General features: G+C 72.9%; 55 protein-coding genes and 1 pseudogene (2 of these 56 cut by a window edge). 18 read left to right on the top strand and 38 right to left on the bottom strand.

What is annotated here, in order from left to right:
• Together ACIBBA_RS18780 and ACIBBA_RS18775 are read left to right on the top strand one after the other, a co-directional pair.
• Positions 1-1,030, top strand: the 3' portion of a protein-coding gene (locus ACIBBA_RS18780) for a DUF4192 domain-containing protein (protein WP_396698753.1). Its footprint begins 17 nt before the window's first position; the window shows 1,030 of its 1,047 coding nt (coding positions 18-1,047); its start codon lies beyond the left edge, outside the window; it ends in the stop codon at positions 1,028-1,030.
• A gap of 116 nt (positions 1,031-1,146) precedes the next feature.
• Positions 1,147-1,854 carry a GAP family protein gene (locus ACIBBA_RS18775; RefSeq protein ID WP_396698751.1) on the top strand — a complete coding sequence of 236 codons (708 nt, stop codon included), beginning with the start codon at positions 1,147-1,149 and terminating at the stop codon, positions 1,852-1,854.
• On the opposite strand, the gene fdhD is transcribed toward ACIBBA_RS18775, so the two are convergent.
• Positions 1,844-2,695 (bottom strand): formate dehydrogenase accessory sulfurtransferase FdhD, encoded by an 852-nt coding sequence (gene fdhD / locus ACIBBA_RS18770; RefSeq protein WP_396698749.1) that lies wholly within the window; start codon positions 2,693-2,695, stop codon positions 1,844-1,846. The genes ACIBBA_RS18775 and fdhD overlap by 11 nt on opposite strands.
• A gap of 51 nt (positions 2,696-2,746) precedes the next feature.
• On the opposite strand from fdhD, the gene ACIBBA_RS18765 reads away from it, so the two are divergent.
• The 3 genes from ACIBBA_RS18765 to ACIBBA_RS18755 all read left to right on the top strand — a co-directional run bounded on the left by ACIBBA_RS18765 (position 2,747) and on the right by ACIBBA_RS18755 (position 4,949).
• Entirely contained in the window at positions 2,747-3,382 is a 636-nt protein-coding gene (locus tag ACIBBA_RS18765; RefSeq protein ID WP_396698747.1) for a molybdenum cofactor guanylyltransferase, read from the top strand.
• Positions 3,379-3,645, top strand: a complete 267-nt coding sequence (locus tag ACIBBA_RS18760) for a DUF6457 domain-containing protein (protein ID WP_396698745.1) — start codon at positions 3,379-3,381, stop codon at positions 3,643-3,645. Before ACIBBA_RS18765 ends, ACIBBA_RS18760 begins: the two co-directional genes overlap by 4 nt.
• Positions 3,646-3,833: 188 nt before the next feature.
• The gene (locus ACIBBA_RS18755) at positions 3,834-4,949 is read left to right on the top strand and encodes a T3SS (YopN, CesT) and YbjN peptide-binding chaperone 1 (RefSeq protein ID WP_396698743.1); all 1,116 of its coding nucleotides are present in this window, start codon (positions 3,834-3,836) and stop codon (positions 4,947-4,949) included.
• A gap of 18 nt (positions 4,950-4,967) precedes the next feature.
• On the opposite strand, the gene ACIBBA_RS18750 is transcribed toward ACIBBA_RS18755, so the two are convergent.
• Together ACIBBA_RS18750 and ACIBBA_RS18745 are read right to left on the bottom strand one after the other, a co-directional pair.
• Positions 4,968-5,924 (bottom strand): zinc-binding dehydrogenase, encoded by a 957-nt coding sequence (locus ACIBBA_RS18750; protein ID WP_396698741.1) that lies wholly within the window; start codon positions 5,922-5,924, stop codon positions 4,968-4,970.
• A 300-nt stretch (positions 5,925-6,224) separates the two neighbouring features.
• Complete coding sequence (locus ACIBBA_RS18745; RefSeq protein WP_091593913.1) at positions 6,225-6,683, bottom strand: Lrp/AsnC family transcriptional regulator; 459 nt, start codon at positions 6,681-6,683, stop codon at positions 6,225-6,227.
• Positions 6,684-6,742: 59 nt separating this feature from the next.
• Between ACIBBA_RS18745 and ddaH the strand changes: the two genes are divergently transcribed.
• Positions 6,743-7,576 carry a dimethylargininase gene (gene ddaH / locus ACIBBA_RS18740; protein ID WP_396698739.1) on the top strand — a complete coding sequence of 278 codons (834 nt, stop codon included), beginning with the start codon at positions 6,743-6,745 and terminating at the stop codon, positions 7,574-7,576.
• Between the two features lie 78 nt (positions 7,577-7,654).
• Here the strand turns inward: ddaH and ACIBBA_RS18735 are convergent, their stop codons facing one another.
• Complete coding sequence (locus ACIBBA_RS18735; protein ID WP_396698737.1) at positions 7,655-8,848, bottom strand: ABC transporter substrate-binding protein; 1,194 nt, start codon at positions 8,846-8,848, stop codon at positions 7,655-7,657.
• 49 nt (positions 8,849-8,897) lie between these two features.
• The gene (locus tag ACIBBA_RS18730; protein ID WP_396698735.1) at positions 8,898-9,725 is read right to left on the bottom strand and encodes an alpha/beta hydrolase family protein; all 828 of its coding nucleotides are present in this window, start codon (positions 9,723-9,725) and stop codon (positions 8,898-8,900) included.
• Between the two features lie 84 nt (positions 9,726-9,809).
• On the opposite strand from ACIBBA_RS18730, the gene ACIBBA_RS18725 reads away from it, so the two are divergent.
• Positions 9,810-10,412 (top strand): bacterial proteasome activator family protein, encoded by a 603-nt coding sequence (locus ACIBBA_RS18725; RefSeq protein ID WP_396698733.1) that lies wholly within the window; start codon positions 9,810-9,812, stop codon positions 10,410-10,412.
• 34 nt (positions 10,413-10,446) lie between these two features.
• Here ACIBBA_RS18725 and ACIBBA_RS18720 read toward each other — a convergent pair whose 3' ends face one another.
• Both ACIBBA_RS18720 and ACIBBA_RS18715 read right to left on the bottom strand, forming a co-directional pair.
• Positions 10,447-11,259, bottom strand: a complete 813-nt coding sequence (locus ACIBBA_RS18720; RefSeq protein WP_396698731.1) for an HAD family hydrolase — start codon at positions 11,257-11,259, stop codon at positions 10,447-10,449.
• A complete protein-coding gene (locus tag ACIBBA_RS18715; protein WP_357046497.1) occupies positions 11,259-12,080 on the bottom strand; it encodes an HAD family hydrolase in 822 nt (273 codons plus the stop codon). The genes ACIBBA_RS18720 and ACIBBA_RS18715 overlap by 1 nt, the downstream gene beginning before the upstream one ends.
• A gap of 213 nt (positions 12,081-12,293) precedes the next feature.
• Between ACIBBA_RS18715 and ACIBBA_RS18710 the strand changes: the two genes are divergently transcribed.
• Entirely contained in the window at positions 12,294-12,815 is a 522-nt protein-coding gene (locus ACIBBA_RS18710; protein WP_396698729.1) for a GNAT family N-acetyltransferase, read from the top strand.
• A 70-nt stretch (positions 12,816-12,885) separates the two neighbouring features.
• Here the strand turns inward: ACIBBA_RS18710 and ACIBBA_RS18705 are convergent, their stop codons facing one another.
• Complete coding sequence (locus tag ACIBBA_RS18705; protein WP_396698727.1) at positions 12,886-13,605, bottom strand: hypothetical protein; 720 nt, start codon at positions 13,603-13,605, stop codon at positions 12,886-12,888.
• Positions 13,606-13,734: 129 nt separating this feature from the next.
• Here ACIBBA_RS18705 and ACIBBA_RS18700 point away from each other — a divergent pair, with 129 nt between their 5' ends.
• The 3 genes from ACIBBA_RS18700 to ACIBBA_RS18690 all read left to right on the top strand — a co-directional run bounded on the left by ACIBBA_RS18700 (position 13,735) and on the right by ACIBBA_RS18690 (position 15,463).
• Positions 13,735-14,166: an OsmC family protein gene (locus ACIBBA_RS18700; RefSeq protein ID WP_357046491.1), complete on the top strand. Its 432-nt coding sequence runs from the start codon at positions 13,735-13,737 to the stop codon at positions 14,164-14,166.
• Positions 14,167-14,272: 106 nt separating this feature from the next.
• Positions 14,273-14,617 (top strand): metallopeptidase family protein, encoded by a 345-nt coding sequence (locus ACIBBA_RS18695; RefSeq protein ID WP_350876877.1) that lies wholly within the window; start codon positions 14,273-14,275, stop codon positions 14,615-14,617.
• 123 nt (positions 14,618-14,740) lie between these two features.
• Positions 14,741-15,463 (top strand): AIM24 family protein, encoded by a 723-nt coding sequence (locus ACIBBA_RS18690; RefSeq protein WP_357046489.1) that lies wholly within the window; start codon positions 14,741-14,743, stop codon positions 15,461-15,463.
• Positions 15,464-15,571: 108 nt separating this feature from the next.
• Here the strand turns inward: ACIBBA_RS18690 and pheA are convergent, their stop codons facing one another.
• From pheA to ACIBBA_RS18665, 5 genes are all read right to left on the bottom strand, one after another.
• Entirely contained in the window at positions 15,572-16,528 is a 957-nt protein-coding gene (gene pheA / locus ACIBBA_RS18685) for a prephenate dehydratase (protein WP_350876775.1), read from the bottom strand.
• Between the two features lie 10 nt (positions 16,529-16,538).
• Positions 16,539-17,189 carry a hypothetical protein gene (locus tag ACIBBA_RS18680; RefSeq protein ID WP_396698724.1) on the bottom strand — a complete coding sequence of 217 codons (651 nt, stop codon included), beginning with the start codon at positions 17,187-17,189 and terminating at the stop codon, positions 16,539-16,541.
• Positions 17,190-17,269: 80 nt separating this feature from the next.
• Positions 17,270-17,659, bottom strand: coding sequence for an ACT domain-containing protein (locus tag ACIBBA_RS18675; RefSeq protein WP_396698722.1), 390 nt, complete (start codon positions 17,657-17,659; stop codon positions 17,270-17,272).
• Between the two features lie 74 nt (positions 17,660-17,733).
• A complete protein-coding gene (locus tag ACIBBA_RS18670; RefSeq protein ID WP_396698720.1) occupies positions 17,734-18,192 on the bottom strand; it encodes a PAS domain-containing protein in 459 nt (152 codons plus the stop codon).
• 177 nt (positions 18,193-18,369) lie between these two features.
• A complete protein-coding gene (locus ACIBBA_RS18665) occupies positions 18,370-19,110 on the bottom strand; it encodes a hypothetical protein (RefSeq protein WP_396698719.1) in 741 nt (246 codons plus the stop codon).
• A gap of 160 nt (positions 19,111-19,270) precedes the next feature.
• On the opposite strand from ACIBBA_RS18665, the gene ACIBBA_RS18660 reads away from it, so the two are divergent.
• Positions 19,271-20,485 carry an arginine deiminase gene (locus ACIBBA_RS18660; protein WP_396698717.1) on the top strand — a complete coding sequence of 405 codons (1,215 nt, stop codon included), beginning with the start codon at positions 19,271-19,273 and terminating at the stop codon, positions 20,483-20,485.
• Between the two features lie 35 nt (positions 20,486-20,520).
• Here the strand turns inward: ACIBBA_RS18660 and ACIBBA_RS18655 are convergent, their stop codons facing one another.
• The 15 genes and pseudogenes from ACIBBA_RS18655 to ACIBBA_RS18585 all read right to left on the bottom strand — a co-directional run bounded on the left by ACIBBA_RS18655 (position 20,521) and on the right by ACIBBA_RS18585 (position 35,968).
• Entirely contained in the window at positions 20,521-21,405 is an 885-nt protein-coding gene (locus ACIBBA_RS18655; protein ID WP_396698715.1) for a DUF5926 family protein, read from the bottom strand.
• A 61-nt stretch (positions 21,406-21,466) separates the two neighbouring features.
• Positions 21,467-21,916: an ATP-binding protein gene (locus ACIBBA_RS18650; protein WP_396698713.1), complete on the bottom strand. Its 450-nt coding sequence runs from the start codon at positions 21,914-21,916 to the stop codon at positions 21,467-21,469.
• 31 nt (positions 21,917-21,947) lie between these two features.
• Positions 21,948-23,402 (bottom strand): ATP-binding protein, encoded by a 1,455-nt coding sequence (locus ACIBBA_RS18645; protein ID WP_396698711.1) that lies wholly within the window; start codon positions 23,400-23,402, stop codon positions 21,948-21,950.
• A gap of 134 nt (positions 23,403-23,536) precedes the next feature.
• Positions 23,537-24,331 carry a glycerophosphodiester phosphodiesterase gene (locus tag ACIBBA_RS18640; protein WP_396698709.1) on the bottom strand — a complete coding sequence of 265 codons (795 nt, stop codon included), beginning with the start codon at positions 24,329-24,331 and terminating at the stop codon, positions 23,537-23,539.
• Positions 24,332-24,340: 9 nt separating this feature from the next.
• A complete protein-coding gene (locus tag ACIBBA_RS18635) occupies positions 24,341-24,676 on the bottom strand; it encodes a rhodanese-like domain-containing protein (RefSeq protein WP_357046473.1) in 336 nt (111 codons plus the stop codon).
• 58 nt (positions 24,677-24,734) lie between these two features.
• Complete coding sequence (locus tag ACIBBA_RS18630; RefSeq protein WP_396698885.1) at positions 24,735-25,676, bottom strand: LCP family protein; 942 nt, start codon at positions 25,674-25,676, stop codon at positions 24,735-24,737.
• 210 nt (positions 25,677-25,886) lie between these two features.
• A complete protein-coding gene (locus tag ACIBBA_RS18625) occupies positions 25,887-27,098 on the bottom strand; it encodes an LCP family protein (protein ID WP_396698707.1) in 1,212 nt (403 codons plus the stop codon).
• 218 nt (positions 27,099-27,316) lie between these two features.
• Entirely contained in the window at positions 27,317-28,555 is a 1,239-nt protein-coding gene (locus ACIBBA_RS18620; protein WP_396698705.1) for an LCP family protein, read from the bottom strand.
• 78 nt (positions 28,556-28,633) lie between these two features.
• Positions 28,634-29,611: a UDP-glucuronic acid decarboxylase family protein gene (locus ACIBBA_RS18615; protein WP_396698703.1), complete on the bottom strand. Its 978-nt coding sequence runs from the start codon at positions 29,609-29,611 to the stop codon at positions 28,634-28,636.
• 189 nt (positions 29,612-29,800) lie between these two features.
• Positions 29,801-31,471 (bottom strand): cation acetate symporter, encoded by a 1,671-nt coding sequence (locus ACIBBA_RS18610; protein WP_396698701.1) that lies wholly within the window; start codon positions 31,469-31,471, stop codon positions 29,801-29,803.
• Positions 31,449-31,814, bottom strand: a complete 366-nt coding sequence (locus ACIBBA_RS18605; RefSeq protein WP_357046464.1) for a DUF485 domain-containing protein — start codon at positions 31,812-31,814, stop codon at positions 31,449-31,451. Before ACIBBA_RS18605 ends, ACIBBA_RS18610 begins: the two co-directional genes overlap by 23 nt.
• 155 nt (positions 31,815-31,969) lie before the next feature.
• Positions 31,970-32,509: pseudogene (locus ACIBBA_RS18600) on the bottom strand (flavin reductase family protein); the annotation flags it as partial.
• Positions 32,510-32,518: 9 nt separating this feature from the next.
• A complete protein-coding gene (locus ACIBBA_RS18595; RefSeq protein ID WP_396698699.1) occupies positions 32,519-33,382 on the bottom strand; it encodes an alpha/beta fold hydrolase in 864 nt (287 codons plus the stop codon).
• Positions 33,383-33,524: 142 nt separating this feature from the next.
• On the bottom strand, positions 33,525-35,219 hold the full coding sequence (locus ACIBBA_RS18590; protein WP_396698697.1) for an ABC transporter permease: 1,695 nt from the start codon (positions 35,217-35,219) through the stop codon (positions 33,525-33,527).
• Complete coding sequence (locus ACIBBA_RS18585) at positions 35,204-35,968, bottom strand: ABC transporter ATP-binding protein (RefSeq protein ID WP_350876806.1); 765 nt, start codon at positions 35,966-35,968, stop codon at positions 35,204-35,206. Before ACIBBA_RS18585 ends, ACIBBA_RS18590 begins: the two co-directional genes overlap by 16 nt.
• Positions 35,969-36,110: 142 nt before the next feature.
• Between ACIBBA_RS18585 and ACIBBA_RS18580 the strand changes: the two genes are divergently transcribed.
• Both ACIBBA_RS18580 and ACIBBA_RS18575 read left to right on the top strand, forming a co-directional pair.
• A complete protein-coding gene (locus tag ACIBBA_RS18580) occupies positions 36,111-36,611 on the top strand; it encodes a SigE family RNA polymerase sigma factor (protein WP_396698695.1) in 501 nt (166 codons plus the stop codon).
• On the top strand, positions 36,604-37,449 hold the full coding sequence (locus ACIBBA_RS18575; RefSeq protein ID WP_396698693.1) for a hypothetical protein: 846 nt from the start codon (positions 36,604-36,606) through the stop codon (positions 37,447-37,449). Before ACIBBA_RS18580 ends, ACIBBA_RS18575 begins: the two co-directional genes overlap by 8 nt.
• A 53-nt stretch (positions 37,450-37,502) precedes the next feature.
• On the opposite strand, the gene ACIBBA_RS18570 is transcribed toward ACIBBA_RS18575, so the two are convergent.
• Both ACIBBA_RS18570 and ACIBBA_RS18565 read right to left on the bottom strand, forming a co-directional pair.
• Complete coding sequence (locus tag ACIBBA_RS18570) at positions 37,503-39,143, bottom strand: cation acetate symporter (protein ID WP_396698691.1); 1,641 nt, start codon at positions 39,141-39,143, stop codon at positions 37,503-37,505.
• Position 39,144: 1 nt separating this feature from the next.
• Positions 39,145-39,558, bottom strand: a complete 414-nt coding sequence (locus ACIBBA_RS18565; protein WP_396698689.1) for a hypothetical protein — start codon at positions 39,556-39,558, stop codon at positions 39,145-39,147.
• 242 nt (positions 39,559-39,800) lie between these two features.
• Here ACIBBA_RS18565 and ACIBBA_RS18560 point away from each other — a divergent pair, with 242 nt between their 5' ends.
• On the top strand, positions 39,801-41,177 hold the full coding sequence (locus ACIBBA_RS18560; protein ID WP_396698687.1) for a hypothetical protein: 1,377 nt from the start codon (positions 39,801-39,803) through the stop codon (positions 41,175-41,177).
• 217 nt (positions 41,178-41,394) lie between these two features.
• Positions 41,395-43,440: a hypothetical protein gene (locus ACIBBA_RS18555; protein WP_396698685.1), complete on the top strand. Its 2,046-nt coding sequence runs from the start codon at positions 41,395-41,397 to the stop codon at positions 43,438-43,440.
• A 60-nt stretch (positions 43,441-43,500) separates the two neighbouring features.
• Here ACIBBA_RS18555 and ACIBBA_RS18550 read toward each other — a convergent pair whose 3' ends face one another.
• The 3 genes from ACIBBA_RS18550 to ACIBBA_RS18540 all read right to left on the bottom strand — a co-directional run bounded on the left by ACIBBA_RS18550 (position 43,501) and on the right by ACIBBA_RS18540 (position 47,431).
• Entirely contained in the window at positions 43,501-45,216 is a 1,716-nt protein-coding gene (locus ACIBBA_RS18550) for a DUF4153 domain-containing protein (protein ID WP_396698683.1), read from the bottom strand.
• A gap of 458 nt (positions 45,217-45,674) precedes the next feature.
• The gene (locus ACIBBA_RS18545) at positions 45,675-46,757 is read right to left on the bottom strand and encodes an ATP-binding protein (protein ID WP_396698682.1); all 1,083 of its coding nucleotides are present in this window, start codon (positions 46,755-46,757) and stop codon (positions 45,675-45,677) included.
• Positions 46,754-47,431, bottom strand: a complete 678-nt coding sequence (locus ACIBBA_RS18540) for a response regulator transcription factor (RefSeq protein ID WP_396698680.1) — start codon at positions 47,429-47,431, stop codon at positions 46,754-46,756. Before ACIBBA_RS18540 ends, ACIBBA_RS18545 begins: the two co-directional genes overlap by 4 nt.
• A 253-nt stretch (positions 47,432-47,684) precedes the next feature.
• Between ACIBBA_RS18540 and ACIBBA_RS18535 the strand changes: the two genes are divergently transcribed.
• Entirely contained in the window at positions 47,685-49,019 is a 1,335-nt protein-coding gene (locus ACIBBA_RS18535) for a hypothetical protein (protein ID WP_396698678.1), read from the top strand.
• 134 nt (positions 49,020-49,153) lie between these two features.
• Entirely contained in the window at positions 49,154-50,446 is a 1,293-nt protein-coding gene (locus ACIBBA_RS18530; RefSeq protein ID WP_396698676.1) for a hypothetical protein, read from the top strand.
• Between the two features lie 52 nt (positions 50,447-50,498).
• On the opposite strand, the gene ACIBBA_RS18525 is transcribed toward ACIBBA_RS18530, so the two are convergent.
• The 5 genes from ACIBBA_RS18525 to ACIBBA_RS18505 form a co-directional block, all read right to left on the bottom strand.
• Positions 50,499-51,164, bottom strand: coding sequence for a DUF5701 family protein (locus tag ACIBBA_RS18525; protein WP_396698674.1), 666 nt, complete (start codon positions 51,162-51,164; stop codon positions 50,499-50,501).
• Between the two features lie 65 nt (positions 51,165-51,229).
• Positions 51,230-51,991: a LytTR family DNA-binding domain-containing protein gene (locus ACIBBA_RS18520; protein WP_350876830.1), complete on the bottom strand. Its 762-nt coding sequence runs from the start codon at positions 51,989-51,991 to the stop codon at positions 51,230-51,232.
• Positions 51,988-53,214 (bottom strand): sensor histidine kinase, encoded by a 1,227-nt coding sequence (locus ACIBBA_RS18515; protein ID WP_396698672.1) that lies wholly within the window; start codon positions 53,212-53,214, stop codon positions 51,988-51,990. Before ACIBBA_RS18515 ends, ACIBBA_RS18520 begins: the two co-directional genes overlap by 4 nt.
• 39 nt (positions 53,215-53,253) lie before the next feature.
• A complete protein-coding gene (locus ACIBBA_RS18510; protein WP_396698883.1) occupies positions 53,254-54,825 on the bottom strand; it encodes a sugar transferase in 1,572 nt (523 codons plus the stop codon).
• A gap of 266 nt (positions 54,826-55,091) precedes the next feature.
• A protein-coding gene (locus ACIBBA_RS18505) for an Fpg/Nei family DNA glycosylase (protein ID WP_396698670.1) crosses the window boundary here: on the bottom strand, positions 55,092-55,117 show its 3' portion. The gene runs 835 nt beyond the window's last position; 26 of the gene's 861 nt are visible here — the last part of the coding sequence; the start codon falls outside the window, past its right edge — the gene reads right to left on this strand; it ends in the stop codon at positions 55,092-55,094.

Below are 55,117 nucleotides of genomic sequence, written 5' to 3'. Positions count from 1 at the left end.
CCCCCGGCTCGCCGTCCGCTCACCCGCCGACCTCATCGCCGCCGTGCCCTACCTGCTCGGCTTCCACCCCGCCGAGAGCGTGGTCGTGGTGGCGCTGCGCGGTCGGCAGATCGTCTTCGCCGCCCGGGCCGACCTGCCCGAGCCCACCGCCGACCCGACCGGCCCGGCTCAGCATCTGGCCGACGTCATCCACCGTCAGCGCGCGGACGCCGCCACCGTCGTCGGCTATGGGCCGGCAGCGCGGGTGACCCCCACCGTCGACGCGGTCCGCGCCGCGTTGACCGAGGCCGGGCTGGTGCTGCTCGACGCGCTGCGGGTCACCGACGGCCGGTGGTGGTCCTACCTGTGCGTCGGGGCGGGTTGCTGCCCGCCGGAAGGCCGGCCGTACGACCCGGGCGCCAGTCAGGTCACCGCGTCCGCGGTCTTCGCCGGGCAGGTGGCCCTGCCCGACCGGGCCGCCCTGGCGGCGCAGGTGTCCCCGGTGCAGGGCCCGGCCCGGCTGGCCATGCGGCGGGCCACCGACGACGCCGAGCGGCGGCTGGTGGGCCTGGTCGAGCAGGCCCCCGGCAGTGACCTGCTGGGCGGACGCGCACTGCGCGCCGCCGGAGTGGCGGCGGTACGCGACGCGCTGCGCCGGCAGCGCCGGGGCGAGCGCCTCGAAGACGCCGAGGTGGCCTGGCTGACCCTGCTCCTGACCCACCTGCCGGTACGCGACCACGCCTGGGAACGCACCGACGGGCGGGACCGTGACATCGCCCTCTGGACGGACGTGCTGCGCCGGGCCGAGCCGGAGCTGATCGCCGCGCCGGCGAGCCTGCTGACCTTCGCCGCCTGGCGGGCCGGCCAGGGCGCGTTGGCGGCGGTCGCGCTGGAGCGGGCGCTCGCCGTGCACCCGGACTACTCCCTCGCGCTGCTCCTGGACGACCTGCTCCGCCGGGGCGTGCCGCCCTCCGAGCTGGACGGCTGGCCGGCGGTCGGGCTGCCCGGCGTGGTGCGCCGCCGCAAGCGGAGCCGCCGCGCCGGGCGCTGACGGCTGGGAAACGCCGTCCATCGAACGATGTACGCCAGGTTCGTTCCCCTGGTCGACTCGGCGCGGCCCGCGCGACCGGAGGATGGTCAGGTGCCCGTACCCCCCTTGGTGACCAGATGAGCGTCGGACTTCTGCTCTCACTCGCCGGGCTGGCGTTGATCGACAGCACCAGCATCGGCACCCTCTTCATCCCGATCTGGCTGCTGCTCGCGCCGGGCCGGGTCAGCGTGCCGCGGATCCTGGCCTACCTCGGCACGATCGCCGCCTTCTACCTCGCGGTCGGGCTGCTGCTGGTCTGGGGTGGCACCCGGCTGGCCGACGCGCTCGGCGGGGCGCTGGACCAGCGGCCGGTGCTCTGGGCGCAGCTGGCGCTCGGGATCGCGCTCTTCGCGCTCAGCTTCCGCTACGACGGCAAGCGGCAGCGCCGCTCCGGCGGGGTGCTGCGCTGGCGCGACCGGGCCACCAGTGGGGACTCCTCGGCCCGCTGGCTGGTCGGGTTGGCGCTGCTCGCCGCGTTGGCCGAGGTGGCCACCATGCTGCCGTACCTCGGCGCGGTGAGCCTGCTGGCGTCCGCCGACCTGGGCGCGCCGACGGTGGCGGCGCTCCTCACCGGCTACTGCCTGGTGATGGTGGTGCCGGCGGTGCTGCTGCTGGCCGCCCGGGTGGCCGTCCCGAGGCTGGTCGAGCCGGTGCTGGCCCGGCTGAACAGGTGGATCACCGAGAAGGCGGGCAGCGCGCTCGGCTGGGTCCTCGGCATCGCCGGCTTCCTGGTCGCCCGCGACGCCGCCCTCCGGCTGGACCTGTTCGACCTGCTCAACCGGTGAGGATCCGGCCCGGGCCGGCGTAGACGTTCATCGTCCGGCCGCGCAGGAAGCCGACCAGGGTCATCCCGGCCTCCTCGGCCAGCTCGGCGGCGAGGGTGCTCGGCGCGGAGACCGCCGCGAGCAGCGGCAGCCCTGCCATCCACGCCTTCTGGGTCAGCTCGAAGCTCGCCCGCCCGGAGACCAGCAGCAGATGCCCGGCCAGCGGCAGCCGCCGTTCCCGCACCGCCCAGCCGACCACCTTGTCGACGGCGTTGTGCCGCCCGACGTCCTCGCGCAGCACGAGCAGCTGCCCGTCCGTGCTGAACAGGCCCGCCGCGTGCAGGCCACCGGTGCGATCGAAGCCGCGTTGCGCCGCCCGCAGCCGGTCGGGCAGCTCGGCGAGGAGGGCGGCCGGCACGGTGAGCGGGTCGTCGGCGACGGGGAAGAGTGAGCGGGTCCGTACGGCGTCGATGCTGGCCTTGCCGCACACCCCGCACGAGCTGGTGGTGTAGAAGTTCCGGGCCGGGTCGGTGGCCGGCTCCGGCACGCCGGGGCTGAGCACCACGTCCACCACGTTGTACGTGTTCGGGGTCTCCGCCCCGGCGCAGAGCTGCGCGGTGTGCACGTCGTCGGTGGACCGGATCAGCCCCTCGGTCAGCAGGAAACCGATCGCCAGGTCGAGGTCGTCGCCGGGGGTGCGCATGGTCACCGCGAGTGGTTTACGCCGGCCCGGCCCGGCCGCACCCACCCGGATCTCCAGCGGCTCCTCCACGGCCAGGTTGTCCGGCCGGCGGACCGACGGGCCGGCCACGCCGTCGAGGTCGATCCGGAGTACGCCGCGTCGGTCAGTCGCCCGTCCCATCCCGCCATCCTGCACCCCGCGCCCGGGCGTCCGCACGGCTACCGTGACCGGATGGGGACGTACGCGGCGGTGGTGCTCGCGGGGGGCGCGGCTCGGCGGATGGGCGGGGTGGACAAACCCGCGCTCGCGGTCGGCGGCCGGCCGATGCGCGACCGGGTGCTCGCCGCGGTCGCCGACGCCGAGCCTCGGATCCTGGTCGGGTGGGCCGATCCGGTCCCGCCCGAGGTACGGGTCACCCGGGAGGAACCGCCCGGCGGTGGGCCGGTGGCCGCCGCGGCGGCGGGTCTCGCGCTGCTCGATGCGGGCACCACGACGGTCGCCCTGCTCGCGGCTGACCTGCCGTTGCTCACCCGGGACGCGGTCGGCGTGCTGCGGCGCGCGCTGGACGAGCCGGTCGGCGACGACGCCCGCTTCGCCGACGACGCCCGCTCCGTCGACGGTGCCTGCTTCGTCGACGACGACGGCCGACGACAGTCCCTCTGCGGGGTGTGGCGGGTGTCCCCGCTGCGGGCCGCCGTGGACCGGCTCGCCGCCAAGCGGGGCGGCACGCTCGCGGGCGCCTCGGTGCGCGCCCTGCTCGACGGGTTGACCGTGCGGGAGGTGGCCTGGGCCGGCGAGGGCCCGCCGCCCTGGTTCGACTGCGACACTGACCAGGACGTACACCGGGCGGAGGAGTGGGCGCGATGACGGTGATGGACGACTGGGTCACGGCGGCCTGCGCCGAGCTGGGGCTCGACCCGGCCGAGGTGCCGGTGCCGGCCGTGCTCGACCTGGCGAAGGACGTCGCCCACCAGGTGATCCGCCCCGGCGCGCCGGTCTCCGCGTACCTGCTGGGGCTGGCGGTGGGGCGCGGCGCCGACCCCGCCGGCGCCGCCGCGCGGCTCAGCGCGCTGGCCGGGAGCTGGCCGGTCGAGCTCGGCGCCGACCCGGCCGACCCCACCGCCTCCTGACCGCCTGCGGCGGGCGACGGGGGGCGTCCGCTTCGCGCCGCCCGGTGCCGCACCGGCCTTACCAGGGCTTTCCTGGCCCGGATCGGCCGATCTGACCGGTCCGCCGGCGGCTGCTGTCCGATCACGGTCGGGGCTGATTCGGCTTCCCGGTCCCGTGGGTAGGGTGACCTTGACGGACGGAGGCGATCATGACGGCAGACCACCCCTCGGTGCCGACCGGTGAGCCGTCCGGCGGCGCGCCGACGCAGCCGGAACAGCACGAGTCGATCCTGCTCGACCAGTCGAGCACGGCCGACCTGCGGGCCAAGGTGACGCAGGCCTGGCAGGAGTTCGCCCGGGCGCTGGCGGCGCTGCTCCCGGCGCTGCCCACCGGCGCGCACGTCGAGCTGACTCTCGATCCGACCGCCTCCGGCACCGGCGACGCCGTCTACTCGATCAGCGTGGACGTGGGCGCCGACGGCCGGCTCGCCGCGCGGGCGGTCGGCAACGCCAGCCTGCCGCAGGGCTACCGGCTGGACCGCAGCGCGGTGGCGGACATGATCGCGCTGGGCTGGTCGCCGCCGGGGGTCGTCGAGGGCTCCGGCGAGTCGTTCGGCCTGGACGGCACGACGGCGGCGGCGACCCGGATCGCCGCCCTGCTCTCCCGGACCCTGCGCGACGTCTACGGTGCGCCGCACCCGGCCTTCCTGGTCTACCTGATCCACGACGCCGAGGGGGAGCCGCTGCCCGGCGAGCCGCTCGGCACCGCGCGTAGCGAGTTCGGCCCGGACCACGACGTCGAGGCCGACCTGGACGAGGCGCTGGCCGAGGCGGCCGCCGCCCAGCCGGAGCAGGCCGGCGTGCTGGCGCTGGAGGAGCGGGTACGCACCGTCGTCTCGACCATGCTCAAGTCCGACTCCGACCGCCTGCAGGTGGATTCGGACGGGGACATCAACATCCGCTCCGGCTCGGCGATGGTCTTCGTCCGGGTCCGCGACAATCCGCCGCTGGTCGACGTCTTCTCTCCGGTGCTCACCGAGGTCGAACCGACCGAGCGGCTCTACGTACGGCTCTCCGAACTCACCAACCGGATGCCGATCGGCCGCCTCTACTGCGCCGACGACACCGTCTGGGCGTCCATCCCGGTCTTCGGCCGCAACTTCCAGGCCACGCACCTCATGTTGGCGGTGCAGGTGATGACCGGGCTCGCCGACGAGCTGGACGACCGGTTGCACGGCGAGTTCGGCGGCAAGCGCTTCTTCGGCGAGAGCGACAAGCCGGTCCGCCGTGACCAGGGCGAGCACCGCACCGGCATGTACCTCTGAGAAGGCGGTCGCTGCCGGTCAGTGGAGGTCGAGCAGGGTCTTGCCCACGGTCGCTCGGGACTCGATCGCGGCGTGCGCGTCGGCCGCCCGCTCCAGCGGGAACCGCTGCCCGATCACCGGCCGCAGCAGTCCGGCCGCCGCCTCCGCCAGGGCCTGTTCGGTGTACGCGCGCAGCCGCGCCGGCGGCACGTCCGGCCGGAGCAGCGCCACCTTCCGGGCGATGGCGTCCTCCGGCGGCACCCCGGCCCACTCGCCGCTGGCCAGGCCGAAACTCACCATCCGGCCGCCCGGGTCGAGCAGCTTGAACGCGGCCCGGCCCAACTCGCCACCGACGCCGTCGAAGACCACGTCGACCCCGTCGGTGGCGGCGCGGACCCGGTCGGTCCAGTCCGGCTCGCGGTAGTCCACCGCGACCGCCGCGCCGAGTCCGGGCAGCAGCGACACCTTGCGCGGCCCACCGGCGAGCGCTACCACCCGGGCGCCGGCGGCCGCGGCGAGCTGCACCAGCAGGCTGCCCACCCCGCCCGCGGCCGCCTCCACCAGCACCCGCTCGCCGGGCCGGAGGTCGACCGCGTCGATCAGCATGGTCGCGGTGCGCCCGTCGGCGAGCAGCGCCACCGCCGCGTCGAGCGCCAGCGGATCGGGCACCTCGATCGGCGCAGTCGCGTCCACCGTGACCCGCTCGGCGTAGCCGCCGGAGCCGCCGGTGGAGCTGACCACCCGGCGTCCGACCAGCGCCGGGTCGACGCCCGTGCCGACGTCGGTGACCGTGCCCCCGACGCCGTTGCCGGGGATCAGCGGTGGACTGCCGCCGAACGGCCCGGTCCGGCCGGCCCGGAACTGGGTCTCCACGAAGGTGATGTTGGCGTGTGCCACGTCGATGAGCACCTGGCCCGGCCCGGGCACCGGGTCGGGAGCCGGGCCGGGCACCAGCACCTCGGGTCCGCCGAACCCGCGCAACCAGATCGCTCGCATGACTCCCCCTCGGGTCTCCGGTGTCGAGTCGACACCCTCAACCCGCCTTGAGGTCAAGCCCGGTGGTGGCGGGTGAGGCCCGGAAACCCCGAGAAACCGGACCTCACCCGCCGGGGGAGGGAGGATCAGGTCGAGGGGAGCCGACCACCGGCGGCGAGCGGGCCGATCGCGGCCAGGGTGCCGACGACGGCGATGAGGGCTACCCGTGTCATGGCCGGTTCGACGGGCCGCGCCCGGCAGCGGTTCCACGGTGGGCCACTGGTTTCCGTCACCGCCCGGCCGGGTGCGTGCGCCGGCCGGTCAGCCGGCGGAGGGGCCGACGCCCGGTGACTCGACCAGCCGGGAGAGCACGATGGTGCTCCGGGTGGAGGTGACGAACGATTCGGCGCGCAGCCGCTCCAGGGCCGCCTCGAGGTGGGCGATGTCGGCGGCGCGCAGGTGCACGAGCGCGTCGGCCTCGCCGGACACGGTGTAAGCGCCGACCACCTCGGGGTGCCGGCGGGCCGCCACGCCGATCTGTGCGGGGGTGGTCCGCCCGGCGCAGAAGAGCTCGACGAACGCCTCGGTGGTCCAACCGACGGCGGCCGGGTCGACGACAGCGGTGAATCCCCGGATCACCCCGGTGGCGCGCAGCCGGTCGACCCGTCGCTTGACTGCGGGGGCGGAGAGTGACACCCGGGTGCCGATGTCGGCGTACGACGCCCGGGCGTCGGCGACGAGCAACGCAATGATCCGCTGGTCAACGGCATCTATCTGCAACGTTCCGCCTCTTGGAAGCAATGGTTGTGGCTGTTACCAAAGTTCTACGGTACCTACTCTTGGTCACCGTGAACCAGCAGCGAGTGCCGCGAAAGCGGACATATCTCATGTGCTCCCCTGAGCGCTTCGCGGTCGAGTACGCGATCAACCCGTGGATGGACGTGACCACCCCGGTCGACTCGGCGTTGGCCGTGAAGCAGTGGGACCGGCTGCGGGAGACTCTGGTCGGTCTCGGCCACGAGGTGCACCTGCTGACCCCCGAGCGCGGTCTGCCGGACATGGTCTACGCCGCCAACGGCGCCTTCGTGGTGGACGGCACCGCCTACGGGGCCCGGTTCAAGCACGAGCAGCGAGCCGGCGAGGCCGCGGCGCACCGGGCGTTCTACGAGGAACAGGGCTGGCGGTTCATCGCCCCGAGCGAGACAAACGAGGGCGAGGGTGACTTCGCGTACGTGCCGGAGGCGCACGGTGGGCTGATCCTCGCCGGGCACGGCTTCCGCACCGAGCTGCCGGCGCACGCCGAGGCACAGGAGGCGCTCGCCCGACCGGTGGTCTCGCTGCACCTGATCGACCCGCGCTTCTACCACCTGGACGTGGCGCTCGCCGCCATCGACGACACCAACGTCGTCTACTTCCCGGGTGCGTTCTCGGCGGCCAGCCAGCGGGTGCTCACCCAGCTCTTCCCGGACGCGGTGATCGCGGACGACGAGGATGCCATGGCCTTCGGGCTCAACCTGGTCAGCGACGGGCTGAACGTGGTGCTCAACAGCGAGGCGACCCGGCTCGCGGGCAAGCTCAAGGCCGCCGGCTACCACCCGGTGCCGGTGGACCTGGCCGAGCTGAAGAAGGGCGGCGGCAGCGTGAAGTGCTGCATCGCCGAGCTGCGCCACTGACCGCCCGTACGACCGGCGTACCAGCAGGGGCCGGCCTCCCGTCGTGGAGGCCGGCCCCTGGCGTGCGGGTGGCGGGGCTCAGCCCAGGGTGGCCAGCTCGGTGATCAACACGTTCGAGATCAGCTGACCCTCGCGCTGCGCCTGGCGCAGGTACCACTTCTGCTGCGGCGTACGCGGCTGGTTGAACTGCCAGATGCCGCGCGGGCTGTCGATCTGCCCGAGCTTGCCCAGCGCCAGGTTGACCTGCTGCGGGTTCGGGGCGTCGCCGGCCAGGTCGATCGCCTGGTGGAGCACCTGCGCCGCGTCGTACGACGCCATCGCGTAGGTGGTGGGCGAGGAGTTGTGCTTCTTGCGGTAGGCCGAGGCGAAGTCCCGGTTGGCCGCGTTGTTCAGGTCGGCCGAGTAGTTCAACGCGGTCTGGATGTTGAGTCCGTCGTTCTTGAGGGTCTCCAGCGCGGTGCCCTCGGTGAGGAAGCCGGGGGCGTAGACGGGCCCCTTGTAGCCCTCCTTGCGCAGCTGCCGGATGAACTCCACACCGGCGTCGCCGGCGAAGAAGCAGAAGATCCCGGACGGCCTGCGGTCGATCGCCTTGCGGATGTCCTGGACGTACGCGGTGGGGCTGGGCTTCGTGGTGGGGTTGGTCCAGATGACGGAGCCCGAGATGCGCGGGTCGCTGGCGCCGAACTCCTGCCGGAAGCCGCGGACCACGTCCGGGCCGCCGACGTTCTCCGGGATGATCATCGTGATCCGGCTGTTCGCCGGGAGCTTCTCCTTGAGGTAACGGCCGAGCGCCCGTCCCGCCTCGTCGAGCACGTACGAGGTGCGCCAGATGTAGACCACGCTCTGCAGGCTGCTCGGGGAGGCGTTGGAGCCGATCAGCGGCACCCGAGCCTGCTCGACCGTGTCCCGGATGCCGAGCATGACGGCGGAGTTGACCACGCCGGTCAGCGCGAGCACGCCCTGCTTGAGCAGATCGTCGACGGCGGCCTTGCCGGACTTGGCGGTCTCTCCCTCGTCCGCGGTGATCAGCGTCACCGGGTGCCCGCCGAGCTGCTGCTGGTGCAGGTCGAGGAAGAGCTGGAACCCGTTGGTGATCTCCTCGCCGATCGCCTTGAAGCCGCCGGCCTGCGGTGCGATGAGACCGATCTTGATCGGGCTCTTCGGCCCGGCCGCCGGAGCGCCGTCGGTGTCGTCGCCGCACGCCGCGACGAGTCCGGTCGTACCGAGCGCGGCCAGCAGTTGGAGCGCCCGCCTGCGGTTCATCTGCGACACCGAGTTCCTTCCGAGGAGCGTTGCAGGGCCTGAACGCCCCTTCGGCGTTCTACCTGGTCGGCGACGCTGCGTCAATCGGCTGCTGATCATCGTGTAGGGACTGCAATACATCGACGATCACCGGCCAGGCCGCAGACTCCGGATCGATAAGCCCGAAATGCTCGCATTCCGCGAGCTCAACAAGGGTGATATCGGTGCCAACCGCACGGGCTTCGGCGACGAAGCTCCGACTCATCGCGACCGGCACCTGTCGGTCCAGGGCACCATGGACAACTACTGAGCGTGTCTGTACCGGCACCAACGACCGTGGATCGGCGGTCGCGTACCGCTCGGGAAACTCAGCCGGCCCCCCGCCCAGCAGCGCGGCCACCGCCCCGGAGTCCAGATCCCGCCGGTACGCCTCACCCAGGTCGGCGACCGGAGCCAGCGCCAGCACGCCATCGACTGTCGCCGGCGCGGTCCCGGCGACGTAGAGCGCCAGGTGCCCGCCGGCCGAATGACCGACGAGGATCGGCGCGGCGGCCGACACCCGGCCCGGCATCGCCGCGGCGGCCAGCCGGGGCAGCTCCGCCACGCCGGTCAGCACATCGGTGAACGTGTTCGGCCAGCCGCCGCCCGGCTGCCCGGTGCGCCGGTACTCCAGCTGCGCCACCGGATGACCCAGCGCGGCCAGGGCCGCCGCCATCGGGCCGGTGTGTCGCCGGTCGTACTCGGCCCGCCAGAAGCCGCCGTGCACCACCACGACCAGCGGCCGCGCCGGGCCGGATCCGGCCGGCAGCCGCAGATCGGCGATCTGGTCCGGATGGTCGCCGTACGCGACGGTGCGGTCCGGTTCCGGGGCGGGCCGGGTGAGGACGGCGCGCGGGTCGGCGGGCATGGCGCGACGGTAGCGCGCCCCGCCCGGGTGGTTGCCGGGTGGGAGTCGGTCCCGGCGAGCGTGGACGGGCGCCACTGGGTAAAGATGGATCCCATGACCGAAGCGCGCTCCGCTGGACAGAACAACGAGTCGGACCACGAGGACACCGGCCACTCCGGCACGGTGGTGGTGGTCGGCCCGGACGGCCAGCCGGTCGGCACCATGCAGGCCGACGACGGCCAGGGGGAGGACCCGACCCGCCTGGTCGAACAGCCCGCCAAGGTGATGCGGATCGGCAGCATGATCAAGCAGCTGCTCGAGGAGGTCAAGGCCGCCCCGCTCGACGACGCCAGCCGGCACCGGCTGCGGGAGATCCACGCCCGGTCGATCGTCGAGCTGAAGGAGGGCCTCGCCCCCGAGCTGCGCGAGGAGCTCGAGCGGATCTCGCTGCCCTTCACCGAGGAGAGCGCGCCCAGCGAGGGCGAGCTGCGGATCGCCCACGCCCAGTTGGTCGGCTGGCTGGAGGGGCTGTTCCACGGCATCCAGGCGGCGCTGGTCGCCCAGCAGATGGCCGCCCGGGTGCAGTTGGAGCAGATGCGCTCGGGGCGCCAGGCGCTGCCGAGCGGGCCCGGCGGGATGGCGCCCGGGATGCCCGGGATCGGGCAGCCCGCCGGTGGCGAGGGCCACAGCACCGGGCAGTACCTCTGAGCCGACCGCCGCGCCGCCGGCGCGGCGGGCCCGCTCACCCCACGTCGAAGATCTTCTCCAGGTACGCCGCCACGCCGTCCTCGGAGTTCGCCACGGTCACCTCGTGCGCGACCTTCAGGACGGCGGGGTGTGCGTTCGCCACCGCCACCGCCCGACCGGCCCAGGCCAGCATCGGCACGTCGTTGGGCATGTCGCCGAAGGCCAGCACGTCCCCGGCGTCGACGCCGAGCCGGTTGCAGTACCAGGCCAGCCCCGCCGCCTTGGTCACCCCGGCCGCGGAGATCTCGACCAGGCCGGAGTAGGACGAGTGGGTGGCCTCGGCCAGGCCCTGCAGGGCCGTGCCGACCAGCTCGACGAAGGCGTCCGGGTCCTGCTCCCCGGCCCGGGCGAGCAGCTTTACCGCCGGCGCCGCCAGCAGCTCCTCGGGCGTCTCGACGGCCCGGATCGCGTTGGCGTCGGCATCCCAGCGCAGCGGGTAGTGCGCTTCGTGTCGCATCTGCCGGCTGTCGATGATCTCCACGGCGAAGCTGATTCCGGGCACCTCGGCGCGCAGCCGCCGGGCCACCTCGGCGAGCAGCTCCGGCGCGAGCGGATCAGCCCGCAGCACCTCGTCGTTCACCGGGTCGTAGACCACCGCGCCGTTCGCGCAGATCGCCGGCAGCGGTCCGCTCAGCTGGTCGTACACCATCTTCAGCCAGCGGATCGGGCGGCCGGTGACCAGCACGACCGGCGTGCCCCTGGCGGCGATCCGGGCCAGGGCCTGCGCGGTACGCGGGCTGAGCGTCCGGTCGTCGCGCAGCAGCGTGCCGTCGATGTCGGTGGCGACCAGGCGTGGCGTCTCTCCCATCACCGGGAGAGTAGTCGGTCCAGATAGACTGCCACCCCGTCGTCGTCGTTGCGCAGGGTCACCTCGTCGGCCGCGGCGCGCACCGTCGGGTGGGCGTTGGAGACGGCCACCCGGGACCAACCGGCCCACTCGAACATCGGCAGGTCGTTGGGCATGTCGCCGAAGACCAGCACGTCACCCGGGTCGACGCCGAGGGCCTGCGCCACCACGGCCAGCCCGGTCGCCTTGTCCACCCCGGGCGGGCAGATCTCCACGAAGCCGAGCCCGGCCTGGGTGAGCGTGGCCACCTGTGCCGGAATGATCCGACGAGCCACCGCGAGCAGCTCGTCCACGTGGTGGTCCGCGGTACGCGCGAACGCCTTGATCACGTCGGTGGCGAGGCACTCGGCACGGGTGCGCGCCTCGAACCGGTCCTGGTAGGGCCAGCTCGGGTGGTAGTCGCCCCAGAGCGGGGCATCGTGCTCGTCCGACGCCTCCACCATCACGGTCAGCGGGCCCACCTCGGCCTCCAGGTCGGCCAGCAGCCGGGCGAGCACCTCCCCGGGAAGCCGCTCGTCGCGGAGCACGATCGGGCCGGCCGGGTCGCTCTGGTCGACCACCCGGCCGCCGCCGGCCATCACCAGGAAGTCGGCCGCGCGGATGTCGTTGCGGGTCAGCTCGGTCAGCCGGGGCCCGCGGCCGGTCGCGCCGACCACCGGAATCCCGGCGGCCCGCACCCGGTCGAGCACCCCGTGGGTGTACGCGGAGACGGTGTCGTCGCTACGGACGAGCGTTCCGTCAAGATCGGTGGCGATCAGCTTGGGCAGTCCCGGGCGGGTCATGGTTCCTCCTTCGCCCGCCGCCGTCGCAGCCAGCCGTTTCAGTGGTCGATCATCGACCCGGAGTGACGGCGGGCAGCAACCGTACCTCGGTCAACTCGTCGCAACCATGGCTTCCAGGCGAATCAGACGCCAACCCCGGGCGCACACCGATCTCCGACCGCCGGTCCGGGCGCTTCCCACCCGGCGGCACCCCTTCGGTCGTACGGTGAACGGATGGCGGTGCGCGACTGGCCGGCGGCGGAGCCGATCGAGACCGAGCGGTTGGTGCTGGAACCGCTCCGGGTCGAGCACGCCGCGGAGATGGCCCCGCTGCTGCGCGACGAGCGGTTGCACGAATACATCGGCGGCGAGCCGGCCAGCCTGGAGCAGCTACGCGCCCGGTACGCCCGCCAGGTGATCGGGCGGTCGCCGGACGGCAGCCAGGGCTGGCTGAACTGGATCGTCCGGCACCGGGAGAGCGGGCAGGCGGTCGGCACCGTGCAGGCCACCGTCCGGCTCGACGGTGAGCGGTCGGTCGCCGAGCTGGCCTGGGTCGTCGTCGCCCCGCAGCAGGGCCGCGGCTACGCCGGAGAGGCCGCCGCGGGCATGGTCGGCTGGCTCGACGGGCACGGCATCCGGGCGTTGATCGCCCACGTGCATCCCGACCACCGGGCCTCGGCCCGGATCGCCGAACGACTAGGCCTGCGTGCCACCGAGACGATGGTCGACGGCGAATTGCGCTGGGCCACCGCCTGAACGCGGTCGTACCGCCGGCCGCCGGACCGACCGGCCGGCTCACGGGTCGTCAGCTCGCGGGCCGGGCGACTCAGTGGGACGATTCCGGCCGGGCGAACGGGACGGCCGGTTGCACGGTGAGGTCGGCCGGCTCGGCCGGCCCGTCGTCCCGTAGGTCGTCGTCGGCCGGCCGACGACGCCGCCGCCGGAAGACCGGCTGGGCGGAGGCGTCGGCGTCGAACGGGCCGAGATTCGGGGCCAGCCACAGCGCCCCGCCGAGCAGCACGCAGGCGATGAAGGCCATCACCAGGCCCCGGCCGTACTCGACCTGGAAACCGTCCTCCACGGCGTAGAAGAAGGTGCGCTGCCCCGCCTTGTCGAGCGTGAAGGCCGACGCGGTGAGCATCGCCAGCAGCGCCCCGGCCAGGGCGAGACCGGCCAGTCGGGTGTTCGCCCGGACCGCCTGGGTGCCCCACAGCACGACCGCCACCGCGCAGGCCAGCGCGAGCAGCCCGACCAGATAGGCGACGCCGAAGCCCGCGACGTCGGAGACCCCGGCGGGCACCCGGATCGACTCGCCCCTGGGGCCGGCGTTGGGCAGGGTCATCACCGACCACTCGCCGATCAGCGAGGCGACCGCGGCCACCGCGCCGAGCCCGGCGAGCAGCGGCGGCAACCGGCGATCCCGGCCCAGGTCGGCGAGGAAGCGCCCGCGCCGCGCGGCGGGTGCCGGCTCGGTGCTGCCCCACTCGACGACGGCCGTGCCGTCGGACCGGTCGTCCTGCCGGGGGATAGGCAGTTCTCGGGACATCGGCCATCCTCTCGCCGGTCACGCGCCTGCCCCGAATCATGGCACAGCGGACGTCTGGTGACGGGGATCGCACGAGGGGCGTCGACCGAGGCCGTCGCAGGCTGGGCGGCTTTCCGCTAGCGTCGGTGCATGCCTATCCGTACCGCTTCCGCACGTTGGCAGGGCAACCTCACCGAGGGGTCCGGCACAGTCCGCACCGGCAAGGGCGGGCTCGAGGGGAACTACTCGTTCAAGTCGCGCTTCGAGGAGGGTGAGGGCACCAACCCGGAGGAGCTGATCGGCGCGGCGCACGCCGGCTGCTTCTCGATGGCCTTCTCCAAGGCGCTCGCCGACGCCGGTTCCACCGCGACCTCCGTCGAGACCACCGCCAAGGTGCACCTGGACAAGACCGACGCCGGGATGACCGTGACCCGGATCGAGCTGGAGACCGTCGGCCAGGTCCCGGGCATCGACGAGAGCGAGTTCCAGAAGCTCGCCGAGGCCGCCAAGGCGAACTGCCCGATCTCCCGTCTGCTCTCCCCGGGCGCCGCGATCACCCTCACCGCCCGCCTCGCTTCCTGACCCATCCGACCGCCACACCTCCACGGAGTGCCGATCCTCCGTGGAGGTGGGCGGATCTTGGCCGGCCCGGCGGCCCGGCGGCGTGGGGCAGAATGACAGGGTGCCGATGGAGATGAGCCGCGAGCGCTTCGAGGAGCTGGTCGCCGACGCCCTCGACGAGGTGCCCGAGGAGCTGCTCGGCCTGATGAGCAACGTGGTCATCCTGGTCGAGGACGACCCGCCCCCCGGCGAGGACCTGCTCGGCCTCTACGAGGGGCATGCCCTCACCGACCGCGGCTGGGACTACTCCGGCGTCCTGCCCGACCGCATCTTCATCTACCGCCGCCCCATCCTGGGGATCTGCGACAGCGACGAGGACGTCGTCGACGAGGTGGCGGTCACGGTGGTGCACGAGATCGCCCACCACTTCGGCATCGACGACGAGCGGCTGCACGCCCTGGGCTGGGCCTGACCCGGCTGGTCGTCCAGTCGAGCGCGACGACGGGGGTCGCCGCCACGCCGCTCGACTGATGGTCCGCCATTGCGACGGTCACCTACGGTCGTGAGAGGCATCGCGACCTCAGGAGGCACTTCCATGCGCAGCGCGCTGTTCTCCGCGGAGAACCTGGAGAAGGAGTCCGCCCAGCCCGGCATGCGGCTGCAGAACTCCAAGATGTTGAAGATCGAGCTGAACGGCGAGGCGATGGCCCGGGTCGGGTCGATGGTCGCCTACCAGGGGCAGGTGCAGTTCCAGGCGCTCGGCTCCGGTGGGCTGGGCAAGTTCCTCAAGCAGAAGCTCACCGGCGAGGGCGTACCGCTGATGAGGGTCAGCGGGCAGGGTGACGTCTTCCTGGCCGAGTTGGCCAAGGACGTGCACATCATCGACCTTGAGCAGGGCGACGCGCTCTCCATCAACGGCTCCAGCGTGCTGGCCTTCGACTCCACCCTCCAGTACGACATCAAGATGGTCGGCGGCGCCGGCATGGCCTCGTCCTCCGGCCTGTTCAACTGCGTCTTCACCGGCTACGGCCGGATCGCCATCACCACCAGGGGCACCCCGGTGGTGCTCAACGTCGACCAGCCGACCTACGTAGACCCGCAGGCCGCGGTCTGCTGGTCGGCCAACCTGCAGACCGGCTACCACCGGGCCGAGCAGTTGGGCCTCGGCACGCTGTTGGGCCGGCGCACCGGTGAGTCGTTCACGATGAGCTTCGCCGGCCAGGGCTTCGTGGTCGTGCAGCCGTCCGAGGAGCCGCCGGTGCTGGGCAGCGGCGCTCAGGAGCAGCAGGGCGGCCTGCTCGGCGGCCTGCTCAGTTGACGTCGCGCTCAGGCCGCACCGGCTCCGGGTGTCTCCCGGTCGGTGCGGCCGGCGCTGAGACCGACGAGCGGGCGGCCCTGCCCGGGCCTCCCCGGCGGTGCGGGTCGATCAGCTGAGTTCTCCGGTGCGCAGCCGGGCCAGCCAGGCCGCCGCATCGGCGTAGTCGACGTCGGAGAGGCCCGGCGGCGCCGGAACCGGCCGCTCACCCGCCGCCTCCGCCCAGCGGTGCCGAGGGTACGAGCCGAGGAAGCGCACATCCGCGCAGACCCGACGCAGCCCCTGCAGGGCCTCGCCGAGCCGGACGTCCGCCACGTGGCCGGTGCAGTCGAGGAAGAAGACGTAGCGGCCGAGCGCCTCGCCGGTGGGCCGGGACTCGATCCGGGTCAGGTTGACCCCCCGCACGGCCAGCTCCATGAGCACCGAGAGCAGCGCGCCCACCCGATCGTGGGCGATGTAGACGGCCAGCGAGGTGAGGTCGTCCCCGGTCGGCGGCGGAGGCGGGCCGGGGCGGGACACCAGCGCGAACCGGGTCACCGCGTCCGGGTGGTCGGCGATCTTGTCCGCCAGCACCGCCAGCCGGTGCCGACCAGCCCCGATCGGTGCGCAGATCGCCGCGTCGTACTCGCCGGCGGCGGCGCCCGCCGCGGCAGCGCCGTTGGAGAGCACGTCGACCACCACCGCGTCGGGCAGGTGGGCGCGGAGCCAGTTCCGGCACTGGGTGGACGCCTGCGGGTGCGCCGCCACGGTGCGGACCGTGGCCAGCTCGGTGCCGGTACGCGCGCCGAGCACGAACTCCACCGGCAGGATCACCTCGCGGGTGATCACCAGCGGTTCCCCCTCGGCCAGCTCGTCCAGTGTCACCCCCACCGCGCCGCCGATCGAGTTCTCCAGCGGCACCAGCGCCGCGTCGGCGTCGCCGGCCCGTACGCTCTCCAGCGCCTCCCCGACGCTGCGGGCGGGCGTCCGGTTGCCACGTTCGGCGGCGGAGACGGTACGCAGCGCCTGCTCGGCGAAGGTGCCCTCGGGCCCGAGGTAGACGAAGCGCGTCGGTGGTGTTCCCGGCATGGCGACCAGCCTACGCACCCGGTACGCCCACCGTGCCGCCGTCGCAGGCCAGCGTCCGGATCCCGAGCGGCCCGGTCGCCCGTACCTCGACGGTGCAGACGTCGGTGCCGGCGGTCACCAGCTCGGGCGTGCCGGGCCCACCCCGGGTGACCACCTGGAGCTCCTCGTGCCCGGTCACCTCGAGCACCGTGTACTGCCAGTCCGCGGCGCAGAGCGGCCCGGTGCGCACCTGGACCCGGACGTCGTCGGGGAGCACCCCGGACCGGCCACGCAGCAACTGGATGACGCGCTGCCCGCTCGGGCCGCTGCGGCACGGGGCGGCCACCAGTCCGGCATCGGTCGTCGGGGTTGCCGGCGCGGTCGGGACGGCGGACGGCAGACCGGTGGCCGGCGGCAGCGCCGGAGTGGGCGCCGTGGTCGGGGCACCCGGTGTGCCGGTCGGTGTGCCGGTCGGCACCGGTTGCCGCAGCTCCGGCGGGGCGCCGCAGCCGGCCAGCGCGAGCGTCGCCAGCACCGTGGCAATCGCGCCCAACCGCCGGAAGCGGCGGCGGGCCACGGTCGACCCGGTGCGGTGGACGAGCGCCCCGGAGCGCGCCGCGGGCGGGGTGGCCGGTCGGCGGGTGCGGGGCATCGTGGTGCGGGGCGGTGGAGTGGGCGGCACGGGCCGATCCTGAGGGGCTGCGAGGGGTTGGCCGGGGGTGGCCGAGCCCATCGTAGGAGCAACCGCGGCGGCGGTGAAGGTCAGCCGAGCACGCGGTGCCCGGCGCGTTCCAACGCGGCGGTCGCCGCGCCGAGGCGTACCGCGGGGACCAGCAGGTAGTCGGTGTCGAAGGTGGAGAACGCGACCACGTTCACCCGGGCGCCGGCGAGCGGGTCGACGAGCGCGGCGAGGGTGCCGGTGACGGCCACGTCCACCGGGCCGGACAGCCGCAGGCAGCGCCAGGCGGTCTCCACCACGGCCTGCTCGGGTGCTCGGTCCATCGGGCAGATCACCGAGATCCCGTCAGCGGTCCAGCTCACCGTCACCACGTCGGCGGCGGCCAACCCGCTCGACAGCGCGGGCGGCAGGGCGGAGCCGGCGGCCATCCGGCACACGGCGTACTCCCCCGGCAGCAGGGCGATATCGAGCATGAGGGCACCTTACGGCCTCGGCGTGCACCCGCCCGGATTCGCCGCGTGCGGCGAGTGCCACACTCCGCCGCAGGTCAGACCACGGAAAAGAAGGTGAGCGAGCCGGCGACCGAACCATCGGTGAGCACCGGGGTGGAGATGGCGTCCACGGTGGCGTCGGAGCTGCCCTCGGGCGCCGCCTGCACCCGGAGCAGGCCGCGGGCCAGCCGGCCGGAGGAGAGCGCCAGCAGCGGCGGGATCTTGTCGATCTCCTGGTCGGTCAGTTCGCCGCGGTTGGCGGTGAAGTCGACCAGGCGCAGACCGCCGTCGAGCAGGGGCAGACCGATCAGGTCCTCGGGCTTGCCGAGGCAGAGCAGTTCGCAGCCGGCGGCGGAGATCGCCACCACCTTGGTGTCGGCGTCGATCAGCAGACACGGCTCGTCGGCGTGGGAGACCGTCGAGGACCACTGGCCGAAGTTGTCGGACTCCGGCTCTGTCGAAGCCCGCGCGGTCGGCACGAACACTTCCGAGAGCGAGAGTTCGACGTGGGCCACCGCGCCTCCTATGTACACCGAGGGACTGTCCACGCTAGCCGGTCGCCCGGGCGATCGCCGATCACACCGCGCTCGCCGGGCCGCCGGTGCACGGGGCAATGCCCGGACCAGGCGGCCGGCGAGGGCGCGGACCTGCGGTGCCGGCGACGGCCGGCGCACGTGACGTCCCGGATGACGTTACCGGCGGTTGGCCGGCTTGTCAGCGGCCATTCGGCCGTCCTCGTACCACCGGTAGTCGGCTGCTGGACGGTAAGTGCCGTTCAGCCAGGTGCTCGGGTGCTGGGCGACCCGGGACAGCTTCTCCGCGGTGGCCGGGCTGATCCGGCTGCCACCCGCGACGAGCAGGCGGTCCAGCTCGCGGTGGGTCGCCATCAGGCAGTCCTTGGGTAGGCCGTAGACGCTGATGACGCCGGAGCCGACGAAGGTCAGCACCGGCGTGACCGGGATCGGCAGCCCGACCGCGGTGGAGAGCGCCTTGCTCGCCCGCTTGGCGTCCCGGCGGGCCTCGGCCACGTAGGGCGGCCGCTTGCCGTTGATCTGCACCACGTCGCCGGCGACCAGCACCCGGGCGCGGCCGTGGTCGGCGATGGTGACCGCGAACAGGCCGCTCGGCCCGATGGCGAGGAACCCGGCGCGCTCCTCGTGCGGCCGGTCGAGCAGCACGTCGGTCACGTCGGTGCGGGGCCACTCGATGACGTGCCAGGCTGGCCCGAGGTGATCGAGCTGGCCGAGCGCCCGGGCCCCCGCAGCCTCGAGCCGCCGTGCGCCCCGCTCGGCCCGCCGACGGCGGGCCCACTCCAGCGGGGTCGGACGGACCGGGTCGAGAACCCCCGGTGCCTCCACCCGAGGGTGTGGCACCGTGGCGGGCGGCAGTGCCCGAGCGGTCGGTACGGCTCGACGAGCGGGAAAGACAGTCATCGCGACCTCCGGCAAAAGGTCCCTCGAAGTTATGTCTCCACTACCCTACGTTGCCACTCCGGGGGGTCGGCAAGGTGGAGCGCCGGAGTGACTGTGGATGAATGCCATATTCATCCACACTTCTTTTCCCGGATGCCGCCAAACCCTGCCCTACGCTGCCATGGTGACCCACTATGTGGACAGCGAAGTCGCCCGGCTCGGCACCGTGCTGCTGCACCGTCCGGGCCGGGAACTCGCCCGCCTCACCCCCCGGAACAACGACACCCTTCTCTTCGACGCGATCCCATGGGTCGGCCGGGCACAGGAGGAGCACGACGCCTTCGCCGCGGCGCTGCGCGAGCGTGGGGTGGAGGTGCTCTACCTCGCCAACCTGCTCGCCGAGACGCTCGCCGTCGCCGATGCCCGGGCCGAACTGACCGAGCAGGTGCTCCGCTCACCCCGGCTCGGCGACACGCTGCGGGCCCGGGTCGCGGACCACCTGGCGTACCTGGACCCGGCGGCGCTCGCCGACGTGCTCATCGCCGGCCTCGCCCACGAGGAGCTGCGGATCAGCTCGGAGCGACCGGGTGGCCTGGTCTACACGCTGATGGACCGGCACGACTTCGTCATCGCCCCGCTGCCGAACCTGCTCTTCACCCGCGACTCGTCGGTCTGGATCCGGGACCGGGTCGGGGTGACCAGCCTGGCCATGCTGGCCCGGCGGCGGGAGACCACGCTGACCAACGCCATCTACCGGCACCACCCGCGCTTCGCCGGCACCCAGCTCGTCTACCAACCGGAGCTGGAGCACCTGGAGGGCGGCGACGTGCTGCTGCTCGCGCCCGGCGTGCTCGCCGTCGGGGTGGGCGAGCGGACCACTCCGGCCGGCGCGGAACGACTCGGCCGGCAGGTCTTCGCCGCCGGCCTGGCGCACACCATCCTGGTGGTGCCGATCGCCCAGGAACGGGCCACCATGCACCTGGACACGGTCTGCACGATGGTCGACGTCGACGCGGTGCTGATGTACCCCAACATCGCCGACACGCTCTCCGCGTACACGGTGATCGCCGGCGCGGACGGCGAGGATCCCCGGGTGGACGGCCCGGCGCCCTTCCTGCGGGCCGCCGCCGACGCGATGGACCTGGACCAGCTCCGGGTGATCGACACCGGCCTGGACCCGATCACCGCCGAGCGGGAGCAGTGGGACGACGGGAACAACACCCTCGCCCTCGCGCCTCGGCTCTGCGTCGGCTACGAGCGCAACGTGGAGACCAACGCGCAGCTGGAGCGGGCGGGGATCGAGGTGATCCCGATCGCGGGCTCGGAGCTGGGCTCGGGCCGGGGCGGTCCCCGCTGCATGTCCTGCCCGCTGGTCCGGGAACCGCTGTACGGCTGACGCCGCGCCCCGGTTGCCGCCGCCGCAGCGGCGGGTCAGCGCAGGGTGAGCTGCCGGCCGAGCAGGCCCTGCCGGGCCCGACGCCCGGCGGCGTCCAGCGGGCCGGTCTCGGTCAGCGCCTCGATGTAGCGCTTGCCGAACTGCGCCACCGGCTCCTCCCACTCGGCGGCGGGCGTCTGCTCCGGCAGGTCCCAGACCGGCACCAGGCGCCCGTGCGCACGGAACATGCCGGCGAAGCGGGTGTCGTCGCCGAGCGGCAGCGCACCGGCCGCGCCGATGCGGGCCAGCGCGTCCAGCGCGGCGTCCTCGCCCTCCGGCAGGACCCAGCGCACGTGCGACTTCTCCGGCACCTGGCACCAGTACGCGGCCTTCGCCGCGGCCATCCGCACGGTGGGGTAGACGGCGGCGTTCGCCCGCTCCAGGGACGCCTGCACGTTGGGGTCGTCCGCCGCGCCCGGGTCGAGCCAGAAGTCGAACCCGTCGTGCATGCTGATCTCCAGCGGGCCGTCGAGCAGCACGTCCTGCAGGCGCGGGCCGGGGCCGGGCAGCGGCGGGACCGACACCGGGCCGCCCGGCTCGGCGCGCAGCGCGCAGAGCAGTGCCTCGGCCAGGTCCCGGGAGACGTCGCCGGACTGGATGTGGCGCTGGAGCCCGATCAGCACCCGGCCGTCCGGCTTGGTCATCGCCGGGGCGGCCATCGGCAGCACGGTGGCCAGCGTGACCGGCCGGTCGCCGAACTGCTCCACCAGGGCGGGGGCGAGCCGCAGCGGCGCGGACGCGGCCGGCACGAGTTCTCGCAACGCGATCCATTCGGGCTCGTCGACCAGCCCCTCGAACGGACGCGGCACGAAGACGTCGCGCACCTTTTCCCGCTTCGGGGTGGTCTCGGCAGGCCGCTGGCTCTTTCGACGCTTGCTCACGGCGAGACAGCCTAGAGGCCGGACCGGCCGAGCGTGGGGAGGACCCGCCCCGAGGCGTCGTTCAGCCGGCGGTGACCAGGTCCGGCCGGCTCGACCCGGCCGGCTCGAACTCGGCCCAGACGCTCTGCCCGAGCCCGTCCCGCTCGACGCCCCACCGGCTGGCCAGACCGGCGACGATGTGCAGCCCGCGACCGTCGGCGGCGTCGGGAGCGGCGATCCGCATCCGGGGGCCGTCGCCGGCCCCGCCGTCGGTGACCCGGAGCTGGATCCGCGGGCCGTCGACCGCCCCGCAGAGCCGCCAGGCCACCCGCACCACGCCGCCGGGCAGCGGACGGGCGTGCCGGACCGCGTTGCCGACCAGCTCGGCCAGGACGGCGACCAGATCCGCCAGGAGCGTCGGGGTGACCAGCTCGGCCAGATCGTCGGCGAGCCGGTGCCGGGCCAGCCGCGCGCCGCTGGCGTGGTGGGGGACCACCACGCACCAGGCTCGCTCGCCTACTCCCGTCGCCATCCTCGCCCCTCCACGCCCGTGCCGTCGCCGGTCATCCGCGCGGCAGCCGCACCTCTGCGACGGTACCGCCACCGGCCCTCGGTCGTAGGGATACCCATCCATTCTGCTGTTCAACGATCCGGCGGACGAGATAGAGGCCGAGACCCGCCCCCGGATAGCCCCGGCGGTCACCGGACTCGCCCTGCCAGAACCGGTCGAAGGCCCGCTCGACGTGCTCCGGACGGATGCCGATGCCCCGGTCGCTGACCCGGAACGAGACCATCTGGCTGTCCGCGCTGGCGCTTATCTCGATCCGGCTGCCCGGCGGGGAGTACTTCCCGGCGTTGGTGCTCAGCTCGGTCAGCACGGTGGCCAGACTCGGCCGGTGCCCGAGCGCCTTGGGCAGGTCGTTCGGCAGGTCGAGGACGAGCCGGTGGCGCAGCTCGGCGGGGAGGTCGCCGACCGCGGCGTGCAGGGCGTCGCCAAGGTCGAAGGGGGCGGGTGGCTCGTCGCCGGGCCCCGACTCGGCGGCCGAGGAGAGAAGCCGGTCGACCAGCCGGGCCAGCTCGTTCGCCCGCTGGCCGATCACCCGCGCGGCCTGCCGCCGGTCGGTGTCGGTCAGCGACTCCCAGTGATCGGTCAGCGTGTCCGCGTACCCCTTGATGACGGTGACCGGTGTGCGCAGCTCGTGGCTGGTCACCGCGACGAAGAGATCCCGCTCGTGGTCCCGGCGCTGCTGGTCGGTGATGTCGCGGAAGGTGACCACCCGCAGCGCGCCGGGGCCGGGCAGCTCGCCGGAGGTGATCCGCAGCCAGCGCCCGTCCGGCAGCCGGTGGTCGAGCACCTGCCCGGACGGGGGGATCGGGAAGGTCAGCGGCTGGCTGAGCGCCTGGCCGGCGTCCCGGCCGGTCACCTGCGCGGCGGCCGGGTTCCAGAGCCGGACGTGCCCGTCCCGGTCGACCACCGCCAGCCCGTCGGCGAGCGCCGCGACGACCGGCCCGTCACCGTGCACGGGCAGCCCGGTCTGGTCGCCGTACATGTGCGCGATGCAGGAGGCGAGGTACGCGACCACGCCGTGCTGCTCGTCGTCCGGCTCCTCGTCCTCGACGTAGAGGGCGTGCAGGCTGCCGACGGTGTGCCCGCCGATCTCGGCCCGGGAGACCACCATCTGCCGCAGCCCCCGCTCGGCCAACTCACCCGGCAGCCGGCCGGTGAGGTGATCCATTCGGACCTGCTGCACCCGGGGACCGGTGAGCAGGCACACGGTGGCCGGGTCGTCGGCCGCCAGCGGCCGGCCGACGGTCCACTCGGCGGCTCCGGTCGCGGCGATCACCCGGCCGCCGGTCGGGCCGAACTCGACGAACGCCATGGCCGCCGCGCCGAGCGCCGGCTGCGCCACCCGGAGCAGCTGGGTGAGGACGGGCAGGCCGGCGTCGCCGGAATTGATCATCTCGATCACCACGGTGTGGCCGTCGATGAGAGCGGCGAAGTCGATGCGCTCCGGCATGCCCCGAGTGTGCCCCGCCGGCCCGCTTTTGGGCACCCCCGCCCGGGTCGCCGCCGCCCGGCACACGGACGCGCCGAGGCGCCGCCCGGACCCCCACGCCGCTCGCCCACGCGCCGGTCTCCGCCCGTCGACGGTCAGCGGCCGAGCCGGGACAGGGTGTGCGCCGGCCGGTCGGTGATGATCCCGTCCACCCCGGCGGTCAGAACGAGGTCGAGGTCGGCGGGTTCGTTGACCGTCCAGACGTAGACCTGGTTGCCGGCGGCCCGCAGGGCCGGCAGCAGGTGCGGCCGGGCCCGGACCAGGCCCACGCCCGGGCCGGCGATCCGGGTGCCGAAGGGCAGCCGACCCAGCCGGAGCCAGGGGGGCAGCACCTCCAGCAGCAGCACGGTGGGAAGTGTCGGGGCGAGTTCGCGGACGCGGCGGACGGCGAGCGGTGAGAAGGACATCACCGTCACCTGGACGGGGTCGTCCGGCTTCGGCTCGGCCAACCCGTACCGGCGCAGCAGCGCGACCAGCCGACGCTCGACGTCACGGCCGTAGCGCGACGGATGCTTGGTCTCCACCAGCAGCCGGACCGGCCGGCCGGCGGCGAGCACCGCGTCGAGCAGCCGCTCCAGGGTGAGCAGCCGGGTGTGCGACTCGTCCGGCGGCTCGTCGGTGTCCCCCGGGGCGTAGCCGGGGTGCCAGGAGCCGAAGTCGAGCGCGTCCAACTCGGCGAGGGTACGGGCGCTGACCAGGCCACGGCCGTTGCTGGTGCGGTCCAGCCGGCGGTCGTGCACGCAGACCAGGTGGCCGTCGCGGGTCAGCCGGACGTCGCACTCCAGCCCGTCGGCACCCTCGGCGATGGCGCGCAGGTATGCCGCGAGGGTGTGCTCGGGGAGGTCGTACGAGGCGCCGCGGTGTGCGAACACCAGGGGTTGCTCGCCCATGACGTGGTCCTAGAGAACCCGGCCCGGCTGCCCGTTCTCGGCGACCACCGGTCGCCCGGCGGCGGCCCAGTCGCCCATCCCGCCCGCCACGTTGCGCACCTGCTCCCAGCCGTTGCGCATGAGGTAGGTGACGACCTGGGCGGAGCGCCCGCCGGAGCGGCAGATGACGGCCACCTCCTGGTCGGTGGGCACCTCGGCCAGCCGGCTCGGCAGCTCCATCATCGGCAGGTGATGGGCGCCGGGCGCGTGACCGGCCGCCCACTCGTCGTCCTCGCGGACGTCGAGCAGGTAGATGTCATCGGCGAGATCGTTCACGGTCACGGTGGGAACCTGGGGTCCGAACACGGGTACCAAGCCTAGAGCCTTCCCCGGCGGATCGCCGCCGCCCGGGCCGTCGGCGCGGTCACAGCTTGACCACCCAGCGCGGATTGGCTCCCGCCCAGTCCGGCATCCGGCTGCCGCGGACCGCGTCGAAGAGCCCGTTGCTCCCGTTCTCCAGCACCACGTACGACACCTCGTCGATGACCTGCGGGTAGGAGGGCACCTGTACCCCGCGCAGCGCGTCGGCAGGCAGCCCGCGCAGCGCGAAGAGCAGGTCCTCCAGCGCCACCCCGTTGGTGTCCACGGTCAGCGCGCCGCCCACCGCACGGATGACCTGGTCGAGTTTGACCGGGTTGGTGCGCAGCCGGGTCTCGCCGGCCCGGTCCAGCAGGGCGCGCAGCAGTTGCTGCTGGTGACGCTGCCGGTCGTAGTCGCCGCCCGGCAGGTCGTAGCGCTGGCGGACGTAGTCCAGTGCCTCCGCGCCGTTCATCTGCCGACAGCCGGGGGTGAAGATCCGCTTGGTGTGGATCGAGCGGACCTCGCTGTCCACGCACATCCGCACGCCGCCGAGCAGGTCGATCACCTGCTTGATGCCGGAGAAGTCGATCAGGGCGGCGCCGTCGAACCGGAGCCCGGTGAGCCGGGCCAGGGTGGCCGAGAGCAATTGGGCGCCGGACTCCCCGCCGCCGCCGTGCTCGTACGCCGCGTTGATCTTGTCTTGGCCGCCCGGGTAGCTGCCGCCGGCCGGGATGGCGACGAGCAGGTCGCGGGGGATGGAGACCAGGTACGCCTGACGTAGCCCGGCCGGCACGTGCACGATCAGGATGGTGTCCGCGCGCTGCTCCGGGTTGGTGTCGCCGGGGCGCCGGTCGGTGCCGATGAGCAGGTAGTTCAGCGGCCCGTCGAGGTTCGTCCGCTCCGTGCGGGCGTCCGGGTCGAGCAGCTGCTCCTTGAGCACCGTGCGGTCGTACCGGTCGGTGAGCGCCTGGAGCCCGACCACGGCGAGGCCGGCCAGCACGACCAGGCTGAGACCGAGGACGAGCAGGATCCGGGGCCAGCGGGCGCGACGCGGCCGGGCGGCCCGAGGGCTCGGCCCGGTCCGCGCTCCGCCGTCTCGGCCCGACCTGGACGTGGCGCCTCCCCGCAGCCAGTACGTGAGTCCTGCTCACGTCAGGCTACGAGGAGAGCGCCGTCGACCGGTCCGTTTTGCCGACTTCCGGCGACTCCCGGGCGGTCACTTCCGGGAGGAGATGACCTCGGGGTGGTTGAAGACGAACTCGGCGAGCTTGTCCTGCTTGACCGCCTGGAACATCTCCAGCGTCTCGGGGCTCAGCACTTCCTTGCCGTTCCCGTCGCCGTTGAAGGTGCCGTTGTTGGTCTTCAGCATGGTGAGCTCGTTCGCGGTGACGCCACGCATGGTGAAGACGAAGTCCTCGATCGGCACGCCGCCGGTGTCCAGGATGAAGGCCTTGCCGGCCGCCTTGATCAGCTGCTGGAGCTTGACCGGGTTGGTCAGCATGCCCTTGTCGGTGGCCTTCTTGGCCATCGCCTTGATCAGCTGCTGCTGGTTCTGCTGCCGGTCGTAGTCGCTGTTCGTGAGGCCGTAGCGCTGCCGGGCGTAGTCGAGCGCCGCCCAGCCCTCCATCTGCTGGCAGCCCTTCTTGTGCACCACCGGGGTCATCGTCTTGCCGGTCTTCTTGGCGTCCGCGTTCCACATCGGCTTGCCGTTCACGTACGACATGTGATGCGACTTGACCTCCTGCTTCACGCAGAGGCGCACCGAGCCGAGGGTGTCGATGACGTTCTTGAAGCCGCCGAAGTTGATGATCGCGGCGCCGTCGAAGCTCACCCCGGTCATCCGCTTGATCGTCTGCGCCATCAGCTGGGCGCCACCCTCCCAGCCGCCGCCGTTGCGGGCCCCGGCCTGGAACGCAGCGTTGATCTTGTCGGTGCCGCCCCCGTAGCCGCTCTTCTTGAACGCCGGGATCTGCGCCTCGGTGTCCCGGGGGATGGAGATCAGGTACGCCTGGTCGTGCGTCGCCGGGATGTGCAGGATGATGATGCTGTCCGACCGGACGTCGTCGGCGGCCCACCGCTCGCGGGCGTCCACGCCGAGCAGCAGCATGTCGATCGGCCCGTCCAGGCTCGCGCCGCCCTCGGCGTCGGACTTGCCGGCCTCGCCGAGCAGGTTCCGCTGGGCGATGTCGCCGGTCGCCTGACTGATCAGGGCCTTGCTGCCGACGATGGCGACGCCGCTGGTCATCATCAGCACGGCGCCGAAGACCACGGTGAGCCGAGCCCAGAGCGGGTCCTTGCGGCGCGGTCGTTTGGCCGGCGAGCTGCCGCCACCTCGACCCCCACGGCTCTGGGGCGGGATGGCCGCTGCGCCGCCGACGGGGGGGCGGGTGGCATCCGCCGACGGGCGGCGGGTGGTCTGAACCGGCATGCGTGCTCCAGCTCACGTGATCAGGGGGGCGGGACCACTGTACGGACACTTCCCGGCCGTGGCGAGTTCGTCCGGACGCAATGTTCCGTTGGTCCGGGGGCCACCCAGGCATATTGACCGATTGGCTAATTTGATACGACCGGTCGGCGGTTGGCTTTCAGCAAATGCAAAGTCGGCCGTCGATCACGTTCGCCGATGTCAGTGCCCTCGGTGAGCGCTCAGCCCCCGTCGGTGCCGCCTTTCTGGTTGGCCTGGACCCAGTCGGCCATGGTGTCGGCCGACATCGCCCGGTACATGGCCAGCGCCTTCTCCCGGTCGGAGACGACCACGGACTCTCCGTTGATCGTGTCGCTCCCGGAGTTCGGGCTGGTCACGAAGGTGAGGTTCTCGCCCCGCAGGTTGCGGAACTGCACCGCCATGTCCATCAACGAGAAACCCTGGTCCACGGTTGCCGCGTCGGTCACCGACTGGAGGAACGCGTTCAGCTTCTTCGGGTTGCTCAGCGTGCCGGTGCTGGCCGCCTTGTCCATCAGCGCCCGGAGGAACTCCTGCTGGTGGCGCATCCGGGCGAAGTCACCGTCCGGGAACTGCTTGCGCTGCCGGATCCAGTCCAGCGCCTCGGCGCCGTCCATGTGGTTGGTGCCCTTGGTGAACGTCCGGTACGGCTTGTGGATCGAGGTGATGGTCCGTTCGACCTTCAGGTCGACCCCGCCGAGTGCGTCGGTGACCTGCTTGAAGCCGGCGAAGTCGATGGCCATCACGTGGTCCAGCCGGACGTCGGTGAAGCACTCGACGGTGCGTACCGCCAGCGGCAGGCCGCCGAAGGCGAAGGCCGCATTGATCTTCGCGCGCCGCCCCGAGTCGCAGTCGGCGCCAGCGCTCTCCGGGACCGGCACGTAGAGGTCGCGCGGAATGGAGACCAGGTAGGCCTGCTGGTGGTTGGCCGGAATGTGCATCACGATGATCGTGTCGGCCCGCCACTTGCCGGCCTGGTCGACCGGGGCGTCCGGATCCCGGGAGTCGGTGCCGACCAGCAGGATGTTGAGCGCGCCCTCGACCGGCTTCGCCGGACGTCCACCGGTGATCTCGGAGAACGGGTCGGTCCGGGCCAGGTCGTTGTCCAGGTTGCGCACGTAGAGCCAGCCGCCGATCCCACCGAGCAGCGCGAGCACCAGCACGGCCACGCCGGCCACCAGGCCGATCCGGCCCCACCGCGGCCGCGGCCCTCGCCGGCCGGGTCGGCCGTCGCCGGGGCCGCCCGGGCCGGCCGGCCCACCAGGCCCGGAGGGTCCGCCGGGGCCACCGCCCCGGGGCTCCTCGTCGTACGACGGGTACCAGGCCGGCTCGGCGGGCCGGGCGCGTCCGGAGGCACCCCGGGCAGGGCCGGGAACCGACGCGCGCCCGGAGCTCCGGTGCAGGTACGGGAGGGGGACGCCGGCAGACGAGGTCGCTGACATGTAACTCAGGGTACGTAGGTTGGGCCAGTGTCGCCCTCAGGTGAGGGTCAGGTTCTCGACCTGCGCCGCCTCCCGGGGTCAGCCCAGCCGGCTGCGGAAGTACTCGATCGTGCGCCGCAGGCCGTCCTCGGGCGAGACCGTCGGCTCGTAGCCGAGCAGCTCGCGGGCGAGGGTGAGGTCGGGCCGGCGCATCTCCGGATCGTCGGCGCTGCGGGTGATGTAGGTCACCTCGGAGCTGCTTCCGCAGAGCGACACGATGGTCTCGGCCAGTTGCCGCATGGTCATCTCGTGCTCGGTGCCGCAGTTGATCGGCCCGGTCTGGGTCGAGTCGAGCAGCAGCAGGATGCCGCGGACCAGGTCCTCGACGTAGCAGATCGAGCGGGTCTGGTTGCCGGTGCCGTGCACCGTGATCGGCTCGCCCCGCAGCGCCTGGGAGATGAAGGTGGGGATGGCCCTGCCGTCGTCCGGCCGCATCCGGGGCCCGTAGGTGTTGAAGATCCGGACGATCGCGGCGTCCAGCCCTCGGCTGCGGTGGTAGGCCATGGTGGCCGCCTCGGAGAAGCGCTTGCCCTCGTCGTAGACGCTGCGGATGCCGATCGGGTTGACGTTGCCCCAGTACGTCTCCCGCTGCGGGTGCTCCTTCGGGTCCCCGTACGCCTCGGAGGTGGAGGCCATCAGGAACCGAGCGCCGTCGGCGAGCGCGCGGTCGAGCAGGTGCAGGGTGCCCACCGAGCCGACCCGGAGGATCTCCACCGGCAGCTTCTCGAAGTCGGTCGGGCTGGCCGGGGAGGCCATGTGCAGGATCGCGTCGAACCGCTCGGCCAGCGCCGGATGGTGCGCCGGCAGCCCGTCGGAGATGTCCGCCTCGACCAGGGAGAAGGTCGGCGTGTCCAGCAGGTGCGCGACGTTCTCCTTCGACCCGGTGACGAAGTTGTCCAGCGCGACCACCGTGCAGCCCCGGGCGATCAGGGCGTCCACCAGGTGCGACGGGACGAAACCGGCACCGCCGGTGACGAGGATGCGGTGACCGGGTCCGAAGCGCGCAGCAACCTTCATACCGGTCAGCCTACTCAGCGTCGCCGCCGGCGCGGCGACGGCCGCAGGGCCGACGTGGCGGCCCGTGGCGGTGTCGCCACCGGGCCCACCGGTCGCCCGAAGAGCGGGCCGGGACGAGGGTGGGCCCCCTCCCGAAGGGGGAGGGGGCCCGGGGTGCTGACCGGCGGGGGGTGCCGGGCCAGCGGTTTCTCAGTGGGCGCCGGCGCCGGTGAGGGCCCGCACCTCCAGCTCCGCGTACTTGTCCTCGTCGTGCTCCTTCGAGACGAGCGTGCCGATCCAGCCGCAGAGGAAGCCGAACGGGATCGAGAGCAGGCCCGGGTTGGAGAGCGGGAACCACTGCCAGTCGTGGTCGGGGAACATCGCCGTCGGCGCTCCGGAGACCACCGGCGAGAAGAACACCAGCACCACCGCGGCGAGCAGGCCGCCGTAGATGGCCCACACCGCGCCGGCGGTGTTGAACCGCCGCCAGAACAGGCTGTAGAGGATCGCCGGCAGGTTGCCCGACGCGGCGACCGCGAACGCGAGCGCCACCAGGAACGCCACGTTCAGGTTCTGCGCGAAGATCGACAGTGCGATCGAGACCGCACCGATCACCAGCGCCGAGATCCGGGCGACCCGTACCTCCTGCCGCTCCGACGCCTGCCCTCTCTTGATGACGTTGGCGTAGAAGTCGTGCGCAAGGCTGGACGAGGAGGCCAGGGTCAGCCCGGCGACCACGGCCAGGATGGTCGCGAAGGCGACCGCCGCGATGATCGCGAGCAGGGTGGCCCCGCCCAGGTCGCCGCCGAGGAAGTCGATCCCGAGCGCCTCGGCCAGCTGCGGTGCGGCCGTGTTGCCGGCCCGGTCCTGTGCGGTGATCGCCTCGCTGCCGACCAGCGCCGCCGCGCCGAAGCCGAGCGCGAGGGTGAGCAGGTAGAAGGTGCCGATGATGCCGATCGCCCAGAGCACGCTCTTGCGGGCCGCCTTGGCGGTCGGCACGGTGTAGAAGCGGATCAGGATGTGCGGCAGACCCGCGGTGCCCAGCACCAGGGCGATGCCGAGGGAGAGCAGATCCATCTTGTTGTAGAAGGTCTGCGTCGAGCTGGCCACCTCGACCCCGTAGCGCAGCCCCGGTTCGAGGAATGCGCTGCCCTTGCCGGAGGACGACGCGGCGTCGCCGAGCAGCGAGGAGAGGTTGAACTTGTACTTGGCCAGCACCAGCAGCGTCATGATCAGCGCGCCGCCCATCAGCAGGAACGCCTTGACGATCTGCACGTAGGTGGTGCCCTTCATGCCGCCCACCGTGACGTAGACGATCATCAGCGCACCGACCATGATGATGGTTGCGATCTTGGCGGCGTCCGCGTCCATGCCGAGGAACGTGGTCCCCGGCCGGATGCCGAGCAGCAGCGCCACCAGGGCGCCCGCGCCCACCATCTGGGCCAGCAGATAGAAGATCGACACGGTGATGGTGGAGACCGCCGCCGCGGTACGCACCGGGCGCTGGCGCATGCGGAACGCCAGCACGTCGGCCATGGTGTACCGGCCGGAGTTACGCAGCAGCTCGGCGACGAGCAGCAACGCCACCAGCCAGGCGACCAGGAAGCCGATCGAGTAGAGGAAGCCGTCGTAGCCGTAGAGGGCGATGATGCCGGCGATGCCGAGGAACGAGGCGGCCGACATGTAGTCGCCACCGATCGCCATGCCGTTCTGGAAGCCGGAGAAGGACCGGCCGCCGGCGTAGAAGTCGGTGGCGGTCTTGGTCTGCCGGCTGGCCCAGATGGTGATGGCCAGCGTGATCGCCACGAAGACCAGGAAGAGAGTGATGGTCAGGTTGCGGGCGGTGGTGTCGCCCGCCTCAGCCGCGAGGAGCATCCTCATGGTTCACCTCCCCGATCTCGGCACGGATCCGGTCGGCCACCGGGTCGATCTTCCGGTCGGCGTACCGGGAGTAGAGCCAGGCGATCACGAACGTGGAGACGAACTGCAGCAGTCCGAAGATCAGCGCAATGTTGATGTTGCTGCCGAAGAGCTTCGTGCCCATGAAGTCCCGCGCGTACGCGGACAGGATCACGTAGAGCGCGTACCACAGGAAGAATGCGACGGTCATCGGGAAGACGAAGCCGCGCAGGGCGCGACGCAACCCGGCGAACTCATCCGACCGTTGTACGGCGAGGTACCGGTCCGGCGCGGGCGTGGCCGGCGCGGGTGTGTCCGTGGACATCTGTGGATCACCACCTTCACAGGCATCGGGGATTTTCGCGCACGGTAGAAAGTGCGCTCCCCGACGCGGAAGGCCGAGATCGGCGTCGGTCGACGGCTGCGCCGAACGGCGTGTTCGCTGCGCCGAGTGACGCAGGTCACTCCGCTTAGCGGTCGTCAGCCCAGCTCGCGGTACCGGCCCCGGTGGTGCAGCAGCGGGGCGGCGTCCTCGACCAGCTCGACCGCCTCGATGGTCGCCTCGACCAGCAGCGCCCAGCCGTACTCGCGGGCCGTGTCCAGGCGACAGCCGGCCCACCCGCCGGCGTCGGCCGGCACCGGCCCGTACGGCGTGTCGGTCCAGGACCCGGTGGCGAAGAGGCCACCGGGCGACGGGAAGAGCCCGGCGAACCGGTCGGCGAGCTGCCGGTGCGCCGGGGCCAGCGGGGACACGGCGAACCGGCCGGCGGCGTGGGCCGCCGCCCACAGGTCCGACTCCGCGTCGATCAGCCCGAGCAGGCGGTCCGGCTCACCCTCCGAGACCAGCGTCGACGACACCGTCAGGCCGGCCGGCCCGGGCGCCGTCCAGAGCGTCACCGGCGCGGCCAGCCGACCGCGCAGCCGGCGTACCGGGGACCGCTCACCGGCCGGTACGGCGAACGGGTCGGTGTGGTGGATCTCGGCGCCCGGGTCATGATTCACGTGAAACATTCTGCCCGCGCGTCGGGCTCAGCCGCCGCTGGACGCGAACCCACGGACCAGCGAGGCGACCTCGTCGGCCCGGGTGTCCATCAGGAAGTGGCCGCCGTCCAACACGTAGACCTCGGCGCCCGGCACGTCCGAGCGGTACGCCTCCGCCTCGCCCGGCTCGAACGAGGTGTCGTAGCGGCCCCAGAGGACGAGCAGCCGCGGCCCGGTCCGGCGGAGCCACTCCTGCCAGGTGCCGTACGACGCCACGTTGGTGCGGTAGTCGTAGAAGAGCTCGAGCTGGATCTCGGCCTGCCCCGGTCGACTGAGAAAGGCGTGCTCGTCGGTCCAGAGATCCGGGTCGTACCGCTGGGGATCGGGGTCGCTCCCGACATGCCGGGTGCGCGCCGCGGCCAGTGACAGGAAGTTCTCCCGTACCGCGGCCTCGTGCCCGGCCCGGTCCCGCCAGAATGCCCGCCGGCTCTCCCAGAGCGGGCCCAGGCCCGCCTCGTGGGCGACCGCGTTCTGCACCACCAGGCCGGTGAGCCGGTCCGGCTCCGCCAACGCCATCCGGAAGCCCACCGGGCCGCCGTAGTCCTGGACGTACAACAGGTACCGCTCGGCTCCGACGGTGGCCGCGAAGCGCGACACGACCTCGGCGATGCGGTCGAAGGTGTACCGGAAACGGCCGGGGTCGGGGGCCTCGCTGTGCCCGAAGCCCGGGTAGTCGGGCGCGATCAGCCGGAACCGGTCGGCGAGCCGCCCGAGCAGCGGTTCGAACATCCGCGAGGAGGACGGGAAGCCGTGCAGGAGCAGCAGCGTCGGCGCGTCCGGCGGGCCGGCTTCCCGGTAGAAGATGGAGAGGCCGTCGACCGTCACGCTGCGGTAGCGGGTGGAGGTGCTCATACCGGCTGCTCCTTGTCACGGCTTCCCGCACCGTAACTGCCGCTCCGCAACGGTCGCCGGGCATTGGCGTGCGCGGCCCGGTTCGGGTGCCCGAAGCGGCGGAGCGCGCCCGACCGGTCCGGCCGGCCGGGCGCGCCGGCGTTCAGCGGCGGGGGGTGACCGTGGCCAGCAGCTCCGGCTGCCGCCGGTCCAGCACGTCGCCGGCCAGGTAGCTGCCGAGCAGCGCCGCACCTAACCCGTACGCCGCGCCGACCGGTAGGGCCAGCCAGAGCCAGACGTCGCCGAGCAGCACAGCGGCCAGCACCATCGGCACCCCGGCGGCGGCCGAGCCGAGCATCGCCAGCAGGCTGAGGAAACTCTTCGCCACCCCGGCGCCGGTGTTCAGCGCGAACGGGTTGCTCGTCTCCGGCAGCGAGTACGCCCCGAGCACTGAGACGAGCCCGGTCACCGCGAGCCCGGCCCCGTACGCGGCGAACAGGCCGCCGGCCGTCAGGCCGATCCAGCCGGGCTCGCCGAGCACGAGCGGGATCACCACGGCCACCACCGCCAGCATCGGCAGCACGTACGCGGAGAAGGCGGTGAACCGGGCCCGCAGCTCCAGCCGGCCGGGCACCCCCGCCACCACGTGCGCGGCGTACGCGCTGCCGTCGAAGCCGAACTGGTTGGCCAGGGTGAGCGCCGCGATCACCCCGACGAAGAGCATCGAGAGGCTGACCAGCACCGGTGAGGCCTGCCCACCACCGGCGGTGAAGCCGCGCTCGGTGTCCATGCTGAAACCGGCGCCACCGAGGTTGACCATCACCGGCACGAAGATGCCGACCACGGCGATGGTGATCAGGTTGGCCCGCCGTCGGGCGTCACGCCACCAGTAGCGGCACTCCCGGGCGACCAGCGCGCCGAACCGGTCCCGCCGGGCCCAGCCGGCCGCGCGCGGAAAGAGCTGAGCCACCGCGCCCCCGGTGGCGCCGCGGGTCGCCGGGGCCGGGCCGGCGCTCGCCGCGCCGACCATCGCCGACTCCAGCGACCGCGACCACCAGAGCAGCAGCGCGCCGAGGGTGACCGCGGTGATCAGCAGCTTGACCGGCGCGGCCCAGACCCGGCCCTGCGCCACGTCGATGCCGACGGTCCACGGTGCGCCGAACGGGGTCCAGCCGACCACCTCGGCCGCCCCGCTGAGCGCCGCCCAGTCGGCCTCGCGGATCGCGGCGAGCCCGAAGATCTGCAACGGCCCGAGCAGCGCGGCGGTGACCGCCAGCAGCACGGCGGCCAGGTCGCGGACCCGCCGGGACCGGAGCATGGTGGCGAAGGCGCTGGTCACCGCCCGGCTGGCGGCCACGCAGAGCAGCACGCCGCCGAGCACGCCGACGGCGCCGAGCAGGCCGGCCGACCAACCGCCGAGCACCCACGCGGTGACCACCAGCCCGGCGAGCGCGATCAGCACGGCGAGGACCGGCACGCTGACCAGGGCGGCGGCCAGCAACCCGGTGACCAGCGTCCGACGCGACAGCGGCAGCAACGCGAACCGGGCCGGGTCGAGCGTCTCGTCCACGCCGAAGAAGACCAGCGGCAACAGCAGCCAGCCGAGCACCAGCAGGCCACCGCCGAACGCGGCGATCATCAGCGCGTAGCGGTCGCTGCCGGCCAGCCCGGGTGCGGCGAAGAGGAAGAAACCGCTCCCGGCGAACCAGAGCCCGACCAGCACGCCCACCACGAAGAGTGCGACGCGCCAGCCCTGGCCCCGGAAGTTGTTGCCCATCACTCGCAGCTTGAGCCGGACGAAGAGCCGGGCCGAGACCGGCCGGACTCGTGGGGCGGGCGCGGTCACTTCGACAGCCACGCCAGCTCCTCGCCGGTCGCGGTCCGCCCGCCGACCACCTCGACGAAGACGTCCTCCAGCGAGCGGTCGCCGCGGACCTCGCCGATGGCGCCGACCCGCTTGATGGTGCCCTCGGCCAGGATCGCCACGTGCGAGCAGAGCCGCTCGACCACCTCCATGACGTGGCTGGAGAAGACCACCGTCCCGCCGCCGGTGACGTAGCGCTGGAGGATGTCCCGGATCAGCGCCGCGGACACCGGGTCGACTGCCTCGAACGGTTCGTCGAGGACGAGCAGGCGGGGGCCGTGCAGCAGCGCGCAGGCCAGCCCGATCTTCTTCTTCATACCGGCCGAGTAGTCCACCACCAGGGTGCGGCCGGCGTCGCCGAGAGCCAGCACGTCCAGCAGCTCCGCGGCCCGCTGGTCGACCACCGCCGGGTCCATGCCGCGCAGCAGACCGTGGTACGCCAGCAGCTCCGCCCCGCTGAGCCGGTCGAAGAGGCGTACCCCGTCGGGCATGACGCCGAGCAGTTGCTTCGCGCGGACCGGGTCGGCCCAGACGTCGTGCCCGAGCACCTGGGCCTGGCCGTGGTCCGGCCGGAGCAGCCCGACCGCCATCGACAGGGTGGTGGTCTTGCCGGCGCCGTTCGGGCCGAGCAGGCCGTAGAAGGAGCCGGCCGGGACGTCCAGGTCGACGCCGGCCACCGCCACCTTGCTGTCGAACCGCTTGGCCAGGCCACGCAGCACGAGCGCCGGATGCTCACCAGTCATGCGTCAGACCGTATCCGGCTCGCACCGCAACGTCCGCCCCCGCGCGGATGACCCGCGGTCATCCTCGCGACGTACCCGCGTCATCTGCAACCGGTCCACTCGCTGGCGGGTGACAGGGGCAGGAACGCGACGGGGAGGGACATTGGAGAGCGACGAGGGGTTCGAAGAGTTCTATCGGACCACCAGACATCGGGTCGTCACCGTGCTCTACGCGCTCGGCGGTGACCTGGCCGAGGCGCAGGACGCCGCGCAGGAGGCGTACGTGCGGTCCTGGCAGCGGTGGGAGCGGATCAGCGGGTACGGCGATCCGGAGGCGTGGGTACGGACGGTCGGCCATCGGTTGCTGATCAACCGCTGGCGCAAGATCCGTAACGGGTTCGCCGCCTACCGGCGGCACGGCCCGGACCCCGCCGTGGGGCCACCCTCGGAGAACACCGTCGCCCTGGTGACGGCGCTGCGCCGGCTGCCCGACGAACAACGGGAAGCCATCGTGCTGCACCACCTGGCCGATCTGTCGGTCGCCGAGATCGCGGCCCAGACGGGCGCCCCGACCGGCACCGTCAAGGCCCGCCTCGCCCGCGGCCGGAAATCCCTGGCCACCATGCTCGACACCGCCCTCCCTGAGGAGGTCACCCATGCCTGACCAGCTCTTCACCGATCTCTACCGGGACACCGAGAACCTGACCTGGGCGCCGACCGACCAGGTGCGTCGGCGCGGCCGGCAGCGCACGCGGCGTACCCGGCTGGCGGCCGGCCTCGCCAGCGTCGTGGCGGTGGCCGTGGTCGCCACCGGCGCTGTGGCACTGGCCGGTGGCCCGGACGCCACCCCGCCCTTCCCGCCCGCCACCGACTCGCCGACGCCAACGCCGTCCAGCACGCCGAGCCGCGCCGCCGACCCCACGCCGAGCAGCAGCGGGAGCCCCACCGGCCGGGCGCCGTCGAGCCCGGCGGCGGGCACCGGCGGACCGTCCGCCCCGAGCGTGAAGATTCCGGCCGCGGCGATGCTGCAGCTGGCCGACCTGCCGAAGGGCTTCACCTCGGCGGACAAGACCCAGGACGGTGACTGGACCTTCGCCTCGGTCACCATCTTCTGCCGCAACCAGTCACCGTCGTTGGCGGTGCGCCAGGTCGCCGACCGGGACCGGGTCTTCGACTCGCCCACCGACTCGATGATCCAGCGCGTCACCCGGCACTCCGGAAGTGGCGCCGCGAGCTCGATGGACCGGGTACGGGAGCAGGTCGCCGACTGCGATCCCCACCGGCCGGACGACTCGCTGTCGATCCTGGCGGAGGGCCTCGGTGGCGACGAGTCGCTGCTCGTCGGCTCGCTGATCGAGGGAAAGCCGAGCCGGTGGCTCCTGGTCCGGCAGGGTGATCTCGTGGCGCAGCTCCGGATGGACAGCGCCACCACCCCGGCGGAGGCCCGCGGGTACGCCCGGAAGGTGGCCGACCGGCTCTGCGCCGGCACCGACGCCTGCTGACCCGACCGGTGACCCGGGTGCCGCCACCGGCGCCCGGGTCACCGTGGCCGTGGCTAGAGGCGCAGGGCCTCGGGGGTGTGCAGGCGCAGCATGGTCGCCCCGATGTCGGCCGGAACACGCCGGCGGGAGGCCATCGACACCACCACCATCACGGTGAAGGCGAGCGGGACGGTCCACGCCGCCGGCTGGGTGGTGAGCGTGGCCGGCCAGCCGGAGAGCGGCGGCCCGAGCACGGTGACCAGCACCGCCCCGACCGCCGCGCCGCCACCGACCAGCACTCCGGCGGCGGCCCCGAGGTCGGTCAACCCCCGCCACCAGATGCCGAGCACCAGTAGCGGGCAGAAGCTCGACGCGGCGACGGCGAAGGCCAGCCCGACCACCTGCGACACGTCCAGCCCGGAGACGTTCAGGGCGAGCACGGTGGGCACCGCCCCGGCGATCACCGTGGCCAGCCGGAAGCCGCGTACCGAGCCGCGGCCGAGCACGTCGGTCGAGATCACCCCGGCCACGCTGGTGAGCAGGCCGGAGGAGGTGGAGAGGAAGGCCGCGAACGCGCCGGCCGCGACCAGCGCGGCGAGCAGCCGGCCGGTCAGCCCGTCGCCGAGCGCGGCACCGGGCAGCAGCACCACCACCGCGTCGGTCTGACCGCTGACCAGCAGTTGCGGGGTGTAGATCCGGCCGAGCACGCCGTACAGGGTGGGCAGCAGATAGAACGCGCCGACCAGGGCGAGCACGACCAGGGTGGTACGCCGGGCCGCCGCGCCGTCGGGGTTGGTGTAGAAGCGCACCAGCACGTGCGGCAGCCCCATGGTGCCGAGGAAGGTGGCAAGGATCAGCGAGTAGGTGGCGAAGAGGCCGCGGTCGTCGTCGCCGGCGGTGCTGGGCAGCAGCCAGTCGGCCGCACCGGTGGCCGCCCCGGACACCTCGGGCACCGGGTCGCCGGCGGCGAAGGAGAGCTGGTCGCCGGGGCGTACCTCCCGGGTCTCGCCGTCGGGCAGGGTGAGGGTGGCGCGGTGCTCGACCACGACGGTGGTCGCGGTCCGGAAAGTCGGCCCGTCGGGCGGGGTCACCGCCGGACGGGCGTCGGCCTGCCACTGGAGAGCCAGGAAGATCGCGGGTACGGCGAGCGCGGTCAGCTTGAGCCAGTACTGGAACGCCTGGACGAAGGTGATCGCCCGCATGCCGCCCAGCGCCACGTTGGCGGTGACCACCACGGCCACCAGCACGGCCCCCACCGGGTACGCCGAGCCGGCCACGGTGGTCAGGGTGAGCCCGGCGCCCTGCAGCTGCGGCACCAGGTAGAGCCAGCCGATGAAGATGACGAAGACGGTGGCCAGGATGCGCAGCCGGCGGGAGCCGAGCCGCAGCTCGCAGAAGTCGGGCAGGGTGAACGCGCCGGAGCGGCGCAGCGGGGCGGCCACGAAGAGCAGCAGGGCCAGATAGCCGGCGGCGAACCCGACCGGGTACCAGAGCACGTCGACGCCGTACTTGAGGATCAGGCCGGCGACGCCGAGGAACGACGCCGCGGAGAGGTACTCGCCGCCGATGGCCGCGGCGTTCCACGTCGGACTGACCGCCCGGGAGGCGACGAGGAAGTCGGAGGTGGTCCGGGCCAGCCGCAGCCCGTAGAAGCCGATGCCGACGGTGACCAGGGTGACCGCGACGATCGCCGGGACGACCAGCCCGTTGCCCATCTCAGCGCTCCGGCCGCTGGACCAGGTCGGTGAAGTCCTGCTCGTTGCGCTCGGCCAGCCGCACGTACGCCCAACCGACCCCGATCAGGAACGGGAAGCTGACCACGCCGAGCAGCAGCCACGGCAGGTTGACCCCGAGCACGGTGACCCGGCCGACCGAGGGCGCGATCGCGAAGAGCCAGGGCAGCCCGCCCAGCCCGATCGCCACCACCAGCGAGAGCCGCAGCGCCAGGGCGAGCTGGGCCCGGACCAGGCCCCGGACCAGGGCCTCGCCGACCAGGGTCTGCTGGGCCAGTTCGGCGCGGGTGCGCAGCACCCGGTCGTCCCGCCGGGACACCTCGGCGAGCACGATCCGCGTCCGCAGCGGCGGCTCCGGCGCCCGCTGGGCCGGAACGGCATCGTCGGCAGCGGTCACCTGGGCAGTCTCGCCTGATCAGGCCGAATGTCAAGGGAGGGCCGTCGGCTGTGGACAACCTGTGGAGAAGCGCTCACCCCTGTGGACAACCAGCCGCTCGGACATTTAAGTAACCATTAAGTCCGGATTGGTCCGCCCTCAGTACCCTTCTTTGTTTCCCGGCGTATCGGCCTTGCCGGCATTGACCCCGGCACCTACGCTGATGCGGCAATTTCCTGTTCCTCTCTACCCACGGGGTTTCTATGCGTAGATTCCGCACGCTGCTCGGCGTCACTCTCGCCGGAGCATGTGCACTGGCCGTGGTGCCGGGTACGGCATCCGCGGCTCCCGCCGTCTCGCAGAAGGCTGCGGCGGCCATCGACGACACCACCGGCGCCTACTACCCGCTGGCACCGGCCCGTCTGCTCGACACCCGCTCCGGCCTGGGCGCGCCGACGGGCGCTCTCGGCGCGGGCAAGAAGATCGACCTGCAGGTCGCCGGCCGCGGCGGGGTTCCGTCCGCCGGCGTCGGTGCGGTCGTGCTCAACGTGACCGTGACCGGTCCGACGATGAACAGCTACCTCACCGCCTACCCGGCGGGCGAGGCGCGCCCCTCGGCCTCGTCGATCAACTTCCCCAAGGGCTGGCTGGGCTCGAACAACGTCACGGTGAAGCTCGGCACCGGCGGCAAGGCGTCGATCTACAACCACCTGGGCTCCACCCACGTCGTGGTGGACGTCGTCGGCTTCTACGCCGCCGACAACACGCTCACCAACCGCAACGGCAGCGAGTTCTGGCCCGTCACTCCGGACCGGCTCTTCGACACCCGCTCGGACGGCACCGGCAAGATGCCGGCCGGCTCCTGGATCGACTACTCGGTCGACTTCGGAGCCGACAACCCGGGCATCCGCAGCCTGGTGATCAACCTGACCGCGGTGGCCCCGGCGAACGCGGGCTTCTTGACCGCCTGGTCGGGTGCGGGCACCCGGCCGACCTCCTCCACGGTCAACTACGGCGCCGGCAAGGTGGTGCCGAACCTGGCTTACGTGCAGACCCGGCCGTGCTACGAGGACTGGTGCACCCCCGGTGCGCCGATGTTCCGCGTCTACACCTCGCAGACCTCGCACTTCGTGACCGACCTGGTCGGCCTGATCGACGACGGCAGTTGGGGCGGCGGCCTGCGGTTCAAGCCGCTGAGCCCGACCCGGATCGCCGACAGCCGTTACGGCCAGGGCATCCCGGCCGCGCTCACCCCGGGCGCTGTCCGGACGGTCACCACGCCGGCCGCGCTGCTCGACGAGACCACCGTGGCGCTGGCGATGAACGCGACCGCCGTCGCGCCGACCAGCAGCACCGTGATCACGGTCTGGCCGGCCGGCTGGGGCGACCCGAAGCCGATGGCGAGCAACCTCAACCCGGCCGCCGGTCAGACGGTGTCCGGCGCGGTGCTGAGCCTGATCGGCCCGGAGGCCGGCTTCAACGTGCACAACCTCTCCGGCACCACGCACATGATCTTCGACGTGGTGGGCACGTTCTACTTCCTCGACCCGGCGGCTGCGGCCGCCGCCAAGAGCGCCAAGGCCGGCACCACCGCTCCCGCGGTCGTCGGCACCACCAGCCGGGCTTCGACCGGCAGCTGAGCACCACTCGCGCGGGGCGCCCTGGCCATCGGCCGGGGCGCCCCGTCGTTGCCCGCCCTTCCGATCGTCACGGGCGGGTCGCCGGCTCGACGTCGCGGCTCCGCCGCTGTCGATCACGACCCGGCAATCCCCACTCCTCTTTCCTTTCGGGGTCCTCATGCGCAAATTCCGCACACTGCTCGGGGCCGGAATCGCCGGGATATGTGCGTTGGCGGTAATGCCGGACGCGGCACTCGCCGAGCCCGCCCAGACGTACACGGTGCTCACCGTTGACGTCGGCGCGCACAGTCCGTCGCCGGTCCAGAAGTCCGGTGTCTACGACCAGACCAACTCCGCCCTCACCAGCACACCCGCGCCGGACGGAGTCCTCACCATGCGGGCCGAGACGGGCGGCTCCTACGTCGAGGTGACGGTCGCGCCCCCGACCGGGCAGGACTGGGTCGAGGGCGACCGGTACGCGGCCAACCAGACCGGTGACGCCACGAACGCTCGGCTAGACGTCACCTCCGACGGCCGGAGCTGCCAGCCCGGCGCCGGTTCACTCCAGGTGGACCAGGTCGACCAGACGTCCGACGGCTCGGTGACCCGGTTCGCCGCCTACTACCAGTTCACCTGCGCCGGCGACTTCGGGCTGATGGGTGGCGAAATCCGCTGGCAGTCCACCCTGGGGTACGAGGTCGCGCTCCCCGAGCCCGCAGCGGTGGACTTCGGCCGCCAGGAGGCCGGGGCCGACAGCGCCGCCCGTACCGTGACCTTCCGTTCCCTGGGCAGCGAGCCGATCTCGTTCGGCCGCGCCACCATCGGGGAGCCGCTGCGGGCGGCCTTCTCGGTGACCTCCTCCACCTGTGACGGGCAGACCATCACCCCCGGCGAGACCTGTACGGTCTCGGTCGTCGCCCACCCCACCAAGGCGGAACGGCAGTTGGCGCCGCTGATGCTGGGGACGAATCGGGGCCTGCAGTACGTCCGGCTCTCGGTCGACGGCTTCGTCGGTGGAGTGAGCGGCACCTACTACCCGGTCGCGCCGGCCCGGCTGATGGACACCCGAGAGGGACTGGGCGCGCCGAAGGCGAAGCTTGGTCCGGGCCAGAAGGTCGACCTCCAGGTCACCGGCCGCGGCGGCGTGCCCGCCAGCGGGGTCGGCTCGGCGGTGTTGAACGTGACGGTCACCGGTCCGACGGCGGCCGGTTTCCTGACCGTCTACCCGGCAGGCGAGGCCCGTCCGAACGCCTCGTCGATCAACTTCACCGCCGGCTGGCTCGGTTCGAACAACGTCACCGTGAAGCTCGGCGCCGGCGGCAAGGTCTCGGTCTTCAACCTGGCTGGAAACGTCGACGTGGTGGTCGACCTGGTCGGCTTCTACGCCAGCGACAACACCCTGGCCAGCTGGGGCAAGGGTGGGCAGTACCAGTGGTACGAGCCGTTCCGGCTATTCGACAGCCGTAAGGATCCGCGCGGTGCGCTGCCCGCCGGGTACGCCCTCAACGGCTGGGTGGACTTCAAGGGGTACAACCCGCACGTCAAGGCGTTGGTCCTGAACATCACCGCGGTGAGCCCGGTGAAGGCGGGCTTCCTCACTGCCTGGTCCGGGCAGGGCACGAAGCCGGTCGCCTCGACGGTGAACTACGGGGCCGGCAAGGTGGTGCCCAACCTGGCGTACGTCCAGACCGTGCCCTGCCCCTCGGGTTCCTGCGGCGGCGCGACCGGCGCGCCGACGTACAAGATCTATACCTCGGCCACCACCCACGTGGTGGTCGACCTGGTGGGCGTGATCGACGACGGTACGGTGGCCGACGGCCTCCGGTTCAAGCCGAGCAGCCCCACCCGACTCGTGGACAGCCGCATCGGCACGGGCCTGCCCACGGCGCTCGGGCCGAACCAGACCGGCCGGGTGACCGCCTGGTCGTCCATGGTGACCACGGCGACCCAGGTGTTGGCGATGAACGTGACCGCGGTGACGCCGAGCAGCAACACCGTGATCACCGTCTGGCCGGCTGACGCCGGAACGGCCAAGCCGACGGCGAGCAACCTGAACCCGGCCGCCGGGCAGCTCGTCTCGAACGGGGTGCTCGGGGTGATCGGTCCGCAGGACTCGTTCCACCTGCACAACCTCTCCGGCACCACCCACCTCGTGGCCGACGTGGTGGGCACCTTCTACCTCTACCCGGGCACCGCGAGCACGACAGGCGCGGGCGCCCTCGCGGCCGGCTCGTCGAGGCCGAAGGCCGCCGCTTCTGGCGCGTCGGACTACGTCCGCGGCTGACCGGGCACGTACGAGGGCGCCCCGGTGATCCGGGGCGCCCTCGTCGTGTGCTGGCGGCGGTCACCAGTGGCGCGGGCCCTCGCAGCCGGTGGCGGCGGCCGTCACGGGATCCGGCTTGAGCAGCGCCCGGGCCCGGACCCGGCCCAGGTTGGCGGCGGACAGCCCGTCCTCGGGCAGCTCCGCGGCGATGTCCCGCAGCGCGCAGGAGCGCAGCGGCTCCGGCAGCCGGTCCAGGGCCGGTACGGCGTCCGCGGAGAGGCCGGCGAGGTAGCCGACGTCCAACCGGCCGGTCGCCTGGTACCGCTCGACGTTGCGGTCCGCGATGAAGCGGTCCGGATTCACCGCCGCGAGGCCGAGCAGCGCCAGCACGGCGGTGGCGAGCACCAGCCGGGGCAGCCAGCCGCCGCGCAGCCGGAGCACGGCCACCCCGACCAGGACGAAGAGCACCCCGAGCCACACCTCGACGGTCGTCACGAAGAGCCGGAGCCGGGTCGCCCCGTACGCCTCGGTGTAGACCTGCATCCGGTAGAGCGCGGACGCCACGACGACCAGGCTGAGCAGGGTCAGCGTGCCGAGCAGGGCGCGGACCAGCATCCGGTCGGCCCGACTCGTGCGCGGCGCCCAGCGGACCGCGCCGCCGATCACCAGCAGGGTGAGCGCGGAGACCGCCAGCAGCTGCCAGAAGCCGCTGCGCGCGTACTGGGCGTAGCTCAGCCCGGCCGTGCGCAGCACGTGACCCGACCCGCCGAAGAGCACGGTCAGCTGCACCAGCACGAAGGCGGCGAAGAGCGCGTCCAGCGCGGCCAGCGGCAGCACCCACTCCATCCGGTGCACCGTCCGGGCCGGTCCGGACCGCAGGTCGCCCAGATCGGGTGGGCGGACCAGCAGGTACGCCCCGCCGAGCAGACCGGCGCCGATCAGGCCGAATCGCAGCGTCCAGCTGGTGACGCCGGAGAGCGAGACGTCCGGCAGCAGGTCGGTCAGCAGGTCGGCGAAGATGGCGTCGGCCGAGGAGAAGAGCAGACCGAAGAGGGCCAGCAGGCCGAGCGAGACCGCAACGCTGGCCAGGACGCGCCCGAACCTGCGCCCATCCGGACGGGTGCCGGCGAACCCGCGCGCCGCCCAGGGCAGGGCCCGGGCGGCTGCCGCCGGCGGCAGCACCATCGACACCAGCATCCCCCGCGGGGTACGGCCACCGGCCAGCGCGAGGCTCGCGGTCACCGCTGCGGTGAGCAGGCAGAGGACGAAGAGCCAACCGGCGGCGCGTACCGAGCCGACCGCGACCAGCGCGATGGTGGCGCCGGCCCAGGCGAGTCGGGACGCCCGCCCCGGTGCCCCCGTGGCACCGGGACGGACGTCCGGCTTCGCCGCCGGCAGCGCAGCCTCAGCCGGCGATGCTGACGTGGCCGGCCCTGCTGCCCCGACCGGCCCTGCTGCCCCGACCGGCGTTGCTGCCCCGGCCAGCGAGGCTGCCCCGGCCGGTGGCGCTGCGTCGGTGGGCGGTGCCTCGGCCGGTGTGCCGGTGGCCGGCGCCGGGGCGCCCGCGGTCGGCGGGGCGTCGGGCGCGACGGGAGGAGCTGCGGACGGCTTCGGTGGCGTGCCGGGTGCGGCTGCGGTGGGCGCCGACGGTGCCGACGCACTTGGCATGCCGACGGATGGGCCGGCGGACGGGCCGGGGCGGATCGCGGCGGCCGTGACCAGCGCCCCGGTGCCGGCGAGGGCGGCCAGCAACCATCCGGCGCCGGGACGGTCGAGCGGTACGACCGACGCGGCCACGGCGGCTGCCGCGGTCGCCGCGCCGAGGACCGCCGGATGGGCGGCGCCGGTCGGGCCGGGCCACCGTCGGCGGAGTGCCGACGGTACGGGTGGTGTGGCGGGCGGCCGGGGCTGCCCGCCGGTCGGCGGCATCGGCCCCCAGTTGCCGCCCCAGTTCCCCCCGTGCCCCGCCCAGTTCGCGCCGCCGGGCACGCCCCCCGCGGGCGCCCCCGGACGGCCGGCTCCCGGCCCGGACGGGAACCCCGGATGGCGGGCGCCCGGTCCCGGCGGCGGCGCCGGATGGCCGGCTACCGGCCCGGACGGTCGCGGGACCGGCTGTCCCGCCGCGGGACCGCCGGGCGGCGGTACGGCCGGGCCGGCCGTCGGCCCGCCGCCGGCCGCCGGAGCTGTCGGCTGCTGCGTGGCAGGAGCCGGCGGGGAGTTGCTCGGGGCGGGCGTCGGCCTCGCCGTCGGGTCGGTCATACCGCTTCCTCTCGGGTCGGTCCGGCACCGGGGATGGCCACCTGGATCCGGCAGCCGGGTCCGCCACCGGGCGTGGGTGCGGCGGGGTCGATCACCTGGATGCGGCCACCGTGCAGCTCCACGACCCACCGGGCGATGGCGAGGCCGAGGCCCGTCCCGCCGCCGGCGGCCCGGTCGCCGCGGCTGAACCGCTCGAAGACCCGGGAACGCTCGGCCGGCGGGATGCCCTGGCCCTCGTCGCTCACTTCGAGGTGCAGCTCGCCGGCGTGCTCCTCGGCGCTCACCCGCACCGTGCCGCCCGCCGGGCTGTGCCGGGCGGCGTTGTCCAGCAGGTTGGCGAGGACCTGGTGCAGGCGCCACGGGTCGGCGTGCACGGTCAGCGGCGCGGGCAGTTCCCGCGACCGGAAGTGGACGTCCAGCCCGGCGCCGGCGGCGCTCGCGCTGGCGTGCTCAACCGCCTCGTCCAGGAAGTCGGCGACGTCGATGTGGACCCGGCGCAGCGTCGCCACCCCCGCGTCGAGTCGGGAGAGGTCGAGCAGGTCGGCGACCAGGTGACCGAGCCGCTCGGTCTGCGCCAGCGCGGCCCGCAGGCTGGCCGGCTCGGCGGCGGCCACCCCGTCGACCATGTTCTCCAGCACGCCCTGCAACGCGGTGATCGGCGTCCGCAGCTCGTGGGAGACGTTCGCGATCAGCTCGCGCCGACGCTGGTCCGCGGCACCCAGGTCCTCGGCCATCTTGGTGAACGCCCGGGCCAGCTCGCCCACCTCGTCACGGGAGGTGGCCCGTACCCGCCGGGTGTAGTCGCCGCGGGCCATCGCGCCGGCCGCGGCGGTCATCTCGCGCAGCGGCGACGTCATCCCGTGCGCGAGGACCTGCGAGGTGAGCAGCGCGACGCAGATGGCGGTGGCCGCCGTCCGGACCGGCAGCCAGCCGATGGCGTACCAGAAGTAGGAGATCCCGGCCGCGCCGGAGGCGACCAGCAGGATCCCCAGCTTCAACTTGATCGACCGGACCGGGTCGAGCGGGCGGGGAAGCAGTTCGAGCACCCGGTCCAGCCGGGCGACCAGGGCGGGGCTCACGCCGGCACCTCCAGCGCGTAGCCGACCCCGTGCACCGTGCGGATCAGGTCGGCGCCGAGCTTGCGCCGCAGCGCCTTGACGTGGCTGTCGACGGTACGGGTGCCGGCACTGTCGGCCCAGCCCCAGACGTCGGCGAGCAGGGCCTCCCGGGGAAGCACCGTTCGGGGCCGAGCGGCGAGATGCACCAGCAGGTCGAACTCGGTCGGGGTGAGGTGCACCTCGGCGCCGGCCCTGCGGACCCGTCGCTCGGCCTCGTTGATCTCGATGTCGCCGAGTCGTAGGGCGGGTGCCGGCGCCGCGGCCGCCCGCTCGACCCGGCGCAGCAGGACGTGCACCCGGGCGGCCAGTTCGCGCATGGAGAACGGTTTGGTGAGGTAGTCGTCCGCGCCCACCGCGAGCCCGACCAGCAGGTCCGTCTCGTCGTCCCGGGCGGTCAACATCAGCACCGGCACGGCCCGGTCGGCCTGGATCCGCCGGCACACCTCCAGGCCGTCGAAGCCCGGCAGCATGACGTCGAGGACGACCAGGTCGTGCTGCCCGACCCGGAATCGTTCGACGGCGCTCGGGCCGTCGCCCGCGATGTCCACGGTGAAGCCTTCGGCGCGTAGCCGTGCGGCGACCGACTCGGCGATGGTCCGCTCGTCCTCGACCACCAGTACGCGGCGCTCTTTCATGAGGCCTGACTGTAGGGAGCCGCCGTGGAGATCAGTGGCTGGTGATGTGAACGATCTGTGGAGAACGGTCGGTCCGGGCCGGCCGCCGATCCGCGTGCCGCCGATCGGCCGATCGACGGATACCGGTCGCCGGATGTCCCTCCACGGTGGATACGAGGGGATTTATTCGCTGGTCACGGGGTTGCCGGCATAGATGGCCACCCCTAGTCTGAGCAGGCTGTTTCCTGTCCCCTCGTCTCCCCCGGGGCCTCTCATGCGCGCACTCCGCACCCTGCTCTCCGTAGCCGCCGCCGGAGCTTGTGCGCTGGCCGGGCTGCCGGCTTCGGCGCCCGTCGCGTCGGCCGCCTCGGCACCCGCCGCGGCCGCCGAATCGGTCGTCGGGATGTACTACCCGCTGGCGCCGGAGCGGCTGATGGACACTCGCAGCGGCCTCGGCGGTCGGACCGGCCCGCTGCGGGCCCGCGAGGTGGTCGACCTCCAGGTCGCCGGCCGGGGTGGCGTGCCGGCGAGCGGCGTCGGCTCGGTGGTGCTGAACGTGACGGTGACCGGCCCGACCGCGAACAGCTACCTGACCCTCTACCCGGGCGGCCAGGCCCGGCCGACCGCGTCGTCGATCAACTTCGCGCCCGGCTGGCTGGGGTCCAACAACGTCACGGTCAAGCTCGCGGCGGACGGCCGGGTCGCCATCTACCACCACGACGGCAGCACGCAGGTCGTGGTCGACGTGGTCGGCTTCTACGCCGGCAGTGACACGGTGCAGAGCAGCCACGGCCGGGGCGGCCAGTACCAGCGGGTGACCCCGACCCGGCTGGTCGACACCCGGCAGGAGCGCGGCGCGATCGAGGAGAACACCCGGATCAACCGTTGGGTCGACCTCGGTCCGTCCAGCCCACGGGTGCGGGCGCTGGTCCTCAACATCACCGCCGTCGCGCCCGCCGAGTCGGGCTTCCTCAGCGCCTGGGCCGGTGACAGCCCGGTGCCCACCTCGTCGACGGTGAACTACGGCGCCGGCAAGGTGGTGCCGAACCTGGCCTACGTGCGGACCGCGACCTGCCACGACTGCGGTCCCTGGTACGGCGTGCCGATCTTCTCGGTCTACACGCTCCGCTCCACCAACATCGTGGTCGACCTGGTCGGGGTGATCGACGACGGATCGCTGGCGGGTGGGCTGCGATTCACCCCGCTGAGCCCCACCCGGATCGTGGACAGCCGCAGCAACCTGGGCACCTCGGGGGCGCTCGGTGCGAACGTGACCCGCCGGGTCGTCACCCCGGCCGCCCTGGTCACCGCCGCCACCCAGGTGCTGGCGCTGAACGTGACGGCGGTCGCGCCGAGCATCAACACGGTGGTCACCGTCTGGCCCGCCGACGCGGGGCTGGCGAAGCCGACCGCGAGCAATCTGAACCCGGCGGCCGGGCAGATCGTCTCCAACGCCGTGTTGAGCGGCATCGGCCCGCAGGACGCGTTTCAGGTGCACAACCTCGCCGGCAGCACCCATCTGGTGGCCGACGTGGTGGGCACCTTCCAACTGCCGACCGGCACCTCGCCGGCCGAGCCGATGCGGGTCATCGCCACCGGCGGCTACTGACCACGTTTCGGCCACCACACCCCGGCCGAACGGGTCGAGGTGCCGCCCCGGCCGGGGCCTGCCTTGCCGCGCATGATCACCAGCTCCTAGGGTGTGTCGACGCATTTCCGTCCATCGTTCTCCGGGGGATCCACATGCGAACAGTTCGCGGCCTGCTCAGCTTGGGGGTGGCCCTGGTCGCCACCTGCGCGCTGACGGCGGCGCCGGCCGCCGCCGTGCCGTCGCGCACGTCGCAGGCGGCTGTCGACGTCACCGGCACCTACTACCCGGTCGCCCCCACCCGCCTGATGGACACCCGCGAAGGTCTGGGCGCGCCCGAGGCCAAGGTCGGACCGTCGGGCACGGTGGACCTGCAGGTGGCCGGGCGCGGCGGCGTGCCGGCCAGTGGTGTCGGCGCGGTCGTCGTCAACGTGACGATCACCGGCCCGACGGCGGACAGCTTCGTCACCCTCTATCCGGCCGGCCAGCCCCTGCCGAACGCCTCGTCGGTCAACTTCGCGGCGGGCTGGTTGGGCTCGAACAACGTCACCGTCAAGCTCGGCACCAGCGGCAAGGTGAGGGTGTTCAACCGCAACGGCCACACGGATGTCGTGGTCGATGTGGTGGGGTTCTACGCCGCCGACAACACTCTCGCGAGCCGGGGCATGGGTTCCCGCTACCACCCGTACCGCGCGAACCGGATCTTCGACAGCCGGACCGACCCGAACACCGGCGGGCTGAAGCGGTCGGCGGGCAGCTACCTGAACCTGACCAGGCTGCTCGGCGGGGACAACCCACATGCCCGAGCGCTGGTCCTCAACATCACCGTGGTCGATCCGGAGTCCGACGGCTTCGTCACGGCCTGGTCGGGTGACGGTCCGGTGCCCACCGCCTCGACCGTCAACTTCCGCGCCGGCACCGTCACGCCCAACCTGGCGTACGTGCAGACCCGGCCCTGCGACGGGTCGCTCTGCTCCCCGGAGGGCGCGCCGGCCTTCACGATCTACACCTCGGCCCGTGCCCACATCATCGTCGACGGTTTCGGGATGATGGACGACGGGACGCTGCTCTTCGGCCGCCGCTTCCAGGCACTGAACCCGACCCGGATCGTCGACACCCGCACCGGCCTGGGAACGGCGGGCGCGCTCGGCGCCGGGGACACCCGCAAGGTGGCGCCGCCGCCGGCGATGGGGACCAACGAGGAGATCGTCCTGGTGACGAACGTGACCGCCGTGGCGCCGACGGGGAACACGGTCGTCACGGTCTGGCCGGCCGACTGGCCCGACTTCGGTACGCCGGAAGCCAGCAACCTCAATCCGGCGATCGGGCAGACCGTTTCCGGGGCGGTGCTGAACGAGCTCGGGCCGTACGGCAAGTTCCACGTGCGCAACCACGCGGGCAGCGTTCACCTGGTCATGGACGTGACGGGTCGGTTCTACTGGCCGTGACGCGCGGAACGTGAAAAGGGCGCCCGGGTCGGGGACCCGGGCGCCCTTTTCGTCACTCCAGACCGGCGCGCTCCGGTCGGGCCGAGGCGGAGCCGAGCCAGGTGTGCGGGTTGCCGTACCAGCACCAGCCGAGCTTCGGCGCACCCTGACTGATCCAGATCGCCGGCACCCGCTTGTCGCCGCAGCGCGAGCCGACCAGCGAGAAGCACTTGTTCCTGGCGAGCGCGGCCGGGTACAGCGTGACGAAGGCGAGCCCCTCGTCGATGGTGAGCGGCAGCCGGCCCTGGCCGGTGATCACCTCCATCGCCGACGAGGGGGCGAGGTTCAGCGTCTCCTCGTCACCTCGATCGACGTCGAAGAGCAGGTACGCGGGACCCGCCGGCACCTCCAGCTCCTTGATCGGGTCGAACCGGGCCAGGTCACCCTCGGCGTAGTGCCGGTCCAGGAAGCCGGGCTTGCGCTTGCCGGCGAGCGTGGTCAGCGCCAGCCGGTCCTCGACCGGCACCAGCTCGCGGGTGATCACCAGCAGGAACGGCACCCGCCCCTCGGTCGGGGCCGGCAGGCCGGCCGCGCCGGCGACGGCCGCCGCCCGCAGCGGTTCGACCAGCCCGCGGAAGTCGTCGGCGGTCAGCTTGGCGAGGGCGGGGTAGTTCAGCTCGACCAGTCGGTCGAGCTGGCGGTCGAACTCGGTTCCGGCGTCGAACGGGGCGTCTGTCACGGCGGCCTCCCTCAAGTCGTACGGCCTACCGTACAGCGTACGGCGAGAGACGTCCTATTCCCGGTCTACCGGTTCCAATCCTGTTTCGCCGCACGGACCAGCTTGTCCTTGAGTTCCCGGGTGTGCCGCCGGCTGACCGGCAGCTCGGTGCCGTCGATCACCACCACGTAGCCGGAGTTGACCAGCCGCAGCTCGGCGATGAGCTTCAACTGCACCAGGTACGAGCGGTGGATGCGGACGAACCCGGCGTCCGCCCACCGCTCGGCGAGGGTCGCCAGGGACACCCGGACCAGGTGTGAGCCGTCCGCGGTGTGCAGCCGAGCGTAGTCGCCCTGCGCCTCCACCCAGCGCACCGCCGAGCGGGGCAGCATCCGGGTGGTGCCGGCCAGCTCGATCGGGATCGTCGGATCCTCCTCGGCCCGGGCCAGCGCCGCCGGGTGCGACGGAACCACCCGGGAGCCCATCACCCGGCGCAGCGACTCGGCCAACCGCTCGGCGCGCACCGGCTTGCGCACGTAGTCGGTCGCACCCAGGTCGAACGCGTCGACCGCGCCGTCGTCGTAGGCGGTGACGAAGACGATCGCCGGCGGCCGGGCGAACCGGCGCAGCACCCGGGCCAGCTCCATCCCGTCCAGGCCGGGCATCCGGATGTCCAGGAAGACCACGTCCATGTCGCCGTCGCGCAGCAGCCGCAGCGCCTCCGTCGCGTCCCCGGCGGTGTGCAGCCGGGCCACCCGGGGGTCGGCCCGCAGGTGGTAGGCCAGCTCGTCCAGTGCCGGCGGCTCGTCGTCGACCGCCAGCACCCGCAGAAAACCCGGTGCGCTCATGACCCGGCCCGTACGCCGGGGTGGAACTTCGGCACCCGCATGCTGACCTTCGTGCCGGAGCCCAGGCCGGTCTCGACGACCAGGCCGAACCCGTCCCCGAAGACCGACCGGAGCCGCTCGTCGACGTTGGAGAGCCCGACGTGCTGGCCGGAATCGTCCCCCGGGTCGCCGGAGCTGCGGGCCAACTCGGCGATGCCGGCGGTCAGGCTGGTCGGATCCATCCCCACCCCGTCGTCCTCCACCGTGATGTGGCATTCGGCGCCGGCGTCCCGGGCCTCGATGCTCACCATGCCCGTGCCGGGCTTGCGGGACAACCCGTGCCGGACGGCGTTCTCGACCAACGGTTGAAGGCAGAGGAACGGCAGGGTCACCGGCAGCACCTCCGGCGCGATCTGCAACCGCACCTGGAGCCGGTCGCCGAACCGGGCCCGCTCGATGGTCAGGTAGCGGTCGATCGACCGCAGCTCCTCGGCCAGCGTGGTGAACTCACCGTGCGCCCGGAACGAGTAGCGGGTGAACTCGGCGAACTCCAGGATCAGCTCGCGGGCCCGCTCCGGGTCGGTCCGGACGAACGAGCCGATCGCGGTCAGCGCGTTGTAGATGAAGTGCGGGCTGATCTGGGCGCGCAGCGCGCGGATCTCGGCCCGGGCCAGCCGCTCCCGGGACGAGTCCAGCTCGGCCAGGGCGAGCTGGTTGCCGGCCCAGTGCGCGGTCTCCAGGGTCGCCTGCACCAGACCGGGCGCCGGCGGGCCGTCGGCGATCGCGACCAGCGCCCCGACCACCCGCCCGTCCGCGCCGGTCAGTGGCGCGACGACCGCCCCGCGTACCGGGCAGTCGACCCGGTCGCAGTGCAGCTCCGACTCGCCCAGCACCGTGGAGCGCTCGGTCGCCACCGCCCGCCGGGCCGCGCCGAGCAGCTGCTCGCCGTGGTGCCCGCCGCGCCCGTCGAGGGCGAGCAGCTCCGACCGGTCGGTCAGCGCCAGGCCGACCGCGCCCACCAGGGCCCGCAGATGACGTACGGCCTTCGCCGCGCCCGCCGGGCTCAGGCCGGTACGCAGCGGCTCGGCGGCCAGCCCGGCGGTGTGCAGCACCTCGTAGGTGGCCCGTTGGGTGGCGGTGGCGATGCCCCGGCGGGCACGTAGCCGGCCGACCGCGAACAGTGCCGCAGCCAGCGCGCTGACCAGCGACACGACACCGAGCACGGCCGAGAGGTTGCCACCCACGCCCAGATCCTGGCCGTTCGGCGGCGGCTACGCCATCCCTCAGTACGCGCCCTTGCGGGCGAGCACCACCCCGACGGTGCGCCAGAGGATGCTCAGGTCGTACGCGAGCGACCAGTTGTCGACGTAGTAGAGGTCCAGCCGGACCGCCTCGTCCCAGGAGAGGTCGGAACGTCCGGAGACCTGCCAGAGGCCGGTCATGCCGGGCCGGACGAGGAGCCGCCGGCGTACGTCGCCGAGGAAGTCGCCGTCGTCGGCCGGCAGCGGACGCGGGCCGACCAGCGACATCTCCCCCCACAGCACGTTGATCAGCTGGGGCAGCTCGTCGAGCGAGGAGGCGCGCAGGAAGCGGCCCACCGGGAAGACCCGCGGATCCTGCTTCATCTTGAAGAGCATGCCGTCGGTCTCGTTCTGGTCGACCAGACTGGCCAGCCGGTCCTCGGCGTCGACGTACATGGTGCGGAACTTCCACACCCGGAACGTTCGTCCCTCGTGCCCCACCCGGGGCTGGCGGAAGAAGACCGGTCCACGGTCGGAGATCTTGATCGCCACCGCGACGGCCACGAAGAGCGGGACCAGCAGCAGCAACCCGAGCCCGGCAGCCACCCGGTCCATCAGGTTCTTGGCCAGCAGCGCCGGGCCGGAGAGGGTCGGCTCCTCGACGTGCAGCAGCGGCAGGCCCTCGATCGGCCGGATGTGCACCCGGGGGCCGGCGATGTCGGTGAGCTGCGGGGCGACGACCAGGTCGACGCCGGAGCCTTCCAGCTGCCAGGCCAGCCGGCGCAGCTCGCCCGGCTCGGCGCTGGCCGAGCCGCAGACCGCGATGGTGTCGCCGCCCACCTCGCGCACCAGGGCGAGCACGTCCCGCCCGGCGTACACCGGGACCGGGGTCTGCATCCCCCGGGCGGCGGCGTAGCCGTCGGTGATGTGGATCGCGACCGGCACCAGGCCGGCGGCCGGGTTGCGGGTGACCGCGGTGTAGACCTCCAGGCACTCCGGCAGCGTCCCGACCAGCACCATCCGGTGCCCGCCTTGACCGATGTTGCGCCGGATCACGTGCAGCACGAAGCGGGCCAGGATCCGGCCGAGCAGGATCAGCAGCAGCGCGCCGAGCAGCGCGGTGCCGACCGTGTAGCGGGAGAGCGACGTCTTGGTGGCGAAGGCGAGGAAGGAGACGGTGGCCGCGACGGCGACACCGGCCCGGATGACCCGTTTGTACTCGTCCGGGCCGAGCCCCAGGTAGCGCCGGTCGTAGGCCCGGTTGCCCCAGAGGATCACCACCCAGCCGAGCGGCAGCAGCACGAAGGCGACGGTGAAGAACCAGGTCGGGTCCTGCTGGGCGTTGTAGAAGCCGGACCGGGCCTGGTCGAAGGTGTGGATGGCGGTGAAGCTGGCGAACGCCGCCGCGGCGAAGTCGAGCAGCAGCAGGACGGCCGTGTAGGGACGGTGCCAGCGGGAGACGCGACGCCGGGCCCGGGCCCAGGCGGACCGGGGTACGCCGTTGTGCGACGGCGGTGACGGCGGCTGGATCTCGAAGCTGTCGACGTGCCGCACGAGTTTGCTCCGGCCTTCGTTGGTTACCGGGCGCTGGAGGCTTGTCGTCACCTCACCCATGTCCTCCCGCATGACCCGCGCCGCTCACTCGCCGTGAGGGCTCGAGTCGCCCACCGTTCCAGTCTCCCACGCGGGCCCCGGCCGGACGCCGACCCGAAGGACTTTGCGACCGATGGTGCCGGCGGGCGATCTGGCCGGCTCCACGCCATATCAGAAGCCGGGGACCGAGTCACTATACCGATGGATGGCGGGGTCGGAAGAACTCCCGACCGGGACCTTCGGCGCGCTCCAGTCGATTCCGCTCCGTAACCGGCGAGTGGCCTTACTCACCGTACAAGCCGCGACAACCGTC

It is taken from the genome of Micromonospora sp. NPDC051006 (genome assembly GCF_044456245.1).
In the GTDB taxonomy this organism is placed as follows: domain Bacteria; phylum Actinomycetota; class Actinomycetes; order Mycobacteriales; family Micromonosporaceae; genus Micromonospora.
Note: the sequence above shows the minus strand (reverse complement) of the source record. Positions and strands in the feature narration are given on the sequence as shown.

Excerpts from the sequence above, each read along its gene's own strand:
- ACIBBA_RS18750 (WP_396698741.1), bottom strand. The coding sequence starts at position 5,924 with ATGCGAGCGATCTGGTTGCGCGGGTTCGGCGGACCCGAGGTGCTGGTG.
- ACIBBA_RS18775 (WP_396698751.1), top strand. The coding sequence starts at position 1,147 with ATGAGCGTCGGACTTCTGCTCTCACTCGCCGGGCTGGCGTTGATCGAC.
- ACIBBA_RS18570 (WP_396698691.1), bottom strand. The coding sequence starts at position 39,143 with ATGGGCAACGGGCTGGTCGTCCCGGCGATCGTCGCGGTCACCCTGGTC.
- ACIBBA_RS18585 (WP_350876806.1), bottom strand. The coding sequence starts at position 35,968 with ATGACTGGTGAGCATCCGGCGCTCGTGCTGCGTGGCCTGGCCAAGCGG.
- ACIBBA_RS18595 (WP_396698699.1), bottom strand. The coding sequence starts at position 33,382 with ATGAGCACCTCCACCCGCTACCGCAGCGTGACGGTCGACGGCCTCTCC.
- ACIBBA_RS18765 (WP_396698747.1), top strand. The coding sequence starts at position 2,747 with ATGGGGACGTACGCGGCGGTGGTGCTCGCGGGGGGCGCGGCTCGGCGG.
- ACIBBA_RS18650 (WP_396698713.1), bottom strand. The coding sequence starts at position 21,916 with ATGGCGACGGGAGTAGGCGAGCGAGCCTGGTGCGTGGTGGTCCCCCAC.
- ACIBBA_RS18510 (WP_396698883.1), bottom strand. The coding sequence starts at position 54,825 with ATGGGTGAGGTGACGACAAGCCTCCAGCGCCCGGTAACCAACGAAGGC.
- ACIBBA_RS18575 (WP_396698693.1), top strand. The coding sequence starts at position 36,604 with ATGCCTGACCAGCTCTTCACCGATCTCTACCGGGACACCGAGAACCTG.
- ACIBBA_RS18605 (WP_357046464.1), bottom strand. The coding sequence starts at position 31,814 with ATGTCCACGGACACACCCGCGCCGGCCACGCCCGCGCCGGACCGGTAC.
- pheA (WP_350876775.1), bottom strand. The coding sequence starts at position 16,528 with ATGCCGGGAACACCACCGACGCGCTTCGTCTACCTCGGGCCCGAGGGC.
- ACIBBA_RS18660 (WP_396698717.1), top strand. The coding sequence starts at position 19,271 with ATGGTGACCCACTATGTGGACAGCGAAGTCGCCCGGCTCGGCACCGTG.
- ACIBBA_RS18690 (WP_357046489.1), top strand. The coding sequence starts at position 14,741 with ATGCGCAGCGCGCTGTTCTCCGCGGAGAACCTGGAGAAGGAGTCCGCC.
- ACIBBA_RS18560 (WP_396698687.1), top strand. The coding sequence starts at position 39,801 with ATGCGTAGATTCCGCACGCTGCTCGGCGTCACTCTCGCCGGAGCATGT.
- ACIBBA_RS18760 (WP_396698745.1), top strand. The coding sequence starts at position 3,379 with ATGACGGTGATGGACGACTGGGTCACGGCGGCCTGCGCCGAGCTGGGG.
- ACIBBA_RS18665 (WP_396698719.1), bottom strand. The coding sequence starts at position 19,110 with ATGACTGTCTTTCCCGCTCGTCGAGCCGTACCGACCGCTCGGGCACTG.
- ACIBBA_RS18725 (WP_396698733.1), top strand. The coding sequence starts at position 9,810 with ATGGATCCCATGACCGAAGCGCGCTCCGCTGGACAGAACAACGAGTCG.
- fdhD (WP_396698749.1), bottom strand. The coding sequence starts at position 2,695 with ATGGGACGGGCGACTGACCGACGCGGCGTACTCCGGATCGACCTCGAC.
- ACIBBA_RS18625 (WP_396698707.1), bottom strand. The coding sequence starts at position 27,098 with ATGCCGGTTCAGACCACCCGCCGCCCGTCGGCGGATGCCACCCGCCCC.
- ACIBBA_RS18535 (WP_396698678.1), top strand. The coding sequence starts at position 47,685 with ATGCGCGCACTCCGCACCCTGCTCTCCGTAGCCGCCGCCGGAGCTTGT.
- ACIBBA_RS18715 (WP_357046497.1), bottom strand. The coding sequence starts at position 12,080 with ATGACCCGCCCGGGACTGCCCAAGCTGATCGCCACCGATCTTGACGGA.
- ACIBBA_RS18695 (WP_350876877.1), top strand. The coding sequence starts at position 14,273 with ATGGAGATGAGCCGCGAGCGCTTCGAGGAGCTGGTCGCCGACGCCCTC.
- ACIBBA_RS18540 (WP_396698680.1), bottom strand. The coding sequence starts at position 47,431 with ATGAAAGAGCGCCGCGTACTGGTGGTCGAGGACGAGCGGACCATCGCC.
- ACIBBA_RS18610 (WP_396698701.1), bottom strand. The coding sequence starts at position 31,471 with ATGAGGATGCTCCTCGCGGCTGAGGCGGGCGACACCACCGCCCGCAAC.
- ACIBBA_RS18620 (WP_396698705.1), bottom strand. The coding sequence starts at position 28,555 with ATGTCAGCGACCTCGTCTGCCGGCGTCCCCCTCCCGTACCTGCACCGG.
- ACIBBA_RS18710 (WP_396698729.1), top strand. The coding sequence starts at position 12,294 with ATGGCGGTGCGCGACTGGCCGGCGGCGGAGCCGATCGAGACCGAGCGG.
- ACIBBA_RS18705 (WP_396698727.1), bottom strand. The coding sequence starts at position 13,605 with ATGTCCCGAGAACTGCCTATCCCCCGGCAGGACGACCGGTCCGACGGC.
- ACIBBA_RS18615 (WP_396698703.1), bottom strand. The coding sequence starts at position 29,611 with ATGAAGGTTGCTGCGCGCTTCGGACCCGGTCACCGCATCCTCGTCACC.
- ACIBBA_RS18730 (WP_396698735.1), bottom strand. The coding sequence starts at position 9,725 with ATGCCCGCCGACCCGCGCGCCGTCCTCACCCGGCCCGCCCCGGAACCG.
- ACIBBA_RS18675 (WP_396698722.1), bottom strand. The coding sequence starts at position 17,659 with ATGCTCGATATCGCCCTGCTGCCGGGGGAGTACGCCGTGTGCCGGATG.
- ACIBBA_RS18520 (WP_350876830.1), bottom strand. The coding sequence starts at position 51,991 with ATGAGCGCACCGGGTTTTCTGCGGGTGCTGGCGGTCGACGACGAGCCG.
- ACIBBA_RS18645 (WP_396698711.1), bottom strand. The coding sequence starts at position 23,402 with ATGCCGGAGCGCATCGACTTCGCCGCTCTCATCGACGGCCACACCGTG.
- ACIBBA_RS18640 (WP_396698709.1), bottom strand. The coding sequence starts at position 24,331 with ATGGGCGAGCAACCCCTGGTGTTCGCACACCGCGGCGCCTCGTACGAC.
- ACIBBA_RS18530 (WP_396698676.1), top strand. The coding sequence starts at position 49,154 with ATGCGAACAGTTCGCGGCCTGCTCAGCTTGGGGGTGGCCCTGGTCGCC.
- ACIBBA_RS18700 (WP_357046491.1), top strand. The coding sequence starts at position 13,735 with ATGCCTATCCGTACCGCTTCCGCACGTTGGCAGGGCAACCTCACCGAG.
- ACIBBA_RS18720 (WP_396698731.1), bottom strand. The coding sequence starts at position 11,259 with ATGGGAGAGACGCCACGCCTGGTCGCCACCGACATCGACGGCACGCTG.
- ACIBBA_RS18555 (WP_396698685.1), top strand. The coding sequence starts at position 41,395 with ATGCCGGACGCGGCACTCGCCGAGCCCGCCCAGACGTACACGGTGCTC.
- ACIBBA_RS18755 (WP_396698743.1), top strand. The coding sequence starts at position 3,834 with ATGACGGCAGACCACCCCTCGGTGCCGACCGGTGAGCCGTCCGGCGGC.